This is a genomic window from Aporhodopirellula rubra (assembly GCF_014192335.1).
GTDB lineage: Bacteria > Planctomycetota > Planctomycetia > Pirellulales > Pirellulaceae > Rhodopirellula > Rhodopirellula rubra.
On the sequence record NZ_JACHXU010000002.1, the window covers coordinates 203,347 to 261,017 of the forward strand.

Sequence of the window (57,671 nt, forward strand, 5' to 3'; positions counted from 1 at the left end):
ATGTAACCGACGGAGGCCTCTCAGTTGGTTGGGCATGAATGCTGGCCGAGAGGCCTCGGTCAGCTACACCTGCTGCGATCGCTCCGAGAACGGCGCCGGAGAGGTGGGATTCGACCAGCGGTTGGAATCCTTCGGCGTTGACGAAGAGGATTTCTCCGGTGGTGAATTCGTAGGCGAGTTTTGCGAGGAGCAAAATTCCGGCGGCGGTCCAGAAGCACGTGAACGTGCGGTCTCGGTCTGCGAGAGATTGGCGGATTTGGATGGCGAGGAACCAAACAAACAATCCCGTGTCGATGCCGCTCAGGCCTCGATAGGTCGTGACGTCTTGGCACATGAAAAGGATGGTCGCGGAGATACCGAGTGCCATCATGATCAACGCGACGGGAAAGAACCGAGGATTTTTTCGTTCGCATGCGGCACCCAAGACCGCGAACATCAGCACGTCCCAAAACAAGTGGCCGCCTCCGAAGTGGGTGAGGTGACCAGACAGAAGACGCCACCATTGTCCGGAGGAAACGGCGGCGAAGTCGAGTTGCAACCCAGCGGTTAGGCTGGGGAAGGCGTACGCTGCGATGGCGATGACTGACATCAGCAGCGTCACCGGAATCTGTCGGAGCCAGACGCTTCCCTGACGGCACAACGATGGGATCGATGTGCCGTTGGTCTTGGGAAGCGTTGCGATCAGTGATTCACTGGCACTCATCGGACCACATCCTGATGGTTGCTTCGCGACTTGCGTCGACGCATCATCGCGGCCGCCGCACCGCCGAGGGAAACAATCCCGGTGATCGGGCCAATCGGTCCGCCACCTCCTCCTCCGCCGCCCCCGTAGTTGCCGCCGCTCGATCGTGGTGCCGGTGAGGGTGCTGAGGCCGGTGCTGGTGTTGAGACAGTTGCCGGTGCAGAGGCGGCTGGCACAGCGGGTGTTGAGTGCGTGGATGCATGATGTCGAGGTGCTGGCTTCGCAGCGGCGACCGATCGGCCGGCTGATTTTTGGGTCATGCCTTCAGGTGTCATGACTGGTACGGCTTCGGTGACCAATCGTCCTTGCGGTGGTTCGGAAAGTTCTGTTTCCACCGCGATGAACGACGTGTACTGAGTCATCAGTTGATGCTTCAGTCCCAACTCGGTGATTTCGGCGCGACCCGCGGGGGTTTCAGCTCCCACGTCACGGTTCCAAATTTGCCGAATTCGCTGGCGAGCCCAGACCGGACCGATCGAGTCATGCTCGGCTTCTTGTTCGGGAAGTTCGAGCTCCATTCCCATCTGAACAGGTTGTCCTGAGACGTTGCCCTTCAGCGTGATCGTGCCGGTTGCTGGTGTGTCGTAGCGGCCCAGGACGATGAGAGGTTTCCCCGCGTACAGATCGGGAAGCCGCGAGGGCACTTGGTCTTTCACTGCCAGTCCTCCCCAATCGATTTGCAAGTCGGTCATGTAGGGTTGGCTGGTCAGTTCATGGAACCGGCGAGCGATCTCCGGTGTGTTGTCTTGGTTGGTGACTTGCATTGAAAACCCGCGTCCCATCTCGGCCGCACGGCTGATCAAGTAGCCATTGGGTGCGGCTCCGAATGCGATGGGGAACACGCGAGCGTCTTGGAACTCAGGCTGTCGCAGGTAGCGAAGGATCGAGTGGTCATTGCCCACAAGTGCATCGGTCATCAGGACCATGTAGCGTGGGCGTGCGGATTCATCGGCCTCGCCGCCGAGTGCCAACTTGAGCGCGGGCAACAGGTTGGTTCCACCGCTCGCACGCAGGCCGCGAACAAATTGTTTGGCGGATTGGATGTTCGCGTCGGTTGCCGCGATTGCATTTGGCCGGAACGCGTTCGATCGATTGTTGAAGGCGACGACTCGGAATTCGTCGTTGGGGTTCAAGTGATCGAGCACATGGTCCGCGAACAAACGCAGTTGGCTGATCGCGGGCCCGTTCATCGATCCACTGGTGTCCAACACCAAAATCACTTCGCGAGGTGTGATTTCAGTTGGCTCGATCGACCACTTGGGTTGCAACGCCAACATCACGTAACCATCTTCTGCGTCGGATTCGCGATGGGTTAGTGAAGCCAGAGTGCTGTCATCACCAGCCAAGCGATATTCGACGATGAAGTCTTTGTCTGCGATGGTGGATTGATTCTTCAGCGTGACAGCGGCGTGGATTTCCGAGGTTTGTTGAATGTCCAGCTCATGAGTGACCGGCACGATTTGCTGGATCGGCATCGCGGCATCGATCTTGACTGACACGAAAACGTCGTTGCCGTTTCGCATGCCTTCGGGAAGAGAGTCGGGCGTGATTCGCGACGCGTCGGGGACTTGGTCGGTGTCGGCCGCCCAACCGCGTCCCACGTTGGGACGAGTGACCGGAGTTCCTGGGATGTATCGCGGGCCAACAACCATGGGGAAACGGAAGACGTAGCGATCTTCGTCGATCTCCAGCGGGTGCACGTATTCAATGTGGACGGTCACTTCGCTGTTCGCTGGGATGTTGGCGACGGATTGAGAGAACACATTGGCTCGCTCTTGTTCCAACAGTGCTGCCTTGCGACCCTCGTCGCGAGCTTGCTCGTATTCTTGGCGGGCTTCTTCTTTGCGTTTGACTTCGCCGATGATCACTCGTTCGCCGATTTGAAACGAGTAAGCGTCGACGGCACAGTTCTCAGGCAGCGGGAACACGTACAACGCTTCCAGCCGTTCAGGATGTGGGTTCTGGAACACCTGAGAAACGCGAACTCGGGCGAGAACTCCAGAGATTTCAGCTTCCACCCGAGTCTCTTTCAGCGTGAAGCTTGGGTTGGGCGCCGGCAGTTTGGCTTTAAGTTGTTCGAAATCATTTTCCTCGACTCGCATCTGCCCCTGCGTGACGGGAACCCCGCCGAGCACGGTGTAGCCAGCCTGTGCGACGGCACAGAAAAGGAAGGCGGAGGCCAGAACGACGACGGGCGCGATCAAAGGCAATCGTGTCGATTGCATCTGATAACCGAGGGATTGAGCGTTCACGAGAAGAGGTACTCCAGGATCGAGAATCGAAGTGACTCCCTAGAAAGATCCCGTTGTGGCGTTGGTGATGCGCGAAATCGTGAAACTTTCCTTTTCGGACTTTTGCCCGCTCGCACGCAATCACCTACGCCGCGTTTTCTCCATTCGGCGAGCATTCCGCCAACAAGGACGCAAAAGCTCACGCCGTTGGATCTCGCGTTTTTCCACGATTGGATCAACCCGCCAAGATCGATGCCTCAGCGGATTTGTGCATTCTCGATTTCGTCGAGTGCGACATACGCGGAGGAGATGCTTTCCCCCGAGACCTTCGTTCTCCACGACTCAGCGGACGCGTTGCCAGACCTCAGGGCTCGCCAATACAACCAGACCGAGACCGCAAATCCGATACTTCCGACCACCAACGAGACGATCAACGAGCGTGGATGCAGCACTTCGTCGAAACCGATCGCAACGACGACGGGGATCCACATCAACCACCAAATGAAACCGATAAGGACCCCCGCACGAAGATAGCCCGCCCGCACGCTGTCGAGCTTGCCGCGAATCTCTTCAACAGACTTCGAGTAGTCCATCCTTTTTATTCGAGTGCAGACCAATAACGCTTGAGCGATCACGAGGACTCCGTACATATGCAGAATGCCACCGCTGACAACGCGATGCGGAACCGTTGTATTGCGTGCCCAACACTGCGCCCCCAACACGATCAATGCAATGCCAACGATCACCTGCAACAACTGCCATCGGAAAAGCGGACGCAGTGATCCTTCCACGCGATCCATCAATTGACGACGGGTCAGTAACAAACGCCCCGCCAATTCCTGTTGCTCCCGACTCGCCGATGAGTCATGCGTTTTCGCGAAGTCGGAACTCGGCCCACTATCGACCGTGGGTGCCAACGCCGGATCAAGCGTCGATGTGATCGATTGCACGTCCGACTTAATTTGACTGGCCCGTTGGTAGCGTCGCTGGGGCTCTTTCTCGAGCGTCCGCAGAACGACTTCATCGAGTCTCACATCGATCTCGACCTTCTTTGACGGTGCCGCAAAACGTCCAATCGGAAGTTCGCCGGTCAGCATCTCGTAGAAAACAACACCCAGCGAATAGATGTCCGCGCGATGGTCGACACCGTGAGACCCCTCCATCTGTTCTGGAGCCATGTAGCGGGGCGTCCCCATGACTTGGTGGGTTCCCGTGAGCGTCTCCTGTTGAGTGTCGTTACCGAGTATTCGAGAGAGTCCGAAGTCAGCGATCTTTACCGAACCATCCTTCGCGATCAGGATGTTTTCCGGCTTGATATCTCGATGGACAATGCCTTTGTCGTGTGCGTACTGCAACGCGTCACATAGGTGCGGGACGATGGCGAGTGCATGCTCGGGATCAAGTTCGCCCGCTTTCACAACCTCTCGCAACGTTGAACCGTCAACGAACTCCATCAGGAAGTAATACGTGTCGTCGACGTTTCCGAATTCATAGACCGGAACGATGTTGGGATGGCTCAACTTCGCGAGCGTCCGGGCTTCTCGCGTAAAACGCAGTGCGAACTTGACGTCATGCCCAAACTCTTCGGGAAGAATTTTCAGTGCAACGAAACGGTCGAGCCCCGGTTGGCGAGCCTTGTAAACGGCGCCCATTCCGCCCGCACCAATAAGTTCGATAACCTCGAGCGTTGGAAAAATTTCAGCGAGGCGGCCTACGGTTGGCGTCTCAAATACGCCAGTCCGTTTATCGTCTTCGTCCAGCGCGTCGTTGATCACATCGCAATTGCCTGGGAATCGCTCGAGGTAATGCTGCTTTGTCGGCGTTTGCCCACGACGTCTTCGATAGTCGACATCGAGCACAATCAATTCTGCTAATAAAACGTCTCGCTCGGCCGCAGGGACACCTTCGGAGACAAACGACTCGATCGTCGGTGGATCACCGGCCCGCCACTTTCGTTCAAATTCGGCGCAAAGATCATCAATGCGTTCGAGGGCTGCGATCGGTAGTTTATTCTGACGGATGCTCATGGGGGTCGACCAATTCCTGCTGACATTTTTCTCGAATCAGGTTCAGACGACGTTCGATCGTCCGTTCCGAGCATCCCAAACGCTTTGCGATTTCCGCGTTGGTATACCCTTCTAACTTGGCTACCGCTAAATCCTGGAGCGGCCCGACACCCAAATGAGAAAAAAGCTGTTCTACCGATTCCTCCATCATCAGGACCATTTCGACCGAGGGCTCGTCGCCAATGGCTTCCATGAATGCTCGATCGTCACCGCCGTCGTCCAATGAATGCAGCCTCACGTTGCCACCGCGTCGCTGCCGCCGATCGTGCCGATGCTTGTCCACAACTTTCCGAGCCGCCATCCGCAACAACAGCTTCCAAAGATCGTCTCGGTCCGACAAGTCGGGGAACCGCCCGTTTTCGGCCGCCGCATAGAAGCTATCAAAGACACTCAGGACAATATCTTCCTCATCCGAGATCGCACGGTTCTGACCACGCAAACGGCCGCGAACGAGGCGGACTAGACGATCGAAATAATGTTGCCAAATGCGATTCGCGGCCACCGAATCGCCGGCCTTCACCAAATCGATCCAGTGGCTGACATTCGTGCTTTTGGACATACGAGCAAGCCGGCAGAGGCATTCAGAACGGGCGTGGAGTCATCGGAACGTAAAACCCCAATAGTAGCATAACCTTCCTCGACGTCGGACTCCGATGACATCGGGCAAGATCGCGGCATCGAAATAGCAGCCTCCCAACGGGCATGCGGCTTCTTGCCTGCCATCTACCCTACCACGGTGAACGATCCGACCTCCGAACCGTCGCCGACATTTTTCGTCAGGTAGTCAGATGATGCGCAAACGAATGATTTATCTTTTGAGTATCGCGGTCTTGGTCGTGATCGGTGTGTTCGCCTGGAACAAAACGACTCGAGCCGGTTACGAATCCGCCGAATACAAGATCATCGAGTCCGACGGAAACTTTGAAATCCGCGAATACCCTGATCTGATGTTGGTCGCAACGACCACTCAAATTGACGCTCAGGGTCGCGATGGCAGTTTCATGAAACTGTTCCGTTACATTTCGGGGGCGAACGAGTCCGACCAGAAGATTTCGATGACAACGCCGGTCTTCATGGAAAACGACAAAGCGGATTCGGAAGTTCAAATGGGATTTGTGATGCCAAAGGAAGTTGCCGTGGAAGGTGTCCCATCACCCACCGGTCCTGACGTCGATGTCCGCAAACGGGCCGGCGGGCGTTTCGCGGTACTGCGATTCTCCGGCCGACTTAATGCCAAACTCGCCAAAGAGTCGGAAGCAAAACTGCGTGCCTGGATGGAAGCAAAAGGCCTTACCGCCGACGACTCGCCTGAATCGAGTGGAGTCGAATCGGCCGCCTATGATCCCCCCTTCACGCCCGGCCCACTGCGTCGCAACGAAGTTCTAATCCGGTTGAAATGACCAACGAGCGACCGATTCTCATCGTCCCGGCGTTCACTGAGTCGTCATCGCCAGGGGCTGTAACTCACTTATCAGGGGCTGAGTGACAACCAAACTTCTCGGGCTTCGGTTCATTGCAGCGTTAACGAAACAGAGACGCAAACTCCGACGCTTCCGTCGAAAAACAGCGTCGTCCAGCGAGTACGCTTTGAAAACCAAGTACGCACTGAAAACGATACCGAACGTAGAACCTCTCTCGAGGTGACGTACCGTTCACCGTAGCTGGATTTGCAAACCGCTATCGTCCGATGGGATCCGGACCGACATGCTCTATCAAAGCATGCTCGCGGGGATGCAACGCCCATCGGCAAATCGCGGCAGAGTATAATCGTGCGTCCTCACCCCACCTCGTTCCCCACCGAAGATTCGCAAATGCTTTGCTCCGTAAAAACGACGCTTTTGGCCGCCTGCTGTTTGTTTTCCTTTGCAGCCACCTGCGTCGCTGATACACACCTATTCATTCTTTCAGGCCAATCGAATATGCAAGGTTTGAAAGAGGCTCGCGAAAACTCATTCCTGCCAGAACTCGGCAAGCTCCTGCCTGACGCGGACATTCAACACATCAAGGTCGTAATGGGTGGCAGGCCGATTCGAATGTGGGTGGCCCAATGGGACACGATCGCGGAAAAGCACGGGCTCCGGCCGATGAACCAGAAGCCGACGTTTTATCCCCAAATCATTGACGCCTATAACGAGAAATTCCCAGGTGAAGAGAAGCCCGACACGGTCACGTTTCTCTGGATGCAAGGCGAGAAAGACGCGAAGACGAATCTCGACGCGGCTTATGAAGAGAGCTTAATGCAATTGATCGCCAATCTTCGCCGCGACCTTGACGCACCTGAAATGAACGTCGTCATCGGTCGCATCAGTGACCATTCTCCCGGTGAAAAGACGCAATCAGGATGGGATCACGTGCGGCAAATCCATGTGAATGTCGCTCAGTCCGATCCTCATGGCGCGTGGGTCGATACCGACGACTGCAACAACAAAACGAAGAACGGCAAGCCAAACAACGACCTGCACTACACCGCCGAAGGCTACGACCTATTCGGCCGCCGGCTCGCCCGCCAAGCTGTCCGTCTCATCAAGGGCGAAGAGCCAGCCGAAAACGGACGCCCCAAGTAGATCGCAAATCACGTCATGTGAGGTTGCCGTCTCGTACGTGACACTGATCCTCAGGCGACCGCGGCCTCGACGGGGCCGCGGTCGAATATTTTCTTAACGCGACGCTCTCATTGCTCACGCAAATCGAATTCCCTAGTGACAAAACTAATTCGGCGACTCACCGAGTTTTCGATTTGCACTAAAAGCCGTTCTCAACGACGACTTCCTCGAGCGGCAGTTGGCCGGGTTTAGGCCATGCGTCTTTCGTGCCTTTGCCGATCGCGACCATGGGGCCCATGACGTGGTCGTCGGGAAGGTTGATCAATTTCGCGACCTCTTCGATGTCGAATCCGATCATTGGGCAAGATTGGTACCCCATGCCTTGGGCCGCCAACATCATGGTCTGCATCGCCAATCCGATCGAGCGTTGAGCCTCGTCTCGCTGCAACCACTCGCGGCCTTCGTGGAAGGGGCCCATCCAGTTGACCAACATTTCCGCGACTTCCTTGGGCGCGTTCGCAAAGTAGCGTGACGGCTCTTTCTGCCACGCTTTCATATCGGCCGTAAACAGAACCAGCAGCGAAGCGTCCGTCATCTGAGCTTGATCGTTGCCGAAGTCCTTGCGGATCTTCGCTCGCAACTCAGGATCGCGCAGGATAACGAACCGCCAATGCTGGATGTTAAAACTGGTCGGCGCCTGGATAGTGGTTTCGAGCAGTTCTTTTTCCTCCGCAGCCGTCATTTTGTGATCGGCGTCAAAGTGCTTCACGGCACGACGGTTGTAGATAGCGTCTTTAACTTCCATTTTTAATGTCTCGAAAATGAGTGAGAGAAGTTGGAGATCCGGAAAGTGTTCTTCTATCGCAGCAAGCCGCCCCCGAAGTGACAGACCTTTTCAAACCAAAGCGTCAATCCATCCATTTCGCCCCGTCAATGTTCTAAAGCACGGGGCAAAACGAATTCACCGCATCGGTCATTTGACCACGTTGTTGGTACCCAACAAGACGTTCAACGTTCGGTTTGCCACTCGCGTAATGTATTTGTTGGGTTGGTCTTTTAAACAGGCTTTCAATTCAGGAATCAACGGCCGGGCCATTTCTCCGGCTTCGCCCAATACGATCGCCGCACGCAATCGCCCCCATTGATGCTCACTGACCAATTCCTGCTTCAAAACCGGCAAGGCCAGTTCAGGCGACTCCAACTTCAACAACGCCCGAGCCGCCGCGATCCGAACGCAGGGGGCTTCGTCAGCAATCGCTGATATGAGTTTTGGCTTCGCCGACGAGGCGACGCTGGACAAATTGCCGATTCCGATCGCCGCCCAATATCGGATAATAGAATCCTCGTCATCGAGAGCCGACACGAGTTCGGGAAAGTTTTCGGTTCCGCCGATGGCTAGGTTAGCGACGTTACGGATTTGCTCGATCAGACTGGGATCGGCATTGAGCAAAATGTTATATCGAGCGGCCGTCGTCTTCTCGCGACGTTGGATTTCGGATTCGGGAATCAAACCGATATCGCGGGTCTCCACCACCCAATTCAAATGCACATCACGCATCCGCTCGAGAACCGCTTTGTAGGCTTCGTCCGCCGCGAGGCTATTGATTTCGTGTGGATCCGAATCGAGATCGTATAACTCCTCCGCTGGCTTAGAGTCCGCCATGAACAACGCGGCCGCATCGGAAAGTTTCCCCTCCGCGTGAACACGCCGAAGCTCTTTCATCGTCGCGCCGTTTTCGGGCGTGTTCATGTATTGGTAGTACGGCTTGAACGGCTCGTAATTCCGAATGTATCGAAACCGTTTGTCACGAACCGCACGAATGATGTCGTATCGCTCGTCCATTCGATCGCGAGCACCAAACAAGTATTCGCGTGGTTCGGTCAGGTTCGGTCCCAAGAAAGAACGCCCCTGAAAATATTTCGGCGGTTCAACGCTGGCCAGATTCAAGACCGTGGGAGCAAAATCAAGACTGCTAACCAATTGGTCATCAACGGTGTCGGGCACGCCCTGACCGGCGGTCCGAAGCGATTCCGGGATTCGGATGACAAGTGGGATTTTTGTCCCCGACTCGTACAGCCAACGTTTTGCGCGGGGCAGGCCGACGCCGTGGTCGGACCAAAACATGATGATCGTGTTGTCGTAGACACCATGGTCTTTGAGTTCCTGAATCCGTTCAGCGACCCAGAAGTCCATCGCAGTGATCAGTTCGTAATTTCGCTTCCAATCTTCACGCACAATCGGCGTGTCGGGATAATACGGTGGCAAAGTGAGCTTGTCGGGATCCTGTCGTTGTTCGGCCGTCAGGACCTTCGTGACCTCGTTGTACTTTTCCTCATTCGCGATCCCGCTTTCGTGACAGCCCGTGAAATTGAAGACGGCGAAAAAAGGCTGCGAGTCGTCCTTGCGGTTTTTCCAATGTGCTTTCCGGCTGGACTCATCCCAAGATCCCTTCGGTGCTTTGAACTGATAGTCCTCTTTACTGGTGTTCGTGCAGTAGTAACCCGCCTCCCGCAGGTAGACTGAAAAGGGTTTCACAAAATCAGGAAGCTCGGCCGTACATCGCATGTGATGCGTCCCGAGCGTCGACTGATAGACCCCCGTGATGATTGCCGATCGACACGGAGCGCAGACTCCCGCGGTCGTGTAAACATTGGAATACCGCACACCTTGCTTGGCCAGTTCGTCGATGTTTGGCGTTATCGCATCTTCATCACCGTAACAGCCGATGTGAGGACTAATGTCTTCGCAGGAAAGCCAAATGATGTTTGGACGTTTACGCGTTGTGGCGGGTGCTTGCTCGTTCGCAGGCAACGAATTCATCGAACAAACGGCTAATGACAAAATGAGGAGTCGTCTCAGCATGTCGGTTTTCATGGTAATTTTCTTAAGAGAACGGTGCCTCTCAACGCAGACCAACCTTCGGGTACGTGCTTCATGAGAGGTGACGTAGCGACGTCAGCAACGAATATAGCTCCCCCCCGACCTCACATCACCCTAAGCAACCAAGAACAAACCAAACCATACCAAACCACGGCGACAACACGAAAACCCCAACGCCCGTGATCAAGGCGAAAAATCGGGTTCCGGCCCACAGTGTCCAACAGCAACACAAAGCAGACTCACGCTCACAGACTTCACGTTCATTCAGCCAGACGATCGAATGTGACCGGACACTCCGCGGCCGGAGAGACCACCGACCGCAGAGCGTTCGGCCACTATCAGGACCCGACAATTCTGCTAGCGTCGCCTGAGTACTCGAAGACGCACGCCCGTGGAGGGTCCCATCGTGATGTTTCGCCGGATGGGTACAACCTCTTTTTGATCCAATAGCTCGAGTTCATGCGAACGAAGAATCGTCCCGAGCGCGATCACTAACTCATAGATCGCAAACGCTGCTCCGACGCAGCGACGGGTTCCGCCGCCGAAGGGATAGTACTCGGAGGGCTTGTACGTCCGGTCGAGAAAACGTTCGGGATTGAAATCGTCCGGGGCCTCGTAAACGCTCGAATCGTAGTGCGTCAAGCATCCCGCCGCGGCAACGCCATGGCCGACGGGAATGTCATAGTCGCCCAACCGGAATGGTTCGCGGACAATCCGCAACACTTCGGGCACGATGGGATTCAATCGCAAAGCTTCTTGGACGATGGCGTTGAGTAGCGGCATCGTTGCATAGGTTTCGGCTCGACCATCACTCGCGTCGAGTTCCTCACGCAACCGATGCAACCAAACCGGATGTCGGTGCAGATGATAGAACGCCCATGCGATGGAAACCGCCGTCGTTTCGTGACCAGCGAACATCAGCGTACCGACCGAATCGGCGAGCTCCTCGAAATCCCGTGCAGGCGATTCGTCTGTGGATCGGGCGAGAATCGACAACAAGTCGTCACGCTCGTTGATCTCACGACCACGTCGTTCGAGTTCAGTGCGCAGTTGCTCTCGCAGGTGTTGCTGAGCACTTCGCAAACGATCAATGGGACTGAGTCCTAAAAACGGGAACTGCGTTTTCGGCGAAAAGAACAAGATCGGCCAAGATCGCGCCAACACCTTCCTCGTTGACTCGCGAAAATCCGCCAACAGTCGTTCGGTGTCCGCACCCAGAATTGCTTTCAGGATGACATCAAGCGAGATATCTGTACCGATTTGCAACCCCGTGAAACTTTCCCTGGATTCGTATTGCTTGATTGCGTTTCTCGCCGTTTCCTGCATCGTGTTTCCATACGTTTTCATGCAGCTTCCGTGCAGCGGCGGCGCGATGCGTTTGCGTTCGGCGCGGTGCTTTGTGCCTTCCATCAGCAACAAGGAACCGGCTCCCAGCAACGGGAGCAACGAGTCTCGAGCGAACACGCCGAGGGTGTCCGGTGGTGCGCGAAAGATCAGTTCCACAAGCTCCGGTTTACCGGTCACAACCACGGGACCGTTCATCGCGGTCATCAAGAATGGATCACCGTAGTTTGCAACCGCTTTTTCAAAGTACCCTTTCGGATTGCGAATCACGCCCCATGTTGATCGCAGAATGCTCTTCGGACCCGCCGGCAATTGAGAACCCATCGATCAGATTACCTATTCATTAATATGCTAATGCGAACTCGTGCGTTCACTCGGGCTGGCTCGAAGTCATTCCTCAGCAGACTTGATCTAGAAAGGCTCGCATCAACGTTTGGCTATCCTCGGCGAACCGCCGGCCAGCATCAGTATTCATCCGCGACTGCAACCCAATCGACCTTCGTGTAGATGACCAACGTCAGTTTTAGCGTTGCTGGCATTTGACGAATAGAACGGCGGCCCAAACGCGGTGACGCACTCACTCGACCGCGTGCTCCCAACGTCGACCGAGTGCCTCCCATCGATCGGCATGCTGAGCGATTTGACCTCCAGGCGGCAATGCTTATACAGCGTCGCCTTCGCGGGGGCGAAATAAAATCCACAGTGCGAGCAATGCGAGAAAACCACTCGATCGAATCAGCGTTCGCAACACGGACACTCAGGATCTCGCGAACAAATTGGGTACTTCGCAAACGCGTGCTGCTCGAAGGAGCTTTCCATCGACTGCACATGAGGACCACCAAAATGGGGTTTCGAAGGAGCGTAACGGCCCCTCCTGACTCGCTATCTACGCCAAATCTTGACGGAGCTATTATTTAGATTTGGCGAATACCCACGAAAATCTGGGGTGGCGCGAACGCAATCGCTTGACGGTGCGTAGCCAAGCAATAACAATTCGTACAGTCTTTGGTCGGACCGATTAGTTGAATTGAGACGTTTTACATAACGTCACGAAATCTCTTTTACCCTGCGCGTCTACTGATCTTGTCCTCTTACCGGCCATTAACGACTTGCCTTCTGCTGGCGACCATGTTGCTTAGCAACGTCGCTGGGTGGATGCACGTCGGTTGCTGCGACGCAGAGTCCGGTAATTCGGGTGCGAATCACGCGAGCGTCACGGCCCAGGCTTCTTGCTGCAGCCACTGCCATTGTCATGCGGGACACCAATCCAGCGGATCCGCCGCTGACGATTCGGCGAATCCAGATCAAGAATCGACTCCTCACGATTCCGAATCGTGCCATGTGTGCCAGAATCTGTTCGCATCCCGGCATACGGTTCTGACTTCTAGCCCGACGGTAGTTTGGGAACCGTTGGCTATCGATTGGTTGCGCCCCGAGCTTTGTGAAGTCTCGATTGAACCAGTCTTTCTGAGCGGACTTTCTGTCCGAGGACCACCGAACGTTTAAAGACGTTCGTTGTTTTTCTGTGGCATAGGCTTCTCGCCTGTGGTTGCGCGATGCACGGGCTAGAAGCCTATGCCACAACCTCTTGGATTCCTCGTACCGAAGGTGCGCTCCCATGGCAATTGTCCATGCTGCGCCCGACGAGCAAGGTTGGTTGTCGCGTTTGATGACGACTGATTTTTGCCCGTGGGCGAATCGTTTCGTTTATTGGCTGAAAGAACCCGTTGGCTGGTTCGCTTTGGCGACCGCCGTCAGTGTCATGATCGGGCTTTACTTCAGCCCGATCGGCTGGACGTTGGCCGCGTCGCTCACCGCGATCATGCTCACCGGTATGGCATGGCCGTGGGTCGCTGTTCGTGTGACGCAGTGCACGTTGAAACCGGAAACCGACGCGGTCCATGAGGACATACCGTGCAAGATGGTGATGAGCGTTCGCAATCGCATTCCGATTCCCGTTTGGGGACTTGCGATCGAAGGTTATCTCGATTGCGACGCGGACGGCAATGCGAAACCAACCGTTGCTCTGGCCTGCGTTCCGCCGTTCTGCACGGCCGACTACCTAGTCGACGTGACACCGTCGCTGCGTGGGCATTATCCGACCAGCAAACCACAAGTTACCTGCTCGTTCCCGTTCGGAATTTGGACCGCGCGGCGTCCGATGAAAGAGATTCAACCGCTGACGGTTTGGCCCAAACTCTTTGCGATTCGCGGAGTATTGCCGATTATCGGGCAAACGAATTCGGACCAAGGCGAGGGAAGTCGTGGTGGTCGCAGCGGAGACTTTGTGGGCGTGCGTGAATTCCGCCGTGGTGATTCAGCCAAACATGTCAATTGGATCGCGTCGGCACGATCAGACTCATTAATTGTGACGGAGCGAGGTGGGCCGCAATCGGTCACGCTAGACGTTTCGATCGACACTAACAGTCATGGCAATCGCGAATCGTTGGCCCGCCGCATCCGGGTCGCAGCCAGCGTTTTGTCGTCGCTGCATCAATCACGGATCACAACCCGGGCTTGGGTCGGAAACATGCGATTGACGTGCAAACACGATGCCCACGGTCGGCGTCAAATGCTCGATGCTTTGGCCAGCGTCCCCGTTGACGGCGAGTCGTGTGAGCTCGATCAACGAATCAGTTCTCACGCGAGTGTAACGATCTCCGGCACATCGACCGGTTGCGTTTTTATTCTCATTGCCAATCCGATGGGAGGCCGCCGCGCCGGTGGAGTGGTTCGCGAGATCATGATTGGCCCGCGTGACGATTTGGCCGCCGCGACGTCGACATTGTGGAAGGAGGTGCGTGATGCCGACGTTGCCGCTTGAACGCAAGACAACCGAAGCGATCGTGTTAGCGGTGCTGTCGATCACGGCAGTGGCTGCGCTGCGAATCGGCGTCGAGCCGCGGACGTTGTTCATCGCTGAGATGTCAGCGATCGCGGTCCTCTTTGTCGCCAGTTCGCCAATTCTCCGTGGGCTGACGCCTACGGCAGTTCGTGTGTCGGCCTCCGGCCTAGTGGTGACGCCCATCCTTTTCGCAATCTTTGCGCGAGCCACCGGGTCTCCGATTGCCTTCGAGATGACAGCACTCACGACATTGGGCTCGGCGTCATTGGCAATGGCACTGGGAAACGATCGCACGCGAGCGATGTCGTTGATCGCGTCGGGATTCTTGACGCAGTTCGCCGTCGCGATATCCGACAGCAAATATGCCGTGCTGTTGGCGATTACTTGGATGGCCGTGTGCGTCTGGCACTTGGTTGCCAATCACTGGGAACGACTCGAACTGTGTGCCGCCCACCACGTGCGTCGCGGATCCGGCGTTCGGCCGGTGTCGGTGCTCGCGGCGATCGCGATCTGCATCGTCAGTGGATTGGTCGTGAAAGATCGATTCGGTGACTCGCAACGTTTTGAAATCGGAATCATGCCCACTAGCGGCGGGACACAGTGGTCCGATCCGGCCGCCCGCAGCGGCGTCGGCACCGGCGATGCCGCGATCGCGGCCAAGGACCATGCGGAATCGTTTGGTGCGGTGGAGTCCGATCTATTTTTGGAATCGACCGAATCAACCTTGTTCGACATGTTCAGCGATTCAATTGGCGAACCCAAGAAGAAAAATAAGTGGGAACGACGCCAAGGCATGACTGCCGACCAAGTCCTGGAGGCTCACGCGAAGACATCCAAGAGTGAGAAGGGCGGCAACTCGTTTTCAACCGACCGAATGCCGGCAAAGAAACACCTGGATCTGAATGACGCGGCGGAGCGTGCGGTGATCCAGTGGGCGGGCCCGACGGGAATCCGATTGGCCATGAATCGCTACGACACCTTCGACGGCGTGGATTGGACGAATGAGGCAACGCATCGCAACGAAAAGTTAACAAGGCGAGAGATTGCGAAAGCCGTTTGGTTTTGCGATCCGGCGGCGGGAGCTTTGTCAGGATCGACAACCGAAGTGAACTTATTGAAAGTGCTGCGACTGGATTCCACGCGGTTGCCCACGCCAATGCTGGCGTCGGCTTTGCATATCAAAGACGTCGATCGCCAGGACTTTTTTGCGATCGATGACGACGGTTCGTTTTTCATGCCGGGTCGCGAGAAGGTGCCGCAATTGACGGTCGTCAATATCGCATCAACGACGGTGATGGAAGATGAATTGTGGGACCGGCTTCCAGAAACGATTCCATCCGTCGAGCGGGAGGGCGCGGCTCCTGCCAAGCCTTTGATGCCTTCTACGATGGAATTGCTTCAGAAGGAGATAGAATTGATTCGGCGGGAGCCTCATCCTCCCGGGGATCATACGTACCAACAGCTTCGATCTATCGTCGAACATCTACGAACCGAATTCACCTTCGATCGTTCGGCCGAGAACGTTTCATCAGCCCCGATCGAAAAGTTCCTGCAGACTCGTCGAGGCGGCGACCACCTATTCGCTACCACCGCGGCGTTGATGGCACGCGAGATCGGGTTGCAGTCGCGATTGGTGACCGGATTCTACGTTCGACCGTCAGCCATCGACATCGCGGCGCGACATGCCAACGTGTTGCCCGAGGACGTTCACGTTTGGGCTGAGATCCGAATGGACAACGGTCGCTGGTTCGAGATCGAACCAACGCCGGGATACCGTGAGCCGATCTACACGCCATCGGCTTGGCTGATTGCCTCCCAATTTGCGGCGGCAAAATGGCCCCATGCGTTGGGACTGTTGGCCGTAGCCTGCCTCCTTTTCGCGACGCGATTGTTCTGGATCGAACTCGGACTCAGCGTGATGTATCCGATCGGCGCGATCATGTGGCCACGTGGCCGCATGTCGTTGGCGATGCGAGTGCTGCAAACGCGAGCCAAATATGCCGGATGCCCTCGTGTGGCGGGACGACCGCAACGTGATTGGTTACTGGCGATCACATCCACCCACGATCAATTACGCGAGTCCGCTCGCCGTTTTTGCGACGCCGCCGATCACGCCGCGTTCGCCGGCGACGACAACCGATTCCACGAACACACTGTTTCCAAAGAGCTGATGATGAATCTGAAAATCCACGTCCTCCGGCAATTGACGATTGAGGCCAACGCATGAACACGCTCGCACATCCTCCCCAGGTTGAAAGCGTCCGCGAAACGCTCGATGACCTGCGACGCCGACTCAATGGCGTCCTGTTGGGCAAGACGGATGCCGTTGAACTCGTCATCGCGTGCTTGCTAGCCCAAGGGCACCTGCTACTGGATGATCTTCCGGGAACAGGCAAAACGACACTCGCCAAAGCGATCGCGGGTTGTCTTGGTGGCAAACTCGCGCGAGTCCAATGCACTCCCGATTTGTTGCCATCGGACGTGACCGGGTTCAACATGTTTAACCAGAAGACTCGCGAGTTTGAATTTCACGCGGGTCCGGTGTTCTCGGACGTCTTGTTAGCCGATGAACTCAACCGCACAACGCCGCGGACACAGAGCGCATTGCTCGAAGCGATGGCCGAACGACAAGTCACGATCGATGCAGTGCCGTATACGCTTTCGAAGACGTTCTTTGTGATCGCTACACAGAACCCAATCGACTCGCACGGGGCGTATCCACTTCCCGAAGCACAGTTGGATCGATTTACGATCAAGCTAAAAATCGGATACCCCGATCGAGCATCGCAAATCGACATTTTGGAAGCGGCGTCGCGTGCGGCGTCGTCCTCCGAAAGTTCGCCATCGGTTTTGTCGTTGACTGAACTTGCGAGAATTCAAGAAGAGGCGAGAACGATCACAGTGCATCCACGTGTGCGAGAGTACTTGGTCGATTTGGTCGAAGCGACTCGCGAGGACTCGGCGATTCAATTGGGTGTTAGCCCGCGAGGCATGTTGTTGTGGCAACGAATTGGACAAGCGTGGGCAATGTTACAAGGCCGTAACTTTGTGACGCCCAGCGATGTGCTGCATGTGGCACGTCCGGTGTTGTCAGTACGTCTGTTAACGACAAACGATGATGTCGACGCAGTGATCAACCGTTTGCTCGACACCGTTCCCGCACCGGAGTACCGATGATGTTTGGATTGAACTTAGCCCGGATGGCGGCACAAGAACTGCCGGTGGCGTCAGCCACCGGCCCTGGTGATGAACCATCACGCAGCACAGAGGGCGACACAATTTTGGTCTCCCGTGATGTGTCGCCCGCTGGGCTTGTCGTTTGGTGGCTCGCTATCCGGTGGTTAACACCACCGGCAAAGAGTGTTTTGCCCTCCGGGCTGTTGCCGAATCTCTTGGCGAGTTTCGCCACGTTGCTGCTAATAGGTTGCACCAGTGATGCCACACCAAAAACGTCCCTCTTCGAAGACGACCACGCTATCGCGGCTCATTGGCCGGTCGACCTAAGCGACATTTCCATCAAGTTGAGACAACGACTCGGTGCCGAAATGATCGATGACGAAACGATGCACGAGATCAAAGATTTGGTCAGTTGGACGGCGGAAATCGCCGCGGACACGAACCTGGCCGAAGCCGATTGGTTGCCGATTTACCACGCCACCGAATCTCTCACGGCTAACTTGCAATCGGCCGGTGGAAGCCTGACCGATCAAAACCGCCAGCAACTGGAATCACTTTGCGATTTGGTTGACGACGCGGCGAACAAGATCCCCGAACAACTGCCCTACTTGGCAAAGGGAAACTCATGAGTCAAACCGTTTCGATGATGCTGGCCGGCGGACTGATTCGCGTCCTGCAAGGTTTCGCGCAAGCCGCGCCGACGCTGTTGGTTGGTCTGCTGATCGCGTCGATCTTGCGATATTACCTCGGTGGCACCGGCACACGACGTTTGTTCGGCGGCGACGAATGGCGATCGCTTCCGCAGTCCTGGTTGGTCGGGATGCTGTTGCCGGTTTGTTCCATCGGCGTGCTGCCGATTCTGTTCGAAATGCGGCGAGCAAAAGTGAAACCCGGCGCGATGTCAGCGTTCGCACTGTCGGCTCCTTTATTCAACCCACTCTCGCTGCTTTATGGCCTGACGCTCAGCCGTCCGTTGGTAATCATCTTATTTGCACTCGGTTCACTGGTTGTCGTCACGGCATTGGGTTTGTTCTGGGATGCAGCGTGGCGTAGGCTTCCAGCCTGCGATGAAGAACACCAGGATGATCACAGGGTGGAAGCCTATGCCACGGCCGACCACCTGATTGGACTTCGACGCGTTTTCGCAACGATGGTTCATTTCGCGCGCGAGGCCACCGGCGTCACGATGCTGGTCGCTTTGGTCGCCTTGTCAGGACTTGCCCTTCTAGCCGCCGTGCTGCCATACGGTGCAATGCAGCATTCGGTTGAGCGAGATGATTGGTGGGCGCCTCTCAAAATGTTGTTTGTTGCCGTTCCGGTATACGCGACGCCGATGTTGGCGATGAGTCAAATGGGTATGATGTTCCAGCATGCTAATTCACCGGGTGCGTCGTTCACGTTGTTGATCTTAGGCGCGGGCATGAACCTCGCTACGCCGCTGTGGTTCGGTCGTCATTACGGTTGGAAAGCCGCGTCGATGTGGTTGGCGTCTTTGTTGTTGATTGTTTTGGGTCTGTCTTACACGATCAACAAACCACTCGTTCCGCCCGGCGTCGAACCGGCCGGTCACACGCACGCGTTCGACATCTACGCCAACCCGTTGTCTGCCTATCACACCATCAATCTGACAACGATCAGTGAAATGGTGACGAAGGACTTGGACGTCAGCGTTGTCGCTTCGTTGATCGCTCTCGTAATTGTCGCCGTGTTCGGGCTGCTGTTTCGAATACTGAAGATCGACGAAGCGTCCTTGATCGCCAGTGCGAAGGCGGGTTCGTTTGCTTCGTCGATGCAAACCGAAGACGCTGCTCCGCGACGAGGTCTTGATATCATCGTGCCGCCGGGCGTGATCGGAGCGACCATGTTGACCGGATTGGTCGCCTTGAGCGTCGTCGCATGCTACGCGTATTACCCCTCGCCCGACGAATGCCTCGACGAAATCGGAATGGCTCGCGCCGAGTGTTTGTCAGCAGCCAACAGTGGCCAGGTCGATCACGCGTTGTTTTGGTTGCCGGTATGGGAAGATTGGAGTCGTCGATTGGAAGTCGGCACCTTCATCCGGGCCGGCGAGGTTCGGCCCTACCAACGGATGCAGGGATATTTGATCCGCAAAAAGCTGGAATTGCTCGAACACGAACTCGAGCACGACCCGTTCGAAACCGACGAGACCAAGCGGGTTGTATCGGATATTCTGGGTACCAATTCCCGCTGGGTTCGCTCGTTTCGGCCCGCCGGGTAACCGAGGCCAAATTCGATGATTACAATGTGAGTCGGTCGGACCGGATTGAAATGCCCTTTAACGGATCATCCGATTCATGTTGGTTGGTAAAAAAGACTCCTTACGCGGCTTTACGCTGATCGAATTGCTAGTGGTCATTGGGATCATTGGCGTTCTGATCGCGATGTTGCTTCCTGCCGTTCAGTCAGCTCGCGAAGCGGCCCGTAGTACGGATTGTAAGAATCGCATCCGCCAACTTGCCCTGGCAACGCATCTGCACCACGACGCCGTCGGCTACTTCCCACCGGCTCGCTACGAATCACGTCCTGACGCCGATCCGGCCGATCAGTGCGGGTTAGAGACCCCGACGTGGCTCGCTCGCGTGATGCCGTACATCGAACAAGCCTCCCTCGGCGAACAATGGGATTTCTCAACGCCCTGGCACCAGCACCCTGAGAACGTGCGCACCGTCGTTCCCAATATTTTTCTCTGCCCGTCTCGACGATCCGGCACACGCCCGATCGGCACACGCAACCTGCGAACCACGGTGACGGGCGGTGGTGGACGTTTGCCATGCGGTTGCCCGATCCCACCGCGTCCGGTTGACGTCACGCTCGACGTCCAGGGAGCACTCAGTGATTACGCGGGCAACCACGGTGACCTGACGCCCGGTGCGACGGGAGCTCCGACGGACTTCTATTACGGAGGCAACGGTACCGGAGTCATCATCAGTGTGCGGCCCAATTGCAAAGACGGCAAAGCGATCGCTCCATCCGATCGAGTTCGCATGACGTCGGTCAGCGATGGAACATCCAACACATTCCTGTTCGGCGAAAAGTTTGTCTCGCTGAATGGACTCGCTCAATTCCCAGAAGACTCACCGGCCTATGACGGCGATCACCTCCCTGCATCATCTCGTTTGGCCGGACCAGGCTTACGGCTGGCCAACGGTCCCAGTGATGTTTTAGCCGACATGTTTTCATTCGGCAGTTGGCATCCCGCAGGTGTTCACTTCGCGTTAGTCGACGGCAGCGTTCGATTATTCTCGCCTGATACTGACACCAAACTACTCGGTTCACTGGCCAACCGCCGTGACGCCCGCGTTGTGGAACTGGAACGTTGAATTACCCGCGTGTTGGAGCCGTCCGCTTAGTACATCTCTCGCTCATCGGTTTGCTGTTGGTCGGTTGCGGCGGGCCGAGCGGTTCCTACCAGGGCGTCGTTCGATTCGATGATGGCAGTCCCGTTCAATCCGGCAGCATCGAACTTCGATCGCTCGCCACCGGAAGCCGCTACGCCAGCCGCATTGCCTCCGATGGTAGCTTCTCACTAGCTGGTCAAGACGGCGAACTTCGCTGTCCTCCCGGAAACTATGAAGCCGTCGTCGTCCAAATTGTCTTGACCGAAGACCTCGCAGCCGGAGCTCACCAGCACGGCCAAACCGTCCCACGACGCTACGCCGACTACTACACCAGCGACTTGCGAGTGACCAACGATTCCGACCCCGCCTCTCGGATACTGATCACACTCAAATCATCCGACCAATCGTCGGATTGAGCAAACCGAACCAATCAGTTGCGAGCATCATCGAATGCTGTCTCGCGCATCTGGTTCCCAGGCTCCGCCTGGGAACACACTGCAAAAGAGGCTCCCGCCTCCTCCCCCACAACCTAAAAACAGGCAGGAGCCTGCAGAGCATGGCGTCCCCAGGCAGGAGCCAGGGAACGAGCGGCGGAAGAATCCCAGCAGACACTCGAAGATAGATGAAGAATCCTAAGCTAACACCACAAATTCCGATCTTCCCGCTGTGCATTGCGGTGAGCTTGCTCGTCGGGCAGGAAGAACTCGACCGAATCCTGCCCGCTCTCGCAGTCATGATTGCAGGTATGCCAGCCTTTCTCCCAGCGGCATTGCTCAGTCAAGTATTCGGACAACATTTCCAAGAGTCACAATGGCTGGCGTTTTTACTGACCGCCGTCGAACTCGTAATCGGCATCTGGATAATTCGCCTGGGTCCGAAACGAACGATCACCTACTTCCTGCTCGTCATGCAGATCTCCGCGGTGGGCTCGCTCGGCTCCTACATGATGTGCATCGCTTAATGGCTCAGCAATAGAAGCCGACGTTGAGCTATTTGCCTAGCGAACCTAGGCATCCATTCCCCACATGGTGTCGTGTGTATCAAGGAGTGTTCGTTCGAGGTATTATTTCCTATGTGCGGAAAAATCTTTTGACTTCACGTTTCTGAGTCAAACCATAAACATACAATTGGAGTCCCAAGAGAGTGTCCGAAGTTACGCAGGTTCTAAAGCAGATTAAGCAAGGAGACGTTGCCGCTGCGGCTGATCTGTTGCCACTGGTTTATGCTGAGTTGCGCCGACTGGCAGGTCACAGGATGAAGAGTGAAGCGGCGGGGCAAACATTGCAACCCACGGCACTTGTGCACGAAGCCTATGTCCGTCTTGTGGGAACTGAAGATGTACCGCAATGGGACAGTCGTGGCCATTTTTTTGCAGCAGCGGCTGAAGCGATGCGGCGGATTCTAATTGAGAACGCGAGGAGTCGTCAGAGCCTCAAGCGTGGCGGGGATTTCCAGAGGTTTGAAGTAACCGAAGAGGATGCCATTCTTGACTCTGGTGATGTCGACGGGCTACTAGATTTGGATGCAGCTTTGACAAAACTAGCTGAATGCGAACCGGAAATGGCCAAACTGGTCGAACTGAGATACTTCACCGGATTGTCGGTCGATGAGTCCGCAAAGGCACTTGGGATTTCTCCACGAACGGTCAAACGAAACTGGGCATTTGCTCGGGCATGGTTGGGGCGTGAACTCAACCCCGACGAAGAAGCTTGATTTGAATGGCCCCGAACGTATCTGAATTTCGCATTACGTTACGTGGGACCAGAATGTGCGGCCCCGTGAATAGAGTTGATTTTCTATCAGATGGCCTCACAGATTTCATCAAAAGTTGTCCGACATAATGACTGTAGCATCAGAAAAGTCGATCTTTTTCCATGCACTTGATATTGAATCGTCCGATGAGCGGGCGGCGTATGTTCAGCAAGCGTGTGCGGGAAACGAAGAACTGCTGACTGCCGTTTGTGCGTTGCTTCGCGAGAACGAACGGGACGTGAACCCTGTCGATCGACCATTGATGGCGGCATTCCTTCCGCCAGTGATCTCGGTAGGCGACGACGAGGACACCGACTCACGATTTACTCCGGGCACGATGGTCGGTCCGTATAGGCTGATGGAGCGCATTGGCGTGGGCGGCTTTGGGTGGGTTTTTGTTGCCGAGCAGCAATCACCCGTACGACGCCGTGTCGCGCTGAAGATCATCAAACCAGGGATGGAATCCCGTGAGGTCGTTGCTCGCTTCGAGGCTGAGCGACAGGCAATTGCCTTGATGGATCATCCCAACATCGCTCGCGTTTTCGACGCAAGCGTGACGGTGACAGCTCAACCTTATTTTGTGATGGAACTGGTCCGAGGTGTTCCGCTAACTGATTTTTGCGACAACCATCAACTTGATATGTCCGAGCGACTCGAACTGTTCATGACAATCTGCCATGCCGTGCAACATGCGCATCAGAAGGGAATCATTCACCGCGATTTGAAACCATCGAATGTCCTCGTGACGCTACAGGATGGTAAACCGCTAGCCAAGGTCATCGACTTCGGTGTTGCCAAGGCAATCGGCCAGAGCCTGACGATCAAGACGATTTACACGCGGTTCACTTCGATGGTTGGCACTCCGGCGTACATGAGCCCCGAACAGGCAGCGATGAGCACCGGCGACGTTGATACGCGAAGTGACATCTATTCACTGGGAGTGTTGCTTTACGAAGTGCTAACCGGGTCGACGCCCTTTGCTCCCGACCGTCTTCAAAGCGCGGGCTTTGATGAATTGCGTCGGATCATTCGCGAAGAAGTCCCTCCACACCCGAGTACTCGCCTAAGTACGCTGAACAATGAATTGGCAAGCACTGTTGCCGTCAATCGTCGCTTGGCTCCGGAAACGCTTTCGTCCGCTATGCGGCGCGATCTTGACTGGATTGTGATGAAGGCGTTGGACAAAGACCGAAACCGGCGTTATTCCACTGCGGGTGCGATGGCTGAGGACGTGTCGCGATTCCTTATGGACCAGCCCGTCGAGGCTCGTCCTCCATCGGCTTGGTATCGATTCACAAAGTTTGCACGGCGAAACAAAGTTGCCATTTCGACGGTATCGCTTGTCGCCATCGCGTTGATCCTTGGAACTGCTGCGAGTGTTTGGCAAGCTCGTGAGGCGATAAAAGAACGCGACGAGAAAGAAATCGCTTTAGGAGAAGCACGTGCCGCCGAACATGCCGCGAATGAATCGCGTGCTGAACTGGAGAAGTTCAATGACCGGCTCAATTCGACGACTGTCTTGCTGGCATCGGGACGAGCGAATACCGACGCCCAGCGATGGCCTGCCGCGTACGAAGCTTACACAGAGGCAACGAATGTGCTGCCGAAATACTTCCTCGTCTGGCTGGAGCGTGGTGGGTTGAACGCGAAGCTGGGGCGTTGGGATGCCGCTGCAGCTGATTTTGTAAAAGCGGTCCAAATCGGTTTCCCGATCGAACAGGCCGAACTGTCCGGCGTTCCACAACTCTTGTTCTATGCGGGAGAATCGGCTGCTTATAAGACATTGAGTGAAGAACTTAAGACCTCTGATAAGAACGATCCGATGGCCGTCGCGGCGAGAGGGCAACTGGCAGGCGAGCTTTCGCCAACCGACGCCGCTAGGTTGGCCGATCGCGTCGAACTGATGCTCGCTGCGATGGACGATGCCGACAATCCAGAGGCAGCTCACGCCCCCAAAACGAAACACCACCGTTACGCCAAGATGTTCTACGGCGTGAACCTCTACGTTGCTGGTTGGGCACACGTGAAAGCCGGAAACAATGAGCGTGCACTTCAGAGGTTGAAAGAGTCGAACGAGGCGAATTGGTTCGGGCGCGGGATCGCTTATCCGCTCCTTGCGATCGCCCACCATCAAAGGGGAAATGCGGAAGATGCTGTAAGTTCCTTCGAGCAATCGCAGGCGTTCTTTGACCATTTGCTTGACGAAAGCGTCGAGCAGTCCAAGGGCTCACCGTCGATTCCGTGGATCGACTGGGTCGAGTTTCTGATCAACCATCGCGAGGCGAGCATCGTCGTCAAAGGATTTACGCCTGCAATCGACCCTCGATTTCGCCAAATGCAGAGTTTCGCGGAATCAACAATCGCAGATTGACAGTATTTCTCGGGCCCGAATCGTATCTGCCGGCTCGCAAATTCTCTCCGCAGACGACTATGGCCCCGGTTACGAGCAGATTTCGCATTACCGAATAGTGCCTGATCATCGACGAAGCAGCGATTTTTATGAATCGTTGATTCACTCGAAATGCTCTTGGCAGACCGAATTCGCCAGCCATACCTGAATCTCTCATCAACGAAAATGATTTCGATGTCAAAACTCTCCATGTGCTCATTGTTTCTTCTGATTTTCAGTTCATCGCTGTTTGCCGAAGATTGGCCTCAGTGGCAGGGTCCAGACCGAAACGCAGTCTCGAAAGACAGAGGATTGCTGCAGCAATGGCCCGAAGGCGGGCCGCCGCTGGCATGGCGAGTCGATGGTCTGGGCGGCGGAGACAGTGCGCCGGCCGTTGCGGGCGGAAGACTTTTCGGAATGAGCAATCGGGATGGCAAAGAAATCGTCTGGGCACGCTCCGAAAAAGATGGCAAGGAAATATGGGCTTCGCCCCTGGGTGACGCTATTGACCAACGCGTGCCGCAGTCGAAAGAAGGTCCGGGGTGCACTCCGTCAGTTGACGGCAATCGCGTGTACGCGATCGGCATGAGCGGAAGAGTGGCCTGCCTCAACACAGAGGACGGGAAAATCGCCTGGCAGAAAAGCCTGATCGATGATTTCGGTGGCGTTGCCCCGATGTGGAACTTCCGCGAATCACCACTGGTTGATGACGACAAAGTCATCTGCACACCGGGCGCTTCCGACGCGATGCTCGTCGCACTGAACAAGTTGACAGGCGAAACGATTTGGAAAACCAACATATCGGCGGATTCCACCGAGACAACCAGCGGCCGAGGAAGTCGTTCGGAAAACGCACCTCGTAGCGAACCACCGCCACGCGAATCGAATGATAACTCCGCGCCAACAATCACCGGCACTAGGAATCCGGAGTTGTTCGTCAGCGAACACTGGGGAATGACTGGTTTCTCTAAGAAGGTTCCCAACGGACAGTATCTCGCCAAGCTCTACTTCGCCGAAACGTACACCGGAGTTACAGATGAAGGGCAACGAGTCTTTAGCTTCAACGTTGAAGGTAAAGAGTTCAAAGACTTTGACATTTGGAAAAAGGCCGGCGGTCCACGAAAAGCTTATGTTGAATCCGTCCCGGTGGAAGTAACCGATGGAGAGTTGAGCATTGCCTTTACCGCGCAAGTACAAAGCACAGCCATCAAAGCGATTGAAATCATCCCACAGGGCGATGACTCGAAAACCACCGACACCATCCGAGTCAAAGCCGGCGAATCAACTCCCTTCAAAGATTCCAATGGGAATACTTGGCTTGCAGATCAAGGATTCACTGGTGGATCGACAAGTCCGGGATCCTTCAATACCGGAGGCACAAGTCTTGGCAGAGCGGGAGGCCGTGGTGGTTTCGGCGGACGTGGTGGCTTCGGCGGACGTGGCGGTGCTCGAGCGGGAGCCGCATACGCTTCAGTGATCGCCATCGATTTTGAGGGTCAGCGACAATACGTTCAACTCACCGCGACTTCGCTTGTCGGTGTTTCGGCCAGCCATGGCGAAGTGCTTTGGCAATATAACGCACCAGCAAACGCGATGGGAATCAACTGTTCCACTCCCATCTTTCAAGATGGGCTATTGTTTGCAGCCTCGGCCTACGGGGCTGGTGGAGGTGCCGTGAAGTTGGTGAAAGGCGACGGTGGAAATATCACGGCGGAAGAAGTCTACTTCACGCCCAGAATGCAAAACCACCATGGCGGAATGATCGTGGTGGATGGATGTCTCTACGGAGCCAATGGGGGAAACGGCGGCGGGATCATGACCTGCCTGGACTTCCAGACCGGCGACACGCTGTGGCGAGATCGTAACGGGCCAAAAGGATCACTACTGCTAGCGGACGGACGACTCTACCTGCGTGGCGAAGACGACGGCGAGATGCTGCTGATACAACCATCGCGAGAAGGACTGCTTGAACGTGGCCGTTTTGAGCAACCGGATCGCAGCAGTGCTAAAGCGTGGGCGCATCCGATCGTTGCCAACGGGATGCTCTACATACGCGACCAAGAATTGCTGCTCTGTTACAATGTAAGCGAGTGAACGCATCCGTTTCTCGGGTAACGCGGCGAACCCCATCACCTGCACCGTCGTGCCGTGCGCACCGGTGACAGGCACATCGGTGCGTTCACCAACCGGAAGCCAACTTCCTCGCTCGAGCGATCGCTAGAAGCACTAATCGAAGCAGCCGACAAACTGCGTGAAAAAGCGAATAAGAAACAAGCCAAGAAAGCAGAAGCGAAAGCTCGACGCGAAGCCGCCAAAGCGGAGAAACAACGACAAGCCCGGATGGAGGAGATGAAGTCGTCCCCGAAGACCTGGCTCACTCAAGCCGAAAAAACGGCAGCGGCAGGCGGCACCCACAACGACAAAGCTGCAACCGACATCCTGGCCGACCTCCGCGAAGCCATCGGTGGCGACCGAGGCAAGAAACTCGCCCGCGACCGAGCCAAGAAGATCGCAAAGGCCCACCCAACTCTCAACATGCTCAAGTCATCGCTGCGGAAAGGCGGTCTACTCGATTGAACATCATGAGGGAACCGAACTCCTTTCAAAAGGTCTCTCCGCACAAAGTTATCCACAACGGAACTCTGACCGCCGCTACAGAAAAAAGTGGTAAACCCCAGCGAAAAACGCATGTCAGTTCCATGCAGATGTATGCACGAACACTGCGAAATACTACGACTACATAACCCAGAAACGACATCGCCGAATTCGTGAAGAGTTCGCCTCAAGGCGAGAAAACGCTTAGCCGCGACCACCTTCGCAACAGGTTTCGCAGATTCGGTGGCAACGCGTGCATTGCAGCTTGCCGCGAATGTCGATCATCACGCCTCCGCAAACCGGACACCCTGGCTGCTGGGGCGTCGATGGTTTCGGATCGGGTTCGTTGGTCGGCTGGTCGGACATGGCTGGGAGTTTCTTTCGCTATGAAAGTGACGATCAAGTTGCCGATCGGAAGACGAAGTACACGGCGCCCATGATGCACATCGCCGCCCACAAGTAATCGAGCTTTAGCGGTTGCTGCATGTAGAAGACCGCGAACGGGACGAAGACGGTTAGCGTGATGACTTCCTGCAGGATTTTCAACTGTCCGAGGTTCATCTGCGTGTAACCGATCCGGTTCGCCGGCACCTGGATCAAATACTCAAAGAACGCGATCCCCCAACTGACCGCCACTGCAATCAGCCATGGTCGCCCGTCCAGATTCTTCAAGTGCGCGTACCACGCGAACGTCATGAACACGTTCGACAACACCAACAACGCAGCCGTCTTCCAAAACACTGGTCCCATTCAAACCTTCTCCGTGTTCTAAGGTGGGGTGAGCATCCTGCTTGCCAATCGCCTGGAAGCTAAAAGTCGACAATTCGGTAGAATACGACAGCGTGTTGAAACGCAACAGACTCCACCGTCCGGCATCTAGCACTTCACCCCTCACTCTTCAAACTTCCAAACATGACGTGGCGAGACTGGTACGACGCCCTCGATAAACCGGCTTGGACGCCTGAGCCCTCGACGATCGGCACGATCTGGCAGATCCTTTACCCGATCATCCTGGTCACGTTCGGATACGTCTTCTACCGAGTCGCCCGCAAACAACTCCCGTGGCCCGTCGCGATCCCGTTTGCCATCAACCTGATCGCGAACATCGCGTTCACGCCAATTCAGTTCGGCTTGCGAAACCTGCCCCTCGCAGCCATCGACATCGCGATCGTCTGGATCACGATCCTCTGGGCTATGAAAGCCAGTTGGCCCCATCATCGCTGGATCACCTTCGCACAGATCCCGTACCTGATCTGGGTCACGATCGCGAGTGTCCTGCAGTTCTCAATAACCTGGACCAACTGGTGAGCGGTTCGTCGTTCTATTAGCCGTTTTGACGATAGACACAGAATTTTCCGGCACCTTGCCAGACATCTATCCTTTTATGGTTAGCGATTTAATTTCCGAATCGTCGCCGCAAGTTTCCACGGGTGATCGGATGATGCGTACAAGAATGATGTATTTCGCGAGCGTCGCTGTTTTGGTAGCAATCGGAGTGTTTGTGTTCACCAAAACCACACGAGCCGGCTATGAGTCAGCCGAATACAAGGTCGTAGAATCCGACGGCAACTTTGAGGTCCGCGAATACCCCGACCTGATGTTGGTTGCGACGTCCACCAAGATCGACGCCCAAGGTCGCGACGGTAGTTTCATGAAACTGTTCCGCTACATCTCGGGCGCGAACGAGTCTGAGCAGAAGATCTTCATGACAACGCCAGTGTTCATGGAGAACGACAAAGCGGATTCGGCAGTTCAAATGGGATTCGTAATGCCGAAGGAGGTCGCCGTCGAAGGCGTGCCATCGCCCACTGGTCCCGACGTCGACGTTCGCAAGCGAGCCGGCGGCCGTTTCGCGGTCCTCCGTTTCTCCGGCCGACTCAATGCCAAGCTCGCCAAAGAATCCGAGGCCAAGCTTCGAGCCTGGATGAAAACGAAGAGCCTCGTCGCCGACGACTCTCCCGAGTCTAGTGGCGTCGAATCCGCATCCTACGATCCACCCTTCACACCTGGCCCACTGCGTCGAAATGAAGTCCTGATCCGGCTGAAGTAGTCCATGAGCAACCAACTCTCATCAACGAACCACACGGTCGAGGTCTTCTACGACGGCGAGTGCCCACTGTGCCTGCGTGAAATCAAGCTGCTGCGTTTTCTCGATCGCAATACCCGCATTCGATTCACCGATATCGCAACGGCCGATTTCAACGCGGCAGAGTACGAAAAGACGCCCGCCCAGTTCATGGACGAAATCCACGGTCGACTCCCTGACGGCCAATGGATCATCGGCGTCGAAGTCTTCCGCCAGCTCTACGCCGCTGTCGGCTTAGGCCTGCTAGTCTGGCCAACCCGCCTCCCCGGCATCTCACACGCCCTCAACTTCAGCTACCAAGTCTTCGCCAAAAATCGTCTCCGCCTCACCGGTCGCTGCACTAAAGAGACTTGCGAAGTCGGCTGAGGTCAAAATTGTGCGTTAGTCAGACGGCTATCTGCCTAGCCATCGTTCGGAGTAAGCGTGTTGGAACCGGATATTCGAGCTCCCAGATAATGCTTATGGGGCGACTGCCTGTGTGACTCAAGTAGCGGCACGGTCCAAGGAATTGGTATGGCGCCGAAATTCCGGACGGAAGATTCTTCGTCTCGCGTACGAAAAGCAACGGGGTGTAGCCCTTCTCACCGTGACGGATGTAGCGTTGGCCAGTCGGTGATTGCTCGGACGTGTTGCTCTGTGACTGCCAATGAAATTGATTGTGCGAGATCAGATAGTCTTCATACATCGTCGTTGGCGAATACTCATCCTCGGTTTTCTGCAGCGTCACAAAGAAGACATCGTGTTGACGATCCTTCAGATGCAACACACCCTCACGCTGACTTGGCCGATCATTGAAATTCCAGTGCCCGAGCGCCACCAAGATTTCGTCCCGCGTGTACGCAGCGTGAATGGCCAATGGCTCGAACGCCACTGCATTTCGGTTTGCGATCAATGGCGAGTGTTTCAATCGGTATTCAAGCACGCACCGCAGGTCATCGATAACCACCGAATTGTCTCGCAATCTTTTGTCCGCATCCGCGAGTGACATTTCAGCGTGCTGCGCCCCCCACAATGAAACGTGCAGCATCTCCGCGACACTAGTTTCCGGAGGCGAGTCTTGCTCCAGGTATTCGGTTACAGCCTGGATCTGCAGCGGGCAGTTGATGTGACTTAAACGACGCAGCCCCTTTGCTAATTGTTTTTCGTCTGGGGCGTCCGCCAGCTCGATAAGTCCTGCATCCGCCAACAATCGTGACCACAAGCCTCGCTTCAGCAACTCATCTAGTGTTGTATCGAAATAGTCGATCGCATCTTCAAGCGTTGGCACTCTCCCCAGATACTGCTTCAGATCTCGTAGCGAGCCTAACATCCGCGGTCGGACCAGGCGAATGGACTCTCGTACATTTTCAAGCACGCGTTGTTGAGCCACTCGCTCGAGTTTGATCACACAGCCACTTGGCAGGTGCGGAAAACCGTTTTCGATTTCTTTGTCAAGTTTCGCAGTCGGCTTATCGCTCAAGGCACGAAACCGGCTGGCGAACCGAAACTCTTTGCGCTGCGCGCCGATGAAGTCGAGCACGGTCAAACACTCTTTCTCAGGATGCAATCGCAAACCACGCCCCAACTGCTGCAGGAACACAGTCAGGCTTTCCGTCGGCCTGAGAAATAGCACCGTATCGACCTCGGGGATATCGATACCTTCGTTGTAAAGGTCGACGACAAAGATGAAGTTGACCGAGCGATCACGTAGCCGCTGCTGAGCGGAATTGCGTTCCTCGCTGGTCGACCCCGCTGACAATGCAATCGAAGGGACTCCATTTTCATCGAAGAATCGAGCCATGAATTCGGCATGTGCGACGCTGCAACAAAATCCCAGGCCACGTACATCCTGCGAATCCAGTACGGTCTCCGTAACCTTCTCGAACACTAACTTTGCACGAATGTCATTGCCCGTATAGAGCCGATCCAAGTCATCGATTCGGTAGCCGCCACGTTGCCATGTCAGGCCATCAAGATCGACTGCATCTGAAATCCCGAAGTATTGGAACGGACACAACAGACGCCGGGAAATGGCATCTGGCAACCGTATCTCAGCCGACGCTCGTCCTCCAAACCAACTCAACACGTCCAGTTGATCAGAACGTTCGGGCGTGGCTGTCAATCCAAGCAGAACCTTCGGACTAACGTGCTCTAACAAGGATCGGTAGCTGGGGGCCGCAGCATGGTGAAACTCGTCAACGACTACATACTCGAATTGCTCCGCAGACTCCATCTGAAGATTTCGAGAGTTGTAGCTTTGGATGGAGCAGAATAGTTGTTCGTGTTGCTCTGGCTGATTCCCATCGACGAGGAGATCGCCAAAATTCTGATCTCGCAGCACGCAACGGAACGCGACCATCGCTTGGCTGAGAATCTCTTTTCGATGGGCGATAAATAGCAACCGCGGTTTGCGTCCCGACTCCCTTGCGACACGAGCATAATCGAACGCAGCTATCATCGTTTTGCCGGTCCCCGTGGCAGCGACGATAAGATGTCGATCTTTGTTTTGGACATTGCGTTCCGCAGCAATGATGTCAAGGATCTCTTCTTGAAACGGGAACGGACGCAAATCGAAATTGATCGCGAGTTCATTGTCCGTTCCTGCTCTCCGTTCGGTACTAATTGCTTGGCGAAGTCGAGGCAGCGACTGAACGTCAAACGACTGAAACTCATCATCCTGCCAATAGGTTTCAAACGTGCCCGCGACCTTGTCCCATAAATACGGCAACTCGTACTGACTGATTTTCGTCGTCCATTCAAGTCCCTCGGACAACGCTGCATTGGACAAATTGGCGGAGCCAACATAGGCACTGCTGAAGCCGGTCTTGCGGTGAAACAAATAGGCTTTCGCGTGCAAACGCGTTCGTTTGGTGTCGTAGCTGACTCGCACCTCGGTCCTGGGAAGTTCACTCAGTGCTGCCACCGCTTTCGGATCCGTAGCACCCATGTAGCTGGTGGTGATCACGCGAACGGCCAGTTTGTCATTGCGATCAACAAGGTCGCGAAGCTGGTCAATGATGACCCGCAATCCGCTCCATTTGATGAACGAGCAGAGGATGTCAACTCGATCACAAGTTGCGATTTCCTTGCGAAGCTGGCTTCCCAAGCTTGCATCCAGTCGTGTTCCAGTCAGAAGCAAGCAACGGGAGAGAGGACTATCCGGCCTCTCGTTTGGCAAACCATCGACTGACCGGTGGATCGCCAACAGCCGTCGCAATGGACTGGCAATGCTCAGAACGTCAGCGTCGTCGTCATGTAACGCTTCCGCGAGCGTGCCAAGAATTCTGTCGGTAAGCTGCCTCTGCTTTTCAGCTGCATCAGCCCCGCGAAACGCAGCCAAACCGGCAGCGATTAGTCGCTCGAGAAATTGAGCTAGGGCCGTGTGCGCCTCCTCTGAATCGACTGGTGCAAGCGTTGCCAGACGGGGATCGCCTAATCGAGCAATCTCGTCTTCGACAGCTTTCGTCAGAAGATGATCGTAGAGTCCTGGTTCCACTAGCTGCCTACTACCCAGTAAGTAATTGCTGGCAGAATGACGCTGCCTGATCTAACGAACACGAATTTTAGCGACTTACGACGATGGTTGGTTGCTCGCTCAGCGTCAAAGTACGATCAGTACCAATCTGGTGGCCGGATGAACTTTGGCCCGCTGGGATGCACCGTGATGGAAGCTTCATTCTTTTTAGACCAATGCGCAAAGGCTTGATCAATGATGAGAGACTCTGAGGGCTGCGTGAGAATCATCCCTAAGTTCCTGGTGAGGTGCTCGCGAGCGCGCTGACCGTCAAATCGCCGGTCGGCTTGATCCAGTTTGCAATAGGTCGCGACATTCATCATGCCAGCATCGGACACATCATCAACTGCGCTTGATCTATTGGGTATCACATAGGCGCAAAACTTTGACGGAGCAAACAGCTTCGATACTGGATCAAAGACAAAGTAGGTAACGGTTCGCCGCTTCCATTGCCCCGCTGCGAGCGGTGCGGATATCTGGTGGTTCCACAGGTGAAGATTCCGCACCACTTCAAATAACTCAGACGCAAAGTGAATTCGATGCCCATCGCTCTCAAGCACGGGATCCACAACCTGAAAGACTCGTTCCTGTTCGGCACCAACGTCTAATCCTGAATCCTCAAGCTGCTGGAGCGAAGAGTGATTTAGCCGCTTGATACTGTCAGGTTCGACCGCAGGGAGCAGAACCGTTTGAAACGAGTTGATACCGACATATCGAAGCAAGTGGATTGTGTTGGAAGCCAAATTGCGCCGCCCACGTGTCACATGCGAACTGACCATCGAAACAAACACATCGGAAGGCTCAAACGCTTTGAACAAGTGAGAAGTCGCGAACTTCGCATGATTCGCAACCGGATCTGCACGACTGATTTCAAACTCGATCCACAACCTGCGAGACCCGTCGTCACGTTCAAGGCACACGTCCGCCCTGGGACTGTACCCAAGCAGTTTTTCCATTTCCAACGAAAGAACACGCTTCTCGGCAGAGAAAGTCCAGCCTTCGGGACACTGTGCCTTGAAGGCCTGTTGCATGAATCTCGCTAGCTGGCCCATGGCTATATCGATCCTCGAAAACGATGCTTGCGATGCCAGCGGCAGTGGCGCGGATCGGGCCATAGTTGCTCGTTGATTGGAAGCCGCAAACGCTCGCCGTGGTATTCGGACAGCGACGTTTGATCAGGACATGACTCGGCGAACTCGCCAGCGGCGACGAGCACCCGATAGTCGTCGTCAATCGACCAAAGTCCGCGATCAAACAACCAATGGGCATTCTTGCTCAAAGCAAGACCATTCCGCGGATCATTGTTCCGCGAGTCGGCAAACTGATGGATGTGTGCCGCATCCACAATCGATCCGCCGTCCAGCGTGGTGATTCGATAACCAGTCAAGGCGCAGGTGAATGCATAAGCCGCCGCGACATCAATGCGAAACCGCCCGTTCCTACCAGCCTGCTCCGCGTCATCCGGCATTTGAAAGCTTGCATCCCGAGCGATCTGATCGTCATCTGGAATGGCCAAACCAACCATGTGATACAGAGCGTTCCGCTCCGCAGGCTCAAAGTGCTTGGCAATGATCAGCCGCCGCGCCGCCTCTCGAAATTGTGGGTCTAAACATGCTGCCAGAAAGCTGGGATCTGGCAGGACGTAGGACGTTACGGATCGATGCTTCGAGGAAGTTCCGTCTTGAGCAAACGCCTTCCAGAATCCATCCGATTTCAAGTGGTGGAAAGGCATACGAATATCGATTCGTTGTGTCCGCCGATACGCAACAATCTGCGAAAACGTATCGAAGCGAAAGGCAATCTCTGGTGATAGGTAAAGCGGTTGGCCACCAAGTTCACCAGCTTCAGCCAGATCAAGGACCGTCAGCAACAACAACGGCTTGTGCGGAGCGTTGTTTCGAGCTTTGTTCAGTCTTGCGATTCGATCCAGCCAGGCATTGTGATCCACGATTAACCATCACTCCGAATCCGATTCCGGCGGCAACTGCGTCTGGTGCCAATCTGCGTACGTCTGCTTGGTTTGGGCGACCTTCCATGCGGCACGGCCATTGGTGTTTCCAGCGGCAACAATCGCAGCACCGGCACTCGGGCTGCTGAGATAGTCATCTTCGGCAAATAGGAGCAATCCTTTGTCAGGGATCTCGACGAGTTTCTTGTCGTCGACGAGCTGTTGTCGAAGTTCCCGGTAGTTCGTCCAGCTTGCACGAGGTTCCAACGTTGCTGTCGATCCTTTCAAGACGATGAATTCTCCGTCGATCTCACGTGCCTTCGCCGTGGCATCGCCAGATGAAAACTCAAAAACGGGAGAAGTATCTGTCGCGCCGGTGGCCACGTTCCTTTGATCGCCCACCGAAGGCCTGGGTTTGAGGAAAGAAAAACCTAGTACCGGCAGGACGAGTTCGATGTGCTGCAAGAATCCCTCCATGTCAGCGACATCAGCTTCCGGCATCGGAGGTAACGGTGGAGCAGTCCCATTGTGGATCTTGGCTCGACCTGCTGCGTATCCCATCGAGATCAAGCGGCTTTCCAGGTACCTCACGTGAGCCTTGGTTAGGTTCAGATCCTTGCTAATCACCGCGACGCAGCGTGTCCAAAACTCTTTTCGCTCGTCCTTGTCGTGAGACGCCAGTCGCTTGAAAACATTATCGCCTTCGCCGATGTAGATGATCTCGCCAGATGGGTTTTCCGGATCCGGTCCCGCCAAAATGTAAACCCCGGTGCGAACGATCTCCTCTCGCTTCGCCAGGTCGGCAAGTTTCGTACGGGGCGCGACCAACAGCTTGCCGCTCCAATTCATGACCTCCGCCGTAAGCAAGCCAGATGCGTCGCCGTCAACTAAGTAAATACGTATTGATCGTCCGTTCATTTTTAATCGGTCTTCTGCAGTTCAAGCCCAAGATGTTGACGCTTCAGCACACGCGAATCGCCTACTTCAGGAACTTGGGAATTCAACTGGAATTCGTTGATAAATCAGTCAGCGGTCAGGTTCGGAGGTAGGTTACCTCAAAGGCTTTGCAGGTTCGATGTTTTTGGAGGCGGTTGGAGATTGAGAATGAGTCGTTAGCATCGTAGCGTTGGAAGACGTCAAGGCCGCGGTCGAGAAGGATCTTCCAGCCGGTGTCGGTGACGATATGGCGGGCGTGGATCGTGGACTCGAAAGTCCAGGAGAACAAGATTCCGATGGGCAGACAGCTCTTCTGAATCTTCTCGAAGAACTCGAGTTGTTTCTCGCTGCTGAATTCTTCCTCAGATGTAATTAATTCGATCTCAACTCGCTCATCGTCTGGTTTGACTCGGGCCACTGTTTCGATGAACTCCATCAGGTTGCGGGCCTGGTGGAAGATACGGATGTAGGGATCCGTTAGAACGATTTTCGTCGCGCCAGCGACGTACGGACCAAACAACGTATCAAAGTCGATACCTCGCTGATTCTCCTTGACGGTGACGTGGCCTTCCTCTGGACCAGGCGCCTCGGCGTTCTCAACTGGCTCGGCTTGTTGTGCCGGCGTCGATAGCTCAGTTGACTCCGAATCCGATTCACCACTCTTGTAATAGATTGCCGGATACTGGTCCTCTTCCAGCGTCTTAACAACGACCTCCTCGCCTTGCGGGTTGGTGTAGGCGAAACGCACATCGGCGTACGTTTGGTCAATCCGCATCAACTGGTCTTTGACGCGTTTTCGTCCCTCGATCGCAAACACAAGCAGCTCTTCAAGCTCCTCATCGCTAGCGTCTTGGTTTGGGAAGATGATCTTGATCAGACCAGAGAACGTCTTGTTGATCGCGTCTCGATCGCGAGTCGAGATCTGCTCCGAGAGTTGCAACTTGGTCGCGTAGAGATGCGAGTAGTCAAAGCTGCGCTGTTGTTTCAAGATTTCGGCCAGGTAGTCCACGACAAAACCGAAGTCTGAAGTAAACATGTCGCCGCGGATAATATCGACTTCCCAGCCGGGGATGAAAAAGTGGATTCGGTCGAGAAACGCAGAATCGTGGTACTTCGTCGGTAGTTCATCGAACAAGTCGCTGTGTCGCAGCATATGTGCGACGGTGTGCTGCGTATTGCCAACGAACGCCATCGACGCTTCCGCGCCCAATGTTTCAATCCCTCGGGAAAACGTCTTGTTGGCCATGTAGTTCTTCATAATGTCGACCAGTGCCTTGTCGACCCGTTTCGCCTTCCCCGCGAATTCATCGAATGCCACGCAGTCCCAATAGCCTACAAGTCCGAGACTTCCAGTAGCATTGTTCACGAACAACTTCGGAACAGTCACTTCGCCTCCGGAAATCAGCATGCCGTGTGGCGAGAATTCGCTGTAGACGTGCGACTTGCCGGTTCCCTTCGGACCCAATTCGATCAGGTTATAGTTGCGTTCGCAGAACGGGATCAATCGCACGAGCTGCAACAGTTTGCTGCGCCTGCCGAATGATTCCGGGTTGAAACCGATGCTCTGAATCAGAGTGTCAATCCATTCTTCGGTTGTGAACTGCTTGCGGGATGCCAGATAGCCATCGAAATCAAAGCTGGACAACTGGATCGGTTTCAACGATTCCAGAATCCACGGCACCGTCTTTTCGTCCTCGTCGTGTTGGTACTCAATGTCCGCGATGCACCAAACACCGCCGACCAGCAGTTTTTGGTGTTTCTTTACTGTGCTGGCCGGTACGGCGACCTTGTTAATACCCAAATTTGCGAATGTCGCTTGATAGACATCCTCCTTGTCATTCAGCTCAACGCTAATGCGATCAATGATTTTCCGCAGCTTCGTTTCGCGGATTTGAGAGCGCACCAAACCAGCTTCGCTGCGATTAACGTAGTGCTTCGCCAGGATTTCTTTGACCGTTTCGATTCCAGTCTGAATCGAGTCTTCGTCGGACGTCGCGCAGTATTGACCCAGTAAGTACTCCAACACATATGACGGTACGATCGCATTGCCCTTGACCGCTTTGACCAGGTCCTTGCGAACCACGAGCCCGCCGAAATGTTCGTTTATCTTTTTATCAAGTGGAGTCATGAATTTGGTTCTCGCTGTCGCATCGTATTAATCTATGTTGTTTTGAAGTGCTTTTGGTGCCGTGATACCGTGGACCTGGCAGGTCAGCGAGCCCAACCAGATCGCTATGGTCGATGTCAATCAAAATCACTGGTGAACGATCGACGTAGGGTGAACGGCACCGACTTGTATTCCTTGAATTGAGACGTGTCGGAGATCGGTTCTTCCATCTTCAACATGATCTGCTGCTGGTTGTAGTTGTCGGCTTGCTTGGACAACAACAATCGCACTTTCAATTCACGTTCGCGAGCATTCTCGCTGGTCAAATCGAACGCCAGTTCGTGGCTGTCCGAAATCAGTTCGCCATCGGCCGCATACAATCCAACTCGCAATCGGCGAGCCTGCACTTTTTCGGTCACTGGTTCCGACTGATAGAAGACAACCGCTAATTGGCCTGTGGAAATCACGCTTGATGGTGGCGGGATCATGTCCACGCCTACTGCCGTCACGTCCGACCCGCGACTCTTCTTGATTGAAATCACCGGAATCACGATTTCTTGCAACGTGCTTCCACCGTGCATGAACCGCGTACTGCTGCCGCTCTTGCGGAAGCGATTGATCGATTTGGGTACGGCGACCTGCAAGTCGCCAACCAAGCCCAAGGCTTGCGATGAGTACAGATTGGCACCACCTGTCACCTGCAAATCTCGTCCGACAAAAAACCGGCGATCCGACGCCGTCACGTCACCCTTCACTTCGGCGGATGAGAAATCACTTTCTTCAACTTCGTCCTGGTACAAGAACCCATGGTCGGCCGTGACCACTACATTCGTTGCGTTCGCGCTGGTCAGCTTTCGCACCAGGCGAACGACGTCGTCTATGGCAGTCTCGGCCGCCTCGAACGCTTTGCGTTCTGTCTTTTGCGTGTGACCAATTTGGTCGATCGAATTGTGATAGATGTAGATCACGTCGTGGTCGCGAACCAAAGCCCGAACATCTTCTTTGGTCTTGTCCAGAATGTCGGCCGCCTGAACGGCGAGTGCGGAAGCATCCGAAGCGATGCTCTTCGCGGCAGCCTTCAATATTTTGTCACGGTTCGCCGTGCCTGAAGTGGAAACTTCGTCGGCGGCGACGGTTGGTGTCTTGTCTTCTTGAATTCGCAGTGTCTTGTGCGGCAACAGTGCCGCCATTCCCAATTGCGTGTAGCTGGGCAGTGTCGTGATCATGTGAGCCAAATCAGCCTCGAACTTGTCTTCTTGCCGCACTCGACGACACAGTTCCTCGCCGACCTCAAAACGCATCGCGTCGGAGATGATCACATAAACCTTCTTGTTCTTCTCCAGCACACGGCGGACGTATTTGTCAAAGAAGCCCGTTTGCGGCCGGCTGTCGGGGATCGCCCACTTATCTAGGCCATCTACCAATTCCTGCCAACGATCTCCCAGCGGCATCAAGAAGGCGTTCGTGTAACGTTTGCAAATCTCTTCGGTCAAAGTCCCCAACAACGTCGCACCACCCGACTTGACGTTATGAAAGATGAATTTCCGATAGACCTGATCTAGTTTGTAGAACGTCTGGACGTAGGCCGTTACACCCTGCTGGAGCGATTCCAACTGAATCGAAAGTGTATCGAGCAAATGCAGCAACTCAGCCGCGTGATCGACCGCTTCGTAGTAGTGCTCGTACTTTGCATACCAGTGCCCACGACGCCGGCCACGAACCAATTGAGTGCTTTCCCCCGACGAGATCGTCTTCTTCGCAACCGCCGACGCCAGCTCGCTGAGGATCCGTTGGTCGACAAGCTCGAAGTAATCCAACTCCGAAAGAGCCTTCAAATCGCGATTTTCAAGATCGCCAGCGATTCCCAGCATCTCCGCACATTGATGGGACAGCGTTTCAAACGCCGCTTCGTGCGTGCGTGAATCCTTCCAGCGTTTCAGGAACACAAGAGCCTCGTTCCCAAGCCGAACTTCGCCGCCAACCTCCATGCGGTAACACGACTTGAATAGCTCGATCGCGAAATCCTTCACGGTCGGCGAATCGGCCGCGTACTGGTAAACGTTCTTGGTTTGCTCCCAGAGAAATCCATCGAGCCCACATTTAACGATCAGATCGTATCGCTTTGCACCGTCGCCCTTGGCGAGTTCAGCCAGCAAGTTCTCGATCACGCTATCCAAACGCGGCTCGTTGTCGGCACAATCCGCGCAAACACCCAGCATCTTCATTGCGACCTGAGTCAGTGTGTCGTTCTTGGTGACCTTCTTCTTCAGCGTATCACGACGTTTGGCACTGTTAAAAAAGAACGCGTGTCGCGAGACCAGCGACCGGAACTCATAGGGCAACTCGAGCTCCGTCAGCCACAACGACGCCTTGTCCGTGCGGAAGTCGGTATGTGCCAATTGAACATCGAGCAGCCAGTTTTCGTTGTCTTCCGGAGGCCCACCAGCCTTGAAGACAAGGAACTTCTGTCTCGGCTCCTGCCGAAGCATGCGGTACTTCAACCCGAACTCGTTGTTCACGATTTCGACCTTCTCGATGCCAGGGACCTCGACAGCATCAAAATCTTTGCGCAGCGATTCCTCCTCGTCGTACCAGAAGACGATGCGATGTTTCGTGAACAGTTTTTCGAGAGCTTGCGAGATGCGGTCAGACATATTGTGTTATCGCGTTCAACTTAGATTTGGGGAAGTCGTTTGCATTTCGTGCCATTACTTCCCGAGCCAGTTGCGTTTCCAGACGTGCAGGCTGACGATAATTGAACGCAACAATTCTTCGTCTGGGAAACAGGCTTCAGGTGCATTTTCACGAATGATATCTGCCGCGTTCTCGACGCCAATTGCATCCATCACGGCAAGGAGCAGTGGAGTTTGTCGAATCTCGCTTGCGTTAGAGCGATAGATCTTTACGAACAGCCCCAGTGCCGTGTGGCACTTCGCTGAAAGCGTCCAGTGGCTCTTGCGAAACTGCTCGATGACCGAAGTGAACGGCCAGTTTGCTGGCTCCCAATTGCTTAGCCGAGCGGCAGCAAATGCAACATCAGCATTCCAGGCGATCGGGTTGTAGTTCCATCCCATCAATTTGGCGACCGATTCATCCAGCCGCGAATGAGTGATCGTTCCGTTGGTTCGCAGTTGAGCCAAAACATGCTGAATCCCTGTCGATGGCTCCTTGAAATCAAAGTGGGCCGTCGCCTGAACGAACGCCTCATCGGACCAGAGCAAGTACTTCGGATCGCTGGCCGCCACCGCGATGCAATCAAGGATGGGGAACGCGCCGCCCCGGTCATACACTTCACGGAGTGCCGGATCGACCGACGCCACCGACATTGAATCCACTACGGTGCAGTTCGTCTCGATATTCTTGAGCAGAGTGCGAGCCACATAGAGTCGTTCTTCCTTCTCGCCCTCCGGGATATCCTGAAACGCAACCTTTCCGCTTTCTGTTAACGTCAGCGTCCCCTCGGATCGACTCGCTTCTAAATCCTCGACCTCCGAAGCGAAGTAGTCCGAAACCGATCGAGTCACGACCAACGGAAACTTGCTTAGAGATTTCCATAGGTCCAGCTTTTCGATAATCACAACGGCACTTGGGTCGAGCAGGAGGCACTGCCCGTCCTGTAGCGGTTTCGCGACAAAGCCGTTCGCCTGCGACGGATCGGCTTGGAACCCGGTCCGAATGCCAATCTCTGGCTTCGAGCACAACACTCCGTGCGCATCATAGAATCCGATCCCCAGCCATGATGCGAGTGTCGCGACTGGCAAAGGTTGGTTGCGAAACGTTGCGAAAACCGACTCGCAGTGTTCCCGACGTTGTTCTAAGCTCTTCTTGATCGGCGACAGATTCAGCTCGTCACCGTCCAGCGCGTGCATCATCTGGATCGTGTTCGTGTACGGAAAATTCAGTTGAAATTCCGCAAGCACTGTTTGATAGCGGTACACAAACTTTGACGCGATCGCCTGAATCGTGATCTCGCGAGGCTGCACTGCGTCGGGTGAAATGATGACCGTCTCCCCGACCGACTTGCCGGAAATTGCCTGGGCAAACTCACTTTCGCCGTCGATGTCGCCATCGAAACGCTTGTGCGTCAGGTTCTTCTCGATCACAACCGTCTTCTTTTCGCCATCCGATTCACGAAACGTGACCGCACAATCCGATCGCACGTCGGAAACGTCCAAATCAAGATCGCTCTTCGATGCAAACTCCATGAACAGCCACATGTATCCGCCGTGCGCGATCTCGTCGCCCTGATTGTGACGCAGCACCTCATAGGCGAACCGGACGACTGCCGAATAGCGTTCAAGTGCCATCAGCGGTGCCAAAACCCGCTGCGCCTCATGCACGTTCAGTCCATCCGGCTTTGGCAGCCGAGCCTCATCCAGCTCCTCGTAGCGACCGTGCAAACGTGTTTCGATATGACAAAGCCAAGCGTACAGCCCACGGTCGTCAGGATGCTTGTCAATCAGTTCGCGGACCAACTCAGCCGCCTCATTCGGCACGTAGCCGAACAGAATTTGCAGCTCCATCGACCGAGTCGCATCGGTGTCTGCCTGATTGACCCGCAGCAATCGACACGTCTCCAGCATCACGTCGTGTTGCTGCAGTCGCTGAGCACAATCCAGCAACGCTCGCGTTTCGATCGTCAATCGCGTGCAGTCGGCCGCCTGCTTCAACAGCGGAAGCGCCTGAACGTCGTCATCCAAGTCCATGAACAGCCGCGCGAGCAGTGCCACGTAATTCGGCGGCGACTCAGGCTTCAACAGCCGCTTCGTCTCCGTCGCATGCTGAAGCGCCTTTTCGTCATCGCCGCCGACGTGCTGTAGCCAAGCCATACAGCAACCAAACTCGAACGGATCGAGGTTTGGTTGCATTCGCTGCAAACGCTCGATCCCTTGCTCCACCTTGGAATCGTCGATGGACCACTGAACGATGAAGCCCAGGCATTCATCGCGCCGTCGGAACTCACCTTCCCCATACAACTTCTCCATCGCCTCGATGAAGTCGGTTGAGTGCTCCGTCGTCTGGTCATTCCGTTGGACAACCAACCGAATGAATCGTTGATCCAAGCTCGCTTCGTCAATCCCGTGCTGACGAAGGACCCGGTTGGCCGTCTCGAACTCCCGTCGCGAGCAGAGGTAGCTCAAGTATTGTTCGACATAGGGGCTTTTCTCATCCGCTTTCGCAATCGCGTCCTCGAATGCCTTTTCAGGATTCGATCGTCCGAGCAAGAATTGCGTGTTCCCCAAGTTGCGATGAACGTCCGCCATCAATCCATCGGGCAGCGGATCGCCCGTCATCGAAAGAACGTGCAAATAATCTCGCTCGGCAAGGGCCAATCGCTCGGCGGTACGTTCGGGATCACTGTTCAGGGCAAGGTTGTGATAGGCAAACCCACGCAGCACAAAACCACGCGCGGATTCCTCGTCAATCTCGATCGCCTTTTCGGCATATCGAATCGAATCCTCGGGACGGCCGTCAACGCGTGCCTCGTCGGCCAGCGTCAAGTTTAATTCTTCCGACGTGTCTAGCTGGTCTTCGTACCAACTCTTTACTTCGTCCGTGTGCGGCCGTGGTGCGGTGCGATAGGCAATCGTCGGCAAAGGCTCGGTGCGAATGCCTGCTCTCAATAGTTCGCTCGCTTGTTTCCATGCCTTATCTTTCTCGCCGAGTAATTCCAAGGCCAACGAGCGATTGATTCGGGCTTGGTCAAGCTGCGGCTGTTCGTTGTACGCCTTCAGGAACCGCCGCGCCGCCTCGTCAAACTGGCCGATCTGCATTAGGTACTTGGCATTGAGCCGATGAACTAAGTAACGATCGCTCGCAGTTTGGCTCGCTGCCGGTAAATCGTCGATCTGTTCCAGTTCGTATTTTGCTAGGACGCGATTCTGTGTCTTTAGGTGTTTTTCCACCTGCACGAACTTTGCTTGGAGAACTTGATTGCCGGACTGCACCAAATTCTCTGCGAACGACGGCATCATCTCCTTCATTACTACACGAAAGCCCTCGACGCTTTCGTCTTTGCCCGCATTCTGCACTCTGTCTCGGGCGACGGCATCCAACTCTCGAAGTCTGGTCTCAATCTCCTGCCACGTCCACACAAACGTCTTAAACGACTGACCGTGTTCGAGGTCGCGGTTGATCTTTAAGACCGCATTGTCCGTGTACCGTGTCTTCTTGGCATTCGTCAGGATGTAGAACTCATCCATTTCAAAATCGCTACCTGCAGCCTTCTTCACCTCCGCTCGAATCTCGGCCGGTGGGCATGTCTTGCCCTGTTCGTGCAGCTTGCATTGGGCCGCCCGAAACGGGACGCCATTCGCCTTGTCACCATGAGCCATGTCGATAATGTCGATGCCGTCTTGCGATTCGCCGCGCTTGGCATATTTTTCAAACGACTCGCACTTGAAGACAGCCTTCAGCAAGCGCACGCAGAAATCCGCGAACTCCTCGTCATGAGCGAATTGATTCAGGAACGTCACGAACTAGCCCCCCTTCGCTGAAAGCCCAGTGACTTTCTTGAGGGCTTTGCCGAACAGCGGGTAGTTGTGCTTCACACCGTCGTCGAGGTCGATGTCGATCTTCTTTTGGGCGAGGGGGAAGAGCGTTTCGCGTTCGTAGTCTTCCAGCTCTTTGAGTTGTTTCTTGATCGTTGTGACTTCCTTGAGGGCTTTGGTCTGTTCGGACTTGGTGGATCCGCCGCTGTCGGCGACCATTTGTTGGTGGTCGCGACGGTGGGCCAGCTTGTCGCGGAAGTCGCGGAGGTATTGCAGCACGCTGCTGACAGTGTCGGGTCGGTAGCAGTGCATGTAGATCAGAGCGTTGAAGGTGCCCTTGGGGCTGCTGAACAACCAGTAGATCGGCCGCTTCTTGTAAAGCTTGACGTGGTGGTTGTAGAACTCTTTGAGGAAGTAGTCGCGGATGGTCTTTCGCTTGCGACCGCTCGTGTTCTCGGGATACAGAGAGTCCTCGAGGAACTTCAGGTTCTCCGCGTAGTGCTCGGTGCCGAAGGTGACTTTCAAGAATTCTTTGAAGCGTTCGCTGATGTCATCGGTGAACCAGTCGCCATCAAGCATCGGGATGACATTGTCGTCATCGGGCATGAACGACGGTTCGGGAACCTGAGCCAGATACTCGGCCAACGTGTCTCCTTGATTGGCAAGGATCAGTCCCGGTTTGTCCAGCGAGTAGCGACCCAACATGCAGCCCACCGCATAGCTGATGAACTCGCGCATCGTGTCAGCAAGAAGAAGGGACTCAAGTTCGGAGTCGCTCTTGTCATCGTCGTAGCGACAGACGGGATTACACTCCAAAGTAATTGAATCGAGTGGCGGTTCGGTCTCCACTTCGCCATTCAGGCCGTATGCTTGGGCGAGAGCCTGAATGTTATGGCGTTCGAGTTCGATAACTCTGTTTGTTTGCGATCGCCACAAGTCTCGGAGTTCTTGATATCGAGTCTCCAAGCTAGATTCGTTTGTAAGCAACGGGGATCGAGAAAAATCCCAGCTAACTTCATAGGAGTCCCAATCGTCTCGCGTTGTCTCAATTAGCTCTTCAACGTGAGGCGTGACGTCAAAGTTGGTAGCGAACGGCAGGACTGACAGGTTCCCCGTTTGAAACTCGATCGTCGGGTTGATCGCAGCAAGCAAGTAGGAAGCAAGGTCTGATGCAAGAAATCCCAATCCGTTGAGCAAGGTCGCGTGTCCGGCAAAGCATGAAGACCCCTTGGCATCAAAGATTGCCCCCGGCGGACAGTAGCGAATCCCAAAGTACGACGAACTTGTCGCTGTATAAGTCAACGACTCTTTGAAGTAGCAATCTTTGCTGCGCGGAAACGCGCGGCCTGTACTCTGGATTTCCTCGCCGTCGTTGAACCAATTTACAAAGTGCTCTCGGTTCCCGTACCACTTTCGATAGCTCCCTCCTTTGTTGTACGGAAACCACTTTCTTCCAGATTCGATCGCTTCCTCGCGGGATTCGCATGAAAGGTGCGCCTTACCGATCGCAACCTCATGCCAAAGTCGAACGAAACGATCGTTGTCTGCAGTGGTCATGCCGCCGGTGATATTCATGGAATCGGACAGCGATGGCAGCTCTTCAAAAAGTCCACGTACGTTGTTGTTCACCCAGTAGGCAACAGGACTTCCCGGAATACGGTCAAACTGTTTGGATGCCGTTCGGTAGAACCAACCACAATTTGAATCTCGAATCGCCTCCAACGTCTTTGGGCCTTGGTTTTCGGCTCCTCGAAACTCCGACAGACGCACGTAGGCTCCTTCGTAGTCGGGGCAACTGCGGTTTTCGAGAGTGAAAGTGCATATCGGTACTGTTGCTCCGTCGAAGCCTGAGTACTCAAGTTGCACCAATGAAGTTATGGTCTTCGTCCGAATAAGGTAGGTTCGCAAATCTTCGTAGGACGCTAGGAACATCCAGACGAAGGGCGACATGTAACCAAGTTGGCCTCGATCAAGAGCGAGTTCTGTGTTCCGAACAATGAAGGCGGAAAATGCGTCTGACTTCACTTCCTCAAAGTTGGACTCCAAGAAGTCCTTCATACGCGGGTTCATTCCCTTGGAACCCATATAGGGCGGGTTTGCGACGACGACGTGGTACTTGGGACTCAGATAATCGGCCTGCCGCAGCGCCTTGAGCACTTTCTGGTGAACGCCCGCAAGGAACAGGTCTTCGCCCATCTGACGCTCGCGAAGTAATTCCAGCACTTCGCTCACGTCTGCCACCAAAGGACGGATCAGCGAACCAAAGTTGTCCGCTTCCTCCCACTGATTCACGACACCCTGCAAGCCGCCGGTGAACAGGTCTCGCCCAACCTTGTCCATGTAGTCATCGAGTTCCTCGGGATCGACCTTGATGTTCTCCAACACACAGATGTTGGGCTGAACGATCTTGCCGGGTGACAAAAATCGCCGATACTTCTCGCGGGCCTTCATCGTCAGTGCGAACGCGGCCAACGCGCCGGCACGATCGTCAATTTCAACGCCGTACAAGTTGTGCGTCAAAATCAACGCTGGAACGTCGGTCGGCTGGTAGCCTTGTTCTTCGTAGATCGCATGCAATAGATCGAATGCGTACGTCAGCATGTGCCCGCTGCCACACGCCGGATCGCAGACCTTCAACTCCTCAGGGCTGGTGATCTTCAAAAAGTCGGTTTCGGGTTCCTCCGGGCGGATGTAGTAATCCATCCGCTCGGCCAGTTTCGATTCGGGATGGTTGAGCATCCACAACCGGCCCAGCGAGTTTTCAACGAGGTAACGCACTATCCAGTGCGGCGTGAACAACTGCGTCGCCGCCGGAATGTTCTCGGGCGTGATCTTCTTGCCTTTCTTCAATGCCGCGAAGACATCATCTTTCTTGTCCGCGATGTAGAACTGGTACAGCCACCCAATCACCTCGACCGATTCCTCGGTGTGCTCGGGTGAGCAGTTCGCCGGCAACAGGGCTTCCCGCGTGTATGTCGGAATCGCGCTGCCGGACAGCAAATCATCGGGCAACAACAACTCGGTGTAGTCCGAAATCTTCTCGAACAGAAACGGCATCAACGAGTGGTAGTGATTGCACGCCGCGACGAGCAGCAACCGATACGCCTCGCCCTGCGGATCGTCACTCGGGTCGGTCCCATCCAAAATCCGCAGTACCTTCTCCCGCGTCCCCGCCGGCACCATCTCGTCATCAACGTGCCCCGCTTTGGCCTCACCCAATATCTCTGGCAAGAACTGCCCATCGGCCGGGGACAGAATACCGATCTTGGTATAGCGATTGACATCCATGTAGCGCAGGGCACAAAACCGGTTGAACCAGGTGTAGGCGACCGTCTCAATCGTTTGCTCTTTTCCGATCTCCTTGATTTTGGCTTCCAGATCCGACACCACGCCCGCATTCTCCCGGCGCGCAAGACTTCCCTCGGCCAAGACGGCCTTCATCTTGGTGCCAACCTGTTCGATCAACGACTTGCGCGCGAACGAGGCGAATTTGCGAAGTTTGGATGTGTCCATCAGCAGATTTTGGATTTTCGATTGGGGATTTTGGATTTGGAATGCTGACTAGGCGTTCGGCCTGGCAAGCTGACCAAACTGAAGGACCGTTTGACCACACAAGAACAATGCTCTCTCAGGTGCGTCATGCAAAACTGGTGACTGACTTCGAGTACCCCGTCGCCGAATGCGAGTGTGTCTCAAAACAGCGAACCTGCGGGCATATTGCCCAAGGAAATCTTCCTTGTAGAAGTTGCGAAGAAGAGCATCAAAGTACTCGAACACGCAAAGAGTACCCGTCAGTTGCTGAATCTGCTCGGTCTGAGTCGATGGGTTTTCCCGTTTCATTTCAAGCGACACTGCGCATTGCATCTGCGCGGAGAGCAGCAAATAGTCACATCTCTTTCGAGCACCCCGAGACGATGAAACAAGCCCATCGTTAGAAAAATTACGATCAACGTCGATTGCGATTAGATCATTTGGAACATGGCGAATTTCAACCGATGAATCGGGCGCATCTACTTCCGTTAATTCCAATGTTTTATTCCCATAGCCATCATCCTGCACTGGTATGACTGCTACGTCATTAATCAACGAAACCAAGACGCTATATTCACTCATTGCCGCCCCACATGACTTCGTCTTGAATCCGATTCATGAAATCAATCGTGGTATCAAAACTCTTGATTTCGATTCCCTGCTTCTGATCTATCTGCGCCGACGTCAATGTCAGGCATTTCTTTCGATTTGTTCTGTCGTCAAGTTTTATCGTCCTCTCTTCCGTGAAGTAGGATCGCACTTGCTCAACCTTCAGTAGCTCAGTCGTGCTGTATCCTTCTCGCTCCATGATTGCGTTGTGACGCGATTGACTTTCATTAAGCATCAAGAGAGTGTTAAACTCTCTGATGATGTAGTCGCTGTGCGTTGTCAAGAAAACCTGAATATCAAGGTTCACGAGCCTCGCTAACAGACGGGCGAACCGACGCTGAATAGAGGGATGTAAATTTAGCTCTGGTTCATCCACCACGAGTAAATCCCCCGGGGCAGCGATATGACGGAGGTAAAACCCAATGTCTAGTAGAGACCGAACACTGCTGGAGCTTTCCACAAGAGATAGCTTTACTCTCTTTCTTGAGGCTGGTAGGAACTGGACATCGCCGTCACGATTGACGGCATACTCTCCACCAATCAGGTCGCTAAACTCCGCCAAGAAATCAGTGTGTTGATCTAATAGGAAGCTCTTGCGATCAACGATCGAACTCAGTTCACGAATAAAATCTACATTCTTGCGAACCGCTACCGGATATGTTCCTTTGAAATGGCTGAAGAGATCATAGGGACGGAGCTTATTCGATTTGTCACCTAGAACTTCGATCAACCGATTTCGGGTGAAGTCAAGTTCCTTCTGGAATATCGCTGCGCCAGTTCTCTCGGCACTCGAAATAAATGGCTTTGGGATAATGCGATCAAAAACAATGTCTTTCAGTGCCTCGCCGATCAACTCACCTGCAAGATGCAACGGAATTGGCAACGATTCTTCCGAGTCGCTTTCCTGCAGTAGCGAAATGCTTGCCTTGGTCGAACCTGACTTCTTTTCAAGTTGCAAATACGCCTTGTCCGCTGAACCGAACTTTGTTTTTCTCTCGAGAGTTTTCAATCGCCTGTTTTCAGCAAGACCAGAGATGATAATCTCAGTGTCGTCGAATGCTCCCTCTGCAGCTCCGAAAACTTGACCAATATGCCGCCTGCTAAACTCTTTTGATGCCCGTGCTGCAATTGAGTTGCGTTTCGCGTGCAATTCCTCGAGATCGACCGTAAGTTGCCCGTCCTTTTCGAGTCTTGAAAGGTCAAGCGGCAGATATGAATAACCGTTGTGGAAGTAGTCCAAGAACCCATACATCGCGTGGGTGATGTACGTTTTTCCGGTATTATTCATGCCGCAAATTGTCGTTAGTTCACCGACCTCAAACTCGGCTTGCCTAATTGGCCCTAAATTCTTGACTTTAATCTTCATAAATGTGTCCGTTGGCACTGTGCGATCGGCGCACGGGTTGATGATTCAGTTTTCTGGATATTCGTAGTTTGATCATAGCTGGATCCGCTTCCCCTCTTGCACTGCCACTGCCATCGCTTCGCGCAGCTTGCTGATGTATTGATCGACGTCGTCGGTCGTTTCTAACCAAGGCTTGTCGAAATCGACCTCAAGGTGGCTGAGTCCGATGAATTCGATCGGCGGTTTCCATTCCGGCTTGGGGGCCCCATCCTTCGGTTCGTCTTTTGGGTCGGGCCTGGGGGCAGTCCACTGCGTGACCTTGCCGAGAATCTCGGTGTAGGACTTGTTCTCAAATTGCGTGGCGGCTTCACGGACGACGGCGATGATCGGTTGCGTTCGGATCTGATCGACCGTGCCTTTCACGATCGCGTCGATTTCGCTGCGTTGCTCGGTCGTCAATGTTTCGTAGCCAGGGATCGCTTGTAGTTTCTTGACGCGCGACGTCACCGCCTCCTCGGCGGCAGCACGGGCGTCAGCGGCGAGTGTTTCGAGGCGTGCCTTCAGCGAATCGACCAGCGAGCGGACCTGCTGCATCGAGTTGCCGGCATAACACTTCGGATCGGCCAGGATCTTTTTGAGGTCTCCGGATTCGTCGCCGTCGAGGTACCCGAAGTTCGTTTCGTTGCGGGCGAGGAATTGCTTAGCCTCGCCAAAGAGACTGGCATTGGGACCAGACATGAAACGCCGAATCGGGTCGAGCAAGTCTTCTTTCGTGTCCAGCAACCGATCCCGATGACCATCAAACTCAGCCAGGAAAAACTTGTAGGACTTCTTGCCTAGCTTCTTGAACTCGTCGATCGGTTCGGCGAGTGCCCCCAGAAACGGATAGTCACTTGCCTTGGCGGCAAGATCACGCAAGTCGTCGCACAGCGACACAAACGTTTCAGCGGTTTCGGTGCCAAGAGCCTTGGCTTCGTTGGCTCGCGGCGGCTCGTCAAAGAATTGTTCGTGGAACTCCCGAAGCGCACGGGTCTGACTGGCACTGAAGTCAACCTGCGGCTCCAGGACCATGTTGCCGAACTTACCGGTATTCTTCAGATGCGCGAGCAACGAAGCGCCGTCGAGCAATTGGCCATCGCTGCGGACCTCGACTTTGCCGCGTGCGATCAACTTGGCCAAGATGCACTGGATCGCCGGCAGCGGCCAACCGTAGGGCTTGGTTTCAAAGTCCTCGACCAACTTTTTAACGGTTGGCCGGATGCCTTTGTTTACGCTCAGGCTGATCGAGCTGAGCATCTCGCTTTCAGGCTCGGTGATGACGGCGGCGTCGTTACCAAACAGACCGTCGCTAGATTGGCTTAGGCAATCTTCGATTTGGGCTTCGGTGAAGTTGACGCCGCGCAGCATCCGTAGGTTCGTGTAGGTTTGCTCGACGAGCGTTTCAAAGCCGTCGTGCAACCGCAGCCCAGGATCTTCCTTGGTCGATTCGACTTCGCTGCCGGCGACAAACATCGTCGCCTTTCCCATCAATGCTTTGACGTGTTCGACCAATTGCCGCTCGCGGTCCTGGTTGGCGGTCGTCTTGTTGCCCAGGATCCGTTTGACGTTTTCCTTCTTGGTCGTTTGGTAGTTTTGGCCGACGTACTTGGCGGTTTGCTTCATCAGCGTCAGATCGCGGATCAGGCGAGCGTCCGCTGGCAACATGACGGTGACTTCGTTTCGACCGATGTAAGCCATTTTGACTTGATCGGGATTGTCGCAGTGCTCGTGGAACGGGCTGATGACGTGAACGCCAAGCTCGTATTCCCGGCCGTACATCTTGTCGTCCAGCTTTCGCGTGAACGAAAAATCACGCTTGTTGGGTTCGTACCGGAGCTTGCGACCTTTGAGCACCTTTTCAAAGATGATCTTGTGCAACTCGTCGGCGACTTCGCTGGAGTCGACTTCGGTGTTCTTGATCTCTTGCTCGACGTCCTTTTCTTCGTCGGTCAAGAATTCGTAGTAGTCACCGCTGCGTTGAATGTAGACCTGATTTTCGAGGAGGTTCAATGCTTCCTCGACGTCTTGATGTAGCTTGCCGACGTCTTGATCGAAGCTCTCGATCATCAGAACGCTCAGGTTGTGGACCGACGCCTTGAACTCTTTGACGTACTTGACCAACAACAGGACTTTCAACAGTTTGATCGCGAGCGGGTTGTCGAGATTCTTTTCCGCAGCACGAACCGAGAGCAGATGGCTCTTGAGCGCCGAACTGATGCCCTTGTACATCAAGTCGAACGTTGCCAGCTTTCCGATCTGGTCATCGGCGATAGCGATCGCGACTTCCTGGAAGACGCCCAACATCGAACGCTCGCCGACGCTACTGTGCTTTCCTTCAAATGCGTTGTGCGTCGACAACCCACGAATGGCGAGCTGGAACAGTTCAAACTGGTACGGGATGAAGGGGTAGCAGTTGAAGAAGTGCTCTTCGTCTTGAAAGTTGCGGTATTTTTGACCGTCGGCGAAATCGAACAGGGTGCGGAAGTTGTTGACTTCCTTTTCGTAGATCGGCTGCAGGTGCTTTTCACCGTCCTCAGTTTTCAGCAACAGACGCTTTTGGATGACTTCGGCAACGTTGGTACTGGTCAGCTTCATCCGGTTGGCGAAGCGGGCCTGAATCTTTGAGAAGTCATTGGACTGCTCTTTGGTCATCTCGCCGATGACGCCCGCAATGTCTTCCTGTGCCGTGACGATGATCCACGCGCGGCCTCGGCATTTTGTCGCCAGGCTCTCTGCGATCGTTTGCAAGTTGGTCATCAACTTGGTGTTGTCGGCGATGTATTGCCCGACTTCGTCGACGAAGAAGTTCAGTCGAAAATCTTTCCCAAGGCTGGCTTCTTTGCTGTCGATGTACGTTTTGACTTGCTCGGCAAAGTCTTCAATCGACAGTTTGTAGTCGTCTTTGTGCTTGCCGATCACGCCCGTCACGGTTTCGCCAGTGACGTCGGCGAACGCTTTGTCGATGTGGCTGCCAACACGCAATACCCGCTCACGGCCTGTTTCCCAAGGCATGCCGGCGTGCTTTTCAAACGCTTCACGAAACGGCTGCAACAATCCGTCATGGTCCAGATGTCGCTCGAAGTGGGCGATGTAACCTTGTTTGCCGTAGTAACCACACTTTTCGTCGAAGACTTTGACGAACACGGCCAGCAACGCATCGACGTCTTTCTTGCTGATGACGTCAGCCTTCTGGTCGATATTGAACAAGATGCTTTCGCTGGGGATCGCGAGCGCCTTGTCGATCCGGCCGACCACCATCGTGTCTTTGACTTTGCCGCGTAGCGTTCGTCCGACATCCAGTCCATCGACTTGGCGGCCGGACAACATCAGGGCCAACATTTTCAGCAGGTGCGACTTACCGGAGCCAAAGAAGCCGGACAGCCAAACGCCGTTGGCGTTCTGGTAGTTGGTGTAGGCTTCGAGGAAATCGTCGAGCCTGCGTTCGATCTCGTCCGTGAAGACGTATTCTACGACTTCAGTCTTCAGCTCCGCGTCATCGTCGGCTTTGATGACACCTTCGATCGGTCGGTCGATCTTGTATTCAAAGATTTGTCGCAGTTGCATGTCTGGTATATCCGGGTGCCCAAATTTCAATGTCGAGTGTCGCTAATCAAGAACCGCTCAGGTCTCTCGTTCGTAGAGATTGAACGCTCGGTAGTACTTGTCGTCGCGGAGTCGGCCAAATAGATCCAGCGATGCGCCGTCTTCGAGCGAGTGTGAATAGTCACCAGGGAAGAACAAGATTGTCGGCCGATCTTTGGCCACTCGCTGCAGGTTGTTCAGCACCGTGTGCGACCGAATGTACGGGAAGACTTCCCCAACGCCCGTTAGAAACATGACCTCGAACTCGGCGGCCTGAATCTTCGCTTCAATCGCCGGCGCGAGCTTGGTTTCGGCGTCGGTCAAACCTTGAAGAGCTTCTTTCAGTTCTTCTTTGTCGTGGTTAGCTTCGTTTTCAATCCAGAAGTCCCAATCGCCCATTTCATCGGCCAACTCCTTCGCGACGTCGTAGAGATTGATTTCCAGGACGTGAATGCCATCCTTTTTGAGTCGCTTGATCAGCGTTTGCTGGAGCCCCTGCATGTCATTCTCTTCCGTAGGGCAGTACGGCACGACGAAAAAGGGCACTTCGTTGCCGATGCCTTCCATGCGTTGAAACCGCTGACTGCAAATCACTTTACGAATGTGCTCGAAGCGGTCGGGGATCGGTGCGGTTTGTAAACCACGATTCATTCGCGGCGGCTCCTACTGCGGTATTGCGACGGGGAAAAACTGGAAATAATCTCGAGAATCGTCCATGATCGCTGACTGAAGTTCTGGGGACATCATGGGTGGCAAAACAACGCCGTCTTCCGTGACCATTTCCGACTCACGAAGCATCCGCATCATGACGGTCTGCAATTTGGTGCGGGTGCTAGCCGCTAGGTTTTCGAGTTCGTCGTGCCAAACGGCTTTGGCTTCGAGAAAACGCTCAACGTCGGCAGGCCCGATAAACAGGTCCATTTGCAGGTACCTGCCCCGCAACACGTCGCGGGCAAAGTCGCCAAGCACCTGGTATCGCAGGCAACACGCGAGCCAGAGCAGCAATTTCTGATCGAGCCGCGAACCGGTGGCCAGCAGCGACATTTCACGATCGGTGAGTAACTGCAGGCGTTTTCGCACTTCGCTGAGTTTCCGTTTGGTCGTGCTCACCGTGCGACTCTGCAGCAGATTCCCGCCCTTGATGTCTTCGATTGTCCGTTCCCAGTCGCCGCGCGCACTCGCGTAGGCTTCAGCGACCACGATGGATTCGTGATAGAGAAGTCCGCCAGCGGAAAACGACAGGACATAACGGGTTTCGACCATTTCGGATTGCTAAGTAATTCCTTAACGAGGTTTGCGTGCCCGGTCATTTGAATCGCCGCTGGGACGCTGTGCAGCGGTGAGCAGTTCATCGAGTTCTTCTTGCTTGAAGAGTCGGTACCCATTCACCGGGTGTCGGTGCGCGACGATCTTGCCGGCGTTCTCCCAATTGCGCAGTGTGTTCGGAGACACGCCGAGATACTCGGCAGCGTCCGAAACACGAAGGAAGTCATTCAGCTTGGTCATTCTCAGGCCTCACGGAAGCGAACAGGCTTACCCCAACTAGGCAAACCTTACCAATCCCTGATAATCTTGCCAATCGGGTGGTGAGTTCAGGATTTCGCGGATTGCTTGTAGTCACTTCAGCAAGCAGCGATCGCGACAACGCATGGAACAAGGGGACAACGGATGCATATAAGCAATCTGAGGATTCAGAACTTTCGCAACTTCGGTGAACCAGCGTTTGAAATAACTCTGAAACCTTTCACGCTCATCCTCGGCGAAAACAACATTGGCAAAACCAATTTGGTTAGTGCTGCTGCCCTACTGTTTGGTCAGGACATTTCAGTTCAACAACGCCGCTCGCTTGAAATTGATGACATCAATCTGAACGCTGTTGATAACTTCAAGAGCCAAGTCGCCGATGCCAGTATCGAGTACACCGACATTGAGTTTCCAGAAGTCACGATCGAAGCGACGCTCTCAGAGATGAATGAAGACCAGCATGCCGTTGTTGGCGACTGGTACAGCAATACGGCATTCGATGAAGCGAAAGTAACCTATCGCTTCAGCCTTCGTGCAAACTTTGACAAGGAACGCTGGGTCACACTCCAGAGAAAATCCATCGCCGGCATGACCGCTGATGAGGCGAAGGGACTCATTGACTTCCCGCTCCGAGAATATCGACACGCAGTTTACGGCGGCGGAATGCCTGCGAATGAGTGCGATACTCAATACCTGCGCATGCTGAAAGTTGAGCTCCTTGACGCTCTAAGAGACGCGAACCGGGAACTGAGCGAGGGCAGAGACCAATGCCTTTTATTCCGTGTGCTCAACCGGGATGGCGACCTCCGATACTCGGACCTTGCGGCTTCGCTCAGAGAAGTTGAGACCGCCGTTCGCTCCAACACGACGCTGCACACCTTAAAGCAGGAGATCGAACGATTACTTGCCCAGGTTTCATTGGTTACAGCCGACGAAGACAACTCAATTGCGTTCAACTTCACCGCGCCGGATGCGACCGAGCTTCTAAAAAAGATCGGGCTTGCTTATGGGGCCAACCCATTCACAGTCGCAAGAAACGGTCTTGGGAGAAACAACCTGCTTTACGTCGCTTTCGTCATCTCGCAAATTGCGAGGACCGAAAAGCCTGACGCCAGTGATGACAACTATGTCTGTTTCCGCTGCGTCGGAATTGAAGAGCCGGAAGCCCATTTGCATCCGCACCTCCAGGACCACCTCGCTTCCAACATTGAGCAGATTCGAGAACAACATGCCGATGGCCTCCAGCTGCTCCTAACCTCTCACTCCACGCATTTGGCCGCAAAGCTTAACCTTGACAACACTGTTGTCATTTCGAGGCTGAACGACGGCTCGTTGAAGCCGCACTATATTCTTGACGGTATTGATCCGCAAAAACAGAAGGAGTCAGTTCGATTTCTGTCACTCTACCTCGACGCGACCAAATCGAGGCTTCTGTTTGCGAGGAGTTTGATTTTGGTGGAGGGCATCGCGGAGCAAGTGATCATTCCAGAACTGTTTCGTCAAAAATACAGCCGCACGCTGGAGTCGATCGGATGTTCCGTCATCAACGTAAACGGCGTCGCATTTAAGCATTTCTTGATTGTGGTTGGAAACGGGCTATTCAAGAAGTGCGTTGTTTTGACGGATAGTGACACTGGAAAAGCGACTGAGAATCGAGCGGACGCGATGAAAGGCAAGTACGCCGGCCATGAATTCATCAAGATTTGTGTATCGGAGCTAACAACGTTTGAGCTGGATTTGATCAAGGCGAACAAGAAGGGCAAAGGCAAGAAAGTTGTCCTTGACGCACTCACGGCGACAAGACCGATCAATGGAAAGAAGGTGAAAGTCGATTTCAAAACAAAAGACCTAGATCCCACTGTTACATTTGCTGAGATCGAGGACTACAAAGCGCCTTTCGCGTTCAATTTTGTAACCGAGTTGGCGAAAAAAGACGCCAACGCAACGCCGCCGGACTATATCGACAAAGGTTTCCAGTTCATTTATCCAGAGGGTAACAGCAAGTGATGAAGCCAACACTTGTCGTAGCAGGGCCTGGCGCGGGCAAGACGCACGA

The 57,671-nt window shown here is 54.6% G+C and carries 43 protein-coding genes (1 of these 43 running past the window's edge); 19 read left to right on the plus strand and 24 right to left on the minus strand.

Annotation, left to right across the window (positions count from 1 at the left end; all coding sequences use genetic code 11):
* The 4 genes from rrtA to FHS27_RS03040 all read right to left on the minus strand — a co-directional run.
* Nucleotides 1-703: rhombosortase (gene rrtA, locus FHS27_RS03025; RefSeq protein WP_246419043.1), on the minus strand; the 703-nt coding region annotated here is incomplete at its 3' end.
* A complete protein-coding gene (locus FHS27_RS03030; RefSeq protein ID WP_184301577.1) occupies nucleotides 700-2,994 on the minus strand; it encodes a VIT domain-containing protein in 2,295 nt (764 codons plus the stop codon). The genes rrtA and FHS27_RS03030, both read right to left, overlap by 4 nt.
* Before the next feature lie 236 nt (nucleotides 2,995-3,230).
* Entirely contained in the window at nucleotides 3,231-5,000 is a 1,770-nt protein-coding gene (locus FHS27_RS03035; RefSeq protein WP_184301580.1) for a serine/threonine-protein kinase, read from the minus strand.
* Nucleotides 4,981-5,598: an ECF-type sigma factor gene (locus tag FHS27_RS03040; RefSeq protein ID WP_184301583.1), complete on the minus strand. Its 618-nt coding sequence runs from the start codon at nucleotides 5,596-5,598 to the stop codon at nucleotides 4,981-4,983. The genes FHS27_RS03035 and FHS27_RS03040 overlap by 20 nt, the downstream gene beginning before the upstream one ends.
* Nucleotides 5,599-5,830: 232 nt before the next feature.
* On the opposite strand from FHS27_RS03040, the gene FHS27_RS03045 reads away from it, so the two are divergent.
* The gene (locus tag FHS27_RS03045) at nucleotides 5,831-6,439 is read left to right on the plus strand and encodes an SOUL family heme-binding protein (protein WP_390852635.1); all 609 of its coding nucleotides are present in this window, start codon (nucleotides 5,831-5,833) and stop codon (nucleotides 6,437-6,439) included.
* Nucleotides 6,440-6,850: 411 nt separating this feature from the next.
* Nucleotides 6,851-7,603, plus strand: a complete 753-nt coding sequence (locus FHS27_RS03050; RefSeq protein WP_184301588.1) for a sialate O-acetylesterase — start codon at nucleotides 6,851-6,853, stop codon at nucleotides 7,601-7,603.
* 178 nt (nucleotides 7,604-7,781) lie between these two features.
* Here the strand turns inward: FHS27_RS03050 and FHS27_RS03055 are convergent, their stop codons facing one another.
* The 4 genes from FHS27_RS03055 to FHS27_RS03070 all read right to left on the minus strand — a co-directional run bounded on the left by FHS27_RS03055 (nucleotide 7,782) and on the right by FHS27_RS03070 (nucleotide 13,115).
* Entirely contained in the window at nucleotides 7,782-8,387 is a 606-nt protein-coding gene (locus tag FHS27_RS03055) for a nitroreductase family protein (protein ID WP_184301591.1), read from the minus strand.
* 168 nt (nucleotides 8,388-8,555) lie between these two features.
* The gene (locus tag FHS27_RS03060; RefSeq protein WP_184301593.1) at nucleotides 8,556-10,457 is read right to left on the minus strand and encodes a sulfatase-like hydrolase/transferase; all 1,902 of its coding nucleotides are present in this window, start codon (nucleotides 10,455-10,457) and stop codon (nucleotides 8,556-8,558) included.
* A 363-nt stretch (nucleotides 10,458-10,820) separates the two neighbouring features.
* The gene (locus FHS27_RS03065) at nucleotides 10,821-12,131 is read right to left on the minus strand and encodes a cytochrome P450 (RefSeq protein WP_184301595.1); all 1,311 of its coding nucleotides are present in this window, start codon (nucleotides 12,129-12,131) and stop codon (nucleotides 10,821-10,823) included.
* Between the two features lie 777 nt (nucleotides 12,132-12,908).
* On the minus strand, nucleotides 12,909-13,115 hold the full coding sequence (locus FHS27_RS03070) for a hypothetical protein (RefSeq protein WP_184301599.1): 207 nt from the start codon (nucleotides 13,113-13,115) through the stop codon (nucleotides 12,909-12,911).
* Between the two features lie 310 nt (nucleotides 13,116-13,425).
* Between FHS27_RS03070 and FHS27_RS03075 the strand changes: the two genes are divergently transcribed.
* The 12 genes from FHS27_RS03075 to FHS27_RS03130 all read left to right on the plus strand — a co-directional run bounded on the left by FHS27_RS03075 (nucleotide 13,426) and on the right by FHS27_RS03130 (nucleotide 27,906).
* On the plus strand, nucleotides 13,426-14,631 hold the full coding sequence (locus tag FHS27_RS03075; protein ID WP_184301602.1) for a DUF58 domain-containing protein: 1,206 nt from the start codon (nucleotides 13,426-13,428) through the stop codon (nucleotides 14,629-14,631).
* Nucleotides 14,612-16,879, plus strand: coding sequence for a transglutaminase-like domain-containing protein (locus tag FHS27_RS03080; RefSeq protein ID WP_184301604.1), 2,268 nt, complete (start codon nucleotides 14,612-14,614; stop codon nucleotides 16,877-16,879). Before FHS27_RS03075 ends, FHS27_RS03080 begins: the two co-directional genes overlap by 20 nt.
* Entirely contained in the window at nucleotides 16,876-17,829 is a 954-nt protein-coding gene (locus FHS27_RS03085; protein WP_184301607.1) for an AAA family ATPase, read from the plus strand. The genes FHS27_RS03080 and FHS27_RS03085 overlap by 4 nt, the downstream gene beginning before the upstream one ends.
* Complete coding sequence (locus FHS27_RS03090; RefSeq protein WP_246419044.1) at nucleotides 17,826-18,458, plus strand: hypothetical protein; 633 nt, start codon at nucleotides 17,826-17,828, stop codon at nucleotides 18,456-18,458. The genes FHS27_RS03085 and FHS27_RS03090 overlap by 4 nt, the downstream gene beginning before the upstream one ends.
* Nucleotides 18,455-20,068 carry a permease gene (locus FHS27_RS03095; protein WP_184301610.1) on the plus strand — a complete coding sequence of 538 codons (1,614 nt, stop codon included), beginning with the start codon at nucleotides 18,455-18,457 and terminating at the stop codon, nucleotides 20,066-20,068. The genes FHS27_RS03090 and FHS27_RS03095 overlap by 4 nt, the downstream gene beginning before the upstream one ends.
* A gap of 76 nt (nucleotides 20,069-20,144) precedes the next feature.
* Nucleotides 20,145-21,170, plus strand: coding sequence for a DUF1559 domain-containing protein (locus FHS27_RS03100; RefSeq protein WP_184301612.1), 1,026 nt, complete (start codon nucleotides 20,145-20,147; stop codon nucleotides 21,168-21,170).
* Nucleotides 21,167-21,604: a carboxypeptidase regulatory-like domain-containing protein gene (locus FHS27_RS03105; protein WP_184301615.1), complete on the plus strand. Its 438-nt coding sequence runs from the start codon at nucleotides 21,167-21,169 to the stop codon at nucleotides 21,602-21,604. Before FHS27_RS03100 ends, FHS27_RS03105 begins: the two co-directional genes overlap by 4 nt.
* Nucleotides 21,605-21,810: 206 nt before the next feature.
* On the plus strand, nucleotides 21,811-22,149 hold the full coding sequence (locus FHS27_RS03110) for a hypothetical protein (protein WP_184301617.1): 339 nt from the start codon (nucleotides 21,811-21,813) through the stop codon (nucleotides 22,147-22,149).
* 182 nt (nucleotides 22,150-22,331) lie between these two features.
* Entirely contained in the window at nucleotides 22,332-22,901 is a 570-nt protein-coding gene (locus tag FHS27_RS03115; RefSeq protein ID WP_184301620.1) for an ECF-type sigma factor, read from the plus strand.
* A gap of 127 nt (nucleotides 22,902-23,028) precedes the next feature.
* Complete coding sequence (locus FHS27_RS03120; protein WP_184301622.1) at nucleotides 23,029-25,311, plus strand: serine/threonine protein kinase; 2,283 nt, start codon at nucleotides 23,029-23,031, stop codon at nucleotides 25,309-25,311.
* Nucleotides 25,312-25,524: 213 nt separating this feature from the next.
* Nucleotides 25,525-27,423 carry an outer membrane protein assembly factor BamB family protein gene (locus FHS27_RS03125; protein ID WP_184301625.1) on the plus strand — a complete coding sequence of 633 codons (1,899 nt, stop codon included), beginning with the start codon at nucleotides 25,525-25,527 and terminating at the stop codon, nucleotides 27,421-27,423.
* A 54-nt stretch (nucleotides 27,424-27,477) separates the two neighbouring features.
* Nucleotides 27,478-27,906, plus strand: coding sequence for a hypothetical protein (locus tag FHS27_RS03130; RefSeq protein WP_246419045.1), 429 nt, complete (start codon nucleotides 27,478-27,480; stop codon nucleotides 27,904-27,906).
* A 222-nt stretch (nucleotides 27,907-28,128) separates the two neighbouring features.
* Here the strand turns inward: FHS27_RS03130 and FHS27_RS03135 are convergent, their stop codons facing one another.
* Together FHS27_RS03135 and FHS27_RS03140 are read right to left on the minus strand one after the other, a co-directional pair.
* Nucleotides 28,129-28,290, minus strand: coding sequence for a hypothetical protein (locus tag FHS27_RS03135; protein ID WP_184302454.1), 162 nt, complete (start codon nucleotides 28,288-28,290; stop codon nucleotides 28,129-28,131).
* A gap of 33 nt (nucleotides 28,291-28,323) precedes the next feature.
* The gene (locus FHS27_RS03140) at nucleotides 28,324-28,674 is read right to left on the minus strand and encodes a DMT family protein (RefSeq protein WP_146537118.1); all 351 of its coding nucleotides are present in this window, start codon (nucleotides 28,672-28,674) and stop codon (nucleotides 28,324-28,326) included.
* A 162-nt stretch (nucleotides 28,675-28,836) separates the two neighbouring features.
* Here FHS27_RS03140 and FHS27_RS03145 point away from each other — a divergent pair, with 162 nt between their 5' ends.
* The 3 genes from FHS27_RS03145 (at nucleotide 28,837) to FHS27_RS03155 (ending at nucleotide 30,376) form a co-directional block, all read left to right on the plus strand.
* The gene (locus tag FHS27_RS03145) at nucleotides 28,837-29,232 is read left to right on the plus strand and encodes a TspO/MBR family protein (protein ID WP_184301628.1); all 396 of its coding nucleotides are present in this window, start codon (nucleotides 28,837-28,839) and stop codon (nucleotides 29,230-29,232) included.
* Nucleotides 29,233-29,365: 133 nt separating this feature from the next.
* Nucleotides 29,366-29,974 (plus strand): SOUL family heme-binding protein, encoded by a 609-nt coding sequence (locus FHS27_RS03150; RefSeq protein WP_390852637.1) that lies wholly within the window; start codon nucleotides 29,366-29,368, stop codon nucleotides 29,972-29,974.
* 3 nt (nucleotides 29,975-29,977) lie between these two features.
* Entirely contained in the window at nucleotides 29,978-30,376 is a 399-nt protein-coding gene (locus FHS27_RS03155; protein WP_184301633.1) for a thiol-disulfide oxidoreductase DCC family protein, read from the plus strand.
* A gap of 19 nt (nucleotides 30,377-30,395) precedes the next feature.
* Here FHS27_RS03155 and FHS27_RS03160 read toward each other — a convergent pair whose 3' ends face one another.
* The 14 genes from FHS27_RS03160 to FHS27_RS03225 form a co-directional block, all read right to left on the minus strand.
* On the minus strand, nucleotides 30,396-33,095 hold the full coding sequence (locus tag FHS27_RS03160) for a DEAD/DEAH box helicase (protein ID WP_221224845.1): 2,700 nt from the start codon (nucleotides 33,093-33,095) through the stop codon (nucleotides 30,396-30,398).
* A gap of 506 nt (nucleotides 33,096-33,601) precedes the next feature.
* On the minus strand, nucleotides 33,602-34,321 hold the full coding sequence (locus FHS27_RS03165) for a hypothetical protein (protein WP_184301639.1): 720 nt from the start codon (nucleotides 34,319-34,321) through the stop codon (nucleotides 33,602-33,604).
* Nucleotides 34,322-34,557: 236 nt separating this feature from the next.
* Complete coding sequence (locus FHS27_RS31500) at nucleotides 34,558-35,451, minus strand: HNH endonuclease (protein WP_184301641.1); 894 nt, start codon at nucleotides 35,449-35,451, stop codon at nucleotides 34,558-34,560.
* Between the two features lie 9 nt (nucleotides 35,452-35,460).
* On the minus strand, nucleotides 35,461-36,369 hold the full coding sequence (locus tag FHS27_RS03175) for a GIY-YIG nuclease family protein (protein ID WP_184301644.1): 909 nt from the start codon (nucleotides 36,367-36,369) through the stop codon (nucleotides 35,461-35,463).
* Nucleotides 36,370-36,484: 115 nt separating this feature from the next.
* Nucleotides 36,485-38,515 carry a BREX system Lon protease-like protein BrxL gene (brxL, locus tag FHS27_RS03180; RefSeq protein WP_184301647.1) on the minus strand — a complete coding sequence of 677 codons (2,031 nt, stop codon included), beginning with the start codon at nucleotides 38,513-38,515 and terminating at the stop codon, nucleotides 36,485-36,487.
* Between the two features lie 116 nt (nucleotides 38,516-38,631).
* Nucleotides 38,632-41,148, minus strand: a complete 2,517-nt coding sequence (gene pglZ, locus FHS27_RS03185) for a BREX-1 system phosphatase PglZ type A (protein WP_184301650.1) — start codon at nucleotides 41,146-41,148, stop codon at nucleotides 38,632-38,634.
* Nucleotides 41,149-41,202: 54 nt separating this feature from the next.
* Nucleotides 41,203-44,970, minus strand: coding sequence for a PIN domain-containing protein (locus FHS27_RS03190; RefSeq protein WP_184301652.1), 3,768 nt, complete (start codon nucleotides 44,968-44,970; stop codon nucleotides 41,203-41,205).
* 3 nt (nucleotides 44,971-44,973) lie between these two features.
* Nucleotides 44,974-48,498, minus strand: a complete 3,525-nt coding sequence (pglX, locus tag FHS27_RS03195) for a BREX-1 system adenine-specific DNA-methyltransferase PglX (protein ID WP_184301656.1) — start codon at nucleotides 48,496-48,498, stop codon at nucleotides 44,974-44,976.
* A gap of 48 nt (nucleotides 48,499-48,546) precedes the next feature.
* Nucleotides 48,547-49,098, minus strand: coding sequence for a hypothetical protein (locus tag FHS27_RS03200; RefSeq protein ID WP_184301657.1), 552 nt, complete (start codon nucleotides 49,096-49,098; stop codon nucleotides 48,547-48,549).
* A complete protein-coding gene (locus tag FHS27_RS03205; protein ID WP_184301660.1) occupies nucleotides 49,091-50,491 on the minus strand; it encodes an AAA family ATPase in 1,401 nt (466 codons plus the stop codon). The genes FHS27_RS03200 and FHS27_RS03205 overlap by 8 nt, the downstream gene beginning before the upstream one ends.
* A gap of 72 nt (nucleotides 50,492-50,563) precedes the next feature.
* On the minus strand, nucleotides 50,564-54,073 hold the full coding sequence (gene brxC / locus FHS27_RS03210) for a BREX system P-loop protein BrxC (protein WP_184301662.1): 3,510 nt from the start codon (nucleotides 54,071-54,073) through the stop codon (nucleotides 50,564-50,566).
* Nucleotides 54,074-54,130: 57 nt separating this feature from the next.
* Complete coding sequence (locus tag FHS27_RS03215; protein WP_184301664.1) at nucleotides 54,131-54,742, minus strand: DUF1788 domain-containing protein; 612 nt, start codon at nucleotides 54,740-54,742, stop codon at nucleotides 54,131-54,133.
* Between the two features lie 12 nt (nucleotides 54,743-54,754).
* Entirely contained in the window at nucleotides 54,755-55,354 is a 600-nt protein-coding gene (locus tag FHS27_RS03220; RefSeq protein ID WP_184301667.1) for a DUF1819 family protein, read from the minus strand.
* Between the two features lie 21 nt (nucleotides 55,355-55,375).
* A complete protein-coding gene (locus FHS27_RS03225; protein ID WP_184301670.1) occupies nucleotides 55,376-55,597 on the minus strand; it encodes a MerR family transcriptional regulator in 222 nt (73 codons plus the stop codon).
* Between the two features lie 162 nt (nucleotides 55,598-55,759).
* On the opposite strand from FHS27_RS03225, the gene FHS27_RS03230 reads away from it, so the two are divergent.
* Nucleotides 55,760-57,622: an ATP-dependent nuclease gene (locus FHS27_RS03230; protein WP_184301674.1), complete on the plus strand. Its 1,863-nt coding sequence runs from the start codon at nucleotides 55,760-55,762 to the stop codon at nucleotides 57,620-57,622.
* Nucleotides 57,622-57,671, plus strand: partial view of a UvrD-helicase domain-containing protein gene (locus FHS27_RS03235; RefSeq protein WP_184301676.1) — the 5' end (the start) only. The gene runs 1,414 nt beyond the window's last position; only the first 50 of its 1,464 coding nucleotides appear in the window; its start codon is at nucleotides 57,622-57,624; the stop codon falls past the right edge of the window. Before FHS27_RS03230 ends, FHS27_RS03235 begins: the two co-directional genes overlap by 1 nt.

Bases quoted from the DNA above. Each gene is read 5' to 3' on its own strand.
- FHS27_RS03035 (WP_184301580.1), bottom strand. From the start codon at position 5,000: ATGAGCATCCGTCAGAATAAACTACCGATCGCAGCCCTCGAACGCATT.
- FHS27_RS03040 (WP_184301583.1), bottom strand. From the start codon at position 5,598: ATGTCCAAAAGCACGAATGTCAGCCACTGGATCGATTTGGTGAAGGCC.
- FHS27_RS03045 (WP_390852635.1), top strand. From the start codon at position 5,831: ATGCGCAAACGAATGATTTATCTTTTGAGTATCGCGGTCTTGGTCGTG.
- FHS27_RS03050 (WP_184301588.1), top strand. From the start codon at position 6,851: ATGCTTTGCTCCGTAAAAACGACGCTTTTGGCCGCCTGCTGTTTGTTT.
- FHS27_RS03055 (WP_184301591.1), bottom strand. From the start codon at position 8,387: ATGGAAGTTAAAGACGCTATCTACAACCGTCGTGCCGTGAAGCACTTT.
- FHS27_RS03060 (WP_184301593.1), bottom strand. From the start codon at position 10,457: ATGAAAACCGACATGCTGAGACGACTCCTCATTTTGTCATTAGCCGTT.
- FHS27_RS03065 (WP_184301595.1), bottom strand. From the start codon at position 12,131: ATGGGTTCTCAATTGCCGGCGGGTCCGAAGAGCATTCTGCGATCAACA.
- FHS27_RS03075 (WP_184301602.1), top strand. From the start codon at position 13,426: ATGGCAATTGTCCATGCTGCGCCCGACGAGCAAGGTTGGTTGTCGCGT.
- FHS27_RS03080 (WP_184301604.1), top strand. From the start codon at position 14,612: ATGCCGACGTTGCCGCTTGAACGCAAGACAACCGAAGCGATCGTGTTA.
- FHS27_RS03085 (WP_184301607.1), top strand. From the start codon at position 16,876: ATGAACACGCTCGCACATCCTCCCCAGGTTGAAAGCGTCCGCGAAACG.
- FHS27_RS03090 (WP_246419044.1), top strand. From the start codon at position 17,826: ATGATGTTTGGATTGAACTTAGCCCGGATGGCGGCACAAGAACTGCCG.
- FHS27_RS03095 (WP_184301610.1), top strand. From the start codon at position 18,455: ATGAGTCAAACCGTTTCGATGATGCTGGCCGGCGGACTGATTCGCGTC.
- FHS27_RS03100 (WP_184301612.1), top strand. From the start codon at position 20,145: ATGTTGGTTGGTAAAAAAGACTCCTTACGCGGCTTTACGCTGATCGAA.
- FHS27_RS03110 (WP_184301617.1), top strand. From the start codon at position 21,811: ATGAAGAATCCTAAGCTAACACCACAAATTCCGATCTTCCCGCTGTGC.
- FHS27_RS03120 (WP_184301622.1), top strand. From the start codon at position 23,029: ATGACTGTAGCATCAGAAAAGTCGATCTTTTTCCATGCACTTGATATT.
- FHS27_RS03125 (WP_184301625.1), top strand. From the start codon at position 25,525: ATGTCAAAACTCTCCATGTGCTCATTGTTTCTTCTGATTTTCAGTTCA.
- FHS27_RS03135 (WP_184302454.1), bottom strand. From the start codon at position 28,290: ATGTCCGACCAGCCGACCAACGAACCCGATCCGAAACCATCGACGCCC.
- FHS27_RS03140 (WP_146537118.1), bottom strand. From the start codon at position 28,674: ATGGGACCAGTGTTTTGGAAGACGGCTGCGTTGTTGGTGTTGTCGAAC.
- FHS27_RS03145 (WP_184301628.1), top strand. From the start codon at position 28,837: ATGACGTGGCGAGACTGGTACGACGCCCTCGATAAACCGGCTTGGACG.
- FHS27_RS03150 (WP_390852637.1), top strand. From the start codon at position 29,366: ATGCGTACAAGAATGATGTATTTCGCGAGCGTCGCTGTTTTGGTAGCA.
- FHS27_RS03155 (WP_184301633.1), top strand. From the start codon at position 29,978: ATGAGCAACCAACTCTCATCAACGAACCACACGGTCGAGGTCTTCTAC.
- FHS27_RS03175 (WP_184301644.1), bottom strand. From the start codon at position 36,369: ATGAACGGACGATCAATACGTATTTACTTAGTTGACGGCGACGCATCT.
- brxL (WP_184301647.1), bottom strand. From the start codon at position 38,515: ATGACTCCACTTGATAAAAAGATAAACGAACATTTCGGCGGGCTCGTG.
- pglZ (WP_184301650.1), bottom strand. From the start codon at position 41,148: ATGTCTGACCGCATCTCGCAAGCTCTCGAAAAACTGTTCACGAAACAT.
- pglX (WP_184301656.1), bottom strand. From the start codon at position 48,498: ATGGACACATCCAAACTTCGCAAATTCGCCTCGTTCGCGCGCAAGTCG.
- FHS27_RS03200 (WP_184301657.1), bottom strand. From the start codon at position 49,098: ATGAGTGAATATAGCGTCTTGGTTTCGTTGATTAATGACGTAGCAGTC.
- FHS27_RS03205 (WP_184301660.1), bottom strand. From the start codon at position 50,491: ATGAAGATTAAAGTCAAGAATTTAGGGCCAATTAGGCAAGCCGAGTTT.
- brxC (WP_184301662.1), bottom strand. From the start codon at position 54,073: ATGCAACTGCGACAAATCTTTGAATACAAGATCGACCGACCGATCGAA.
- FHS27_RS03215 (WP_184301664.1), bottom strand. From the start codon at position 54,742: ATGAATCGTGGTTTACAAACCGCACCGATCCCCGACCGCTTCGAGCAC.
- FHS27_RS03220 (WP_184301667.1), bottom strand. From the start codon at position 55,354: ATGGTCGAAACCCGTTATGTCCTGTCGTTTTCCGCTGGCGGACTTCTC.
- FHS27_RS03225 (WP_184301670.1), bottom strand. From the start codon at position 55,597: ATGACCAAGCTGAATGACTTCCTTCGTGTTTCGGACGCTGCCGAGTAT.
- FHS27_RS03230 (WP_184301674.1), top strand. From the start codon at position 55,760: ATGCATATAAGCAATCTGAGGATTCAGAACTTTCGCAACTTCGGTGAA.